Here is a 57,671-nt window from a genome sequence, read left to right on the forward strand (position 1 = left end):
GTGTGGAGACGGCCGTTGTCGGAGATGATTACCTCAGTGAAAGGGCCCGAAACTGGCTTGCCGATTCATTTCAGTCTTGGTCAAAACTTTCCGAACCCGTTTAATCCAGCGACGACTATTTCCTTTAGTCTTCCATCGAAGTCGTTTGTAATACTGAAAGTATTTGATGCTTTGGGAAGAGAAGTGTCGACTCTCATTTCAGAGGAGTTGTCTGCTGGAATGTATGCACGACAATGGAATGCGGCAGGTTTGCCGAGCGGTGTGTATTTCTACCGTTTGCAAGCTGGTTCGTTTGTCGAGACGAAGAAACTTGTCTTACTGAGGTGATGGGCAAATGCAACTAACAGCACAAACAATGTTGCTTCATTATGATGAATTATTGTGACTCAATATTTTTGCTTACTTTCAATTCGGTTTTTATATGTTCGCAAAAATACTGCATTGTTTGTGCACACGTTAGGCGAAGCGGCGGCAAAGAAAGGAGGTGATGTTAAGACGGATGAGGGGAATCCAATCAGATGCGGAGCGTTTTATTGAGGGTGGGATAAAATCGCTCGGTTTGATTGGAGGAGAATCGGTGAATAACACCACCCAAAAACAGAAGGAGGTAAGTCATGAAAGGCAAAATCGCAACAATAATGGTGGCATTGGTCACAATCGCAGTCCTTTTTCCTACTCTTGCTTTTAGTCAGGAGATACCGCGTGAAAAGCCAGGTGCATGTTGGGTTAACTTTAAAGAAGGAAGTTGGGTGAAGTATAAGATGAGAATGGGAGAAATGGAAGCGGTAATAAAGAAAACCTTGAAAAGCAAGACTGCAGAGGAGGTTGTAGTAGTAACAGAAACAGAAATACCTGGTATGCCTTCATCTTCAGTAGAAGAGCATCTTTCACTGAAACCCAAGGAAGAAGAAGGGCAAATTAAGGTTATTAAGACATCTGAGGAAGATATAACCCTTGCTGGTAAAAAATTTAGATGTAAGGTTATTGAATATGAGGATGTAAAGGAAAAGTACACTGCGAAAATATGGCTTTCTGATGAGGTGCCGTTTTTGTTCGATCGCGGGGTTGTTAAAGCATCACAGCAAGATGAAGGAGAAAAAGAGGCAAAAGTGGTATGGGAGTATGCTGGAGAAAAAGAGTTTACTGTAGGAGATAAGAAGGTGAAGTGTACAATATTTACAATATTTAAGGGTGAAATAGATGAAGAAGGGGACAAAGAATACTGGGTTTCTAAGGAAGTCCCCGGGATGCAAGTGAAACTGGGCGAGCTTCTTGAGTTGATTGATTTTGAGATAAAGTAAAAAGAGCAAGCCGCAAAAATTTTCTTGGCCGCCGTTTCGCCTAACACGGGCTTTGCGGCTCACTTCGTTCGTCCAAACCCAGCCCTCTAACCCATAAACTATGGCTGAAAGGTAGAAATACGGTTATTGGTAAATTCGGTGGTTTAGAGGTAAAATCAAAACGAATAGAGGGCTGGGCTTCGCAAAGCTCGGGAACGTTAGGGCGTAATCACTAATGGCCCCTCACTCAGATCTGCGCCGCATGCCACTTCTTCAGCCCGCCCTGAGGACCAGGGCCGTGAGCCAAGGAGCACCTCACGACTCGGCTACGAATTGGCAACCGCTGCAGAAAAGTGCCGATGCTGCGGGCGCCACCTGGTAACCCCTGCGAAGTTTGGAGCCTCCCCGGAATTTCGAAAAGCGAGGCGCTCGCGACTCGCCCACTGGGTCAGGCCACGCATTCCCGTCGGCACTCGAGGACTATGAGCGCCCACTGAGAGTCAGGCACCTCATTCCTCCTCCCCCAAGAAGTCCCAGTCCCCCGGTGCAAAGGTCAGGTACTCGCGCACCTGTCTAGCCTTATCATCGGGCATGACGTAGAACTTGCCGGTTGCCTCGGCATGGACCTTGCCATCCGGGCCGATGATTTCGCCTGCGGCCACCGAGTAACGCTGATGATGCGCCACCGGCCGACCGCGCACCGTGACCCGCAGTCCCACCGGCAAGGGGCGCAGGAAACGCACGTGCAGCTCGCCTGTGACAAAGTACTTCTTGCGCACCACGGCCACCGACCAGCCCATCGTTTCGTCCAGAAGCGCGCAGATGATGCCGCCATGCACCACCCCCTTGTAACCGGAGTATATCTCCGAGGGAACACACTCCACGTGCACCCCTTGCTCATCCGTCACAAACTTCAGTCCCAGCGTGGCTGCATTTGCCTGGCGGCTGCCGCAGACAATGCACCCCTCATAGGTCGGCAATGTCCTACCCGGTTCAATTTCCGCATGACAAGAGACTGAGCCTTCCTCTTCCATCTTCGCTTTCCTCCGCAGCACACTCGTTAGCCATGGCACAAACGGGGAGAAGGGCCCCGGAAATCTCTGCGCCAGGATGTCGGCGGCCGAACACAATCGTTAGGCGCAGGGCCTGCCCGAAGTCAACCTCCCCCAGACTCAAGGCCTCTCAGGAGTCGGCCGCAGGAACAAGCATCAGCCAGTGTCTTGCACGCGAGCTCGCCAGGGCTCTTCAGTCCCTTTGACGAATATCATCGCCACCCTGCCTTCGGCGCAGGAGGCTGAAGAGCTCTGCGGCCCGGCTGATGACAAAGTCCGGCCCGAGGGATTCCAACGTCGCGCGCGGCCCATAGCCCCAGGTCACCGCGCACGTGCGGGCCCCGGCGGCCTTGCCGGCAATGATATCGTTGTCGGTGTCCCCCACAACCAGGGTGGTTTCCGGAGTCGCGGCGGTGCGCGCCATGGCCGTCAGGATCATCTCCGGATGCGGTTTCAGATGTGTCACCTCCTCAGGACAGATCACCACGTCGAAGTAAGGCTCCATGTTCAATCCGGCAAGAATGCGCTTCGTGTACGGCCCCGGCTTGTTAGTGGCCACGACCAGACGATGACCCTGCAGGCTTTGCAGCATATCCATAACACCGGGAAAAGGGCGCGTGCTGACCAGGCAGCGGTCACTGTACAGCTGGCGAAACAGCGCGATGAACTCGCCGAACCGGTGCATGTTTTCTTCGCCGAGGGTGACGCGTGCAAAATTGTCCGGTCCAGGCCCGATGGATGCCCTCGCCTGCGCCAGGGAGATCTCCGGCAGTCCCATGGCGCGCAAGGCCAGGTTCGAGCAGAGGTGCACATCGGGCGCGGTGTCCAACAGCGTCCCGTCCAGGTCAAAGACGATGCTGGTGAAAGCCTTCGCCTTGTCGCGGGTCATCGTTGCAGTGAGAGAAACCTGCGCAGCGACCGATCCCAGGTGCGTTCTACCTCATCAGGAAAGAAGCAGGCGGGCAACTCATTCATGCGGCGATGATAGAGAAGGCACTCGCAGCAGTAACCCTTGCGCGGGCACGGTTCATACGAACAGTTGCAGCGCTCCATATTCTTTGCAAAGTTCTTGCATTCCATGGCATACCTCATCCTTGTTCGCCCTATCCGTCTCCATAGAAAGGCCTTTGCAGGCGGCTCCTACTTTTTCTCTGCGGCCAGGCGCCGACGGGCCTCTTCGAACATTGGTTGGGCAAAATCCGAGTGCCAAGTGCGCTCGGCGAAGCTGCGCTCCTTGACGCTCCGCAGGAACCCGGCAAACTCCCAGAAATAGCTGCCGTAGATGTGGAAGCTGTCGGCAATGTCCACATAGCGCCCGACCTTGACCCGCCTGCCCAGCCTCTCCGCCAAGCGCTCGGCAATCGCGCGTTGCAGGTCCGTCAGCGCGAACATGTTCATGTAAGCCGCCTTGTAGGCGTCCCGCGAGCGCCAGTGGGTGTTCATGTTCAGCACCAGGTCACCGCCCTCGTCGGCCAGCATCCTGCACCATACCCTTTGCAGGCATGGCGGGTCGTAGGTGGGCGGGTCGGTCTTGGGGTTCCAGGTGATGGCCTGGGCCCGCCGAGAATAGCCGACCGCAGCCAGCTTCTCGATCAGATAGTTGATCTGGTCGATAACCTCCCCTTCCATCTCATAGGCAAACAGGCGCTTGTGGTAGGTGTAGGTCCACTTGCCCTCCTCTGGGCAGATCCAGTGGTCGTGCACGCCTTCCACCACTTCCTGACGATAGATCTCCAGGTCCTCCAGGCCGCCTGGGAAGGCGCGATGGATACGTGGCTCGGCGAAAGGGTCCTCCACCACCATCACCATGGTGCAGTCCTTGCTGGGAGGGTCCTCGGGTTTGTCGTACTCGGTGCGGATGTCCACCCCGTCGTGCCAGCACTTCAGCACGGCGTTCTCCCAGGTCTCGGGCAAGGTCTTCGCCTGCACAAGGAAGGTCGGGATGTTTCCTGTCATGTCACTCCCTCGTTTTGCTGTCCAGCCTCGGCGCCTTCTTGGGGAGCCACACCCCAAGCGTGATGCCCAAGGCATGGTAAGGTTTGCCGTCAAGGTCAACACCCCCGGCCTGTGACCGACCACCCAGAGGGCGAGCGTAACGGAGCTCGAGGTGGTAGAAACCCCTCTTGAGACTGAGCCGTGCATGAGCCACGAATGTAGAGTTTTCCGCCGGGGAAAACAGCCTACCATCGTCCCAGACGTAATCCGGTAACACAACGGGCCTGCCGGTCAATGGGTCGTAGGAGTTGGGGATCTCCTGGGAGCGGAGCACCTCCGTGTTGTCGTGCACTGCCAGCGCCAGCGACATGCCGCCGACCAATTGCCATTTCCACCTCGCCGATGGCTTGAGCTGAAACCGGCAGAGGAGGGGAAGCTCGACAAAGCCCATTGAGCAGACCTGCGAGCGCCACGTGAGCGGTGTGCCCACAGAGCAGGCTCCCACCAGTTTATCTCTGAAAAGGCCGCCCCGGGTCACATAGGCGATCTCCAGCGACAGGGAGGTGCGCGCGCGCAAGGACCATTCTTTCTCCACTGCCAGAACCACACCCGGATTGAGGGAGTGGTCGCGGTCGCGAAACGCCGAAACGCTCCACCCGGACTTGACCGTCATCCCGCTTTGTGCCTGCAGCAAGGCTGGCAAGCACAGGGCGAGTGCGCACATGGTGCAAGCCAGGCCGCTTCTCATGGTCGGTTCCCCCGGCAGAAAATGCGGGCCAGGTCGCAGCGCACCATCAGGCGCAGACCATGTACCCGCCGGTCCACGCGGTAGATAGAGGTCACCATGTCAGCGATCTCGCCGTCCAACTGGAAGTAGTCGGCCGAGAGCAAGCCTGCAGTGCTGCGGAGGCCAATGCCGATGTGGTAGCCCCACCGCTTGCGGCGAAGCTCAAGAGGGCGGTACTCATAGAGCCATATGTACTCCCATCGCTCCCCGGGCTCCCACGGGTGCAGGTACTCTCCCTTGTGCATCCTGCACAGGTCACGCTGATACAGCAGCAGCGCGGGGCCAGAGAAAAACACGCCCTTCAGCCCCCTGGCGAGTGGCACCTCGAAGGCCAGCATCACCGGCACCTCGATGAACGCCCAGCGCAACGTAAAATCGTAGGCGTATACGCCCTCGCTGCCGTACATGGCCTTGTCCTGAAGCACGCCCCCCATGGTGGTATAGTTCACCTCCAGAGCAGGGAAGCCAAGGGTGCCAGCCTCTTTTCTCCCCAGATGCCTGCGCTGCCGTTGCAGAGTTTGTTGGTGTCGTGCCGGCGGAAAGCGGACATCAAGCCGCCTCCGCCAATGCCGCGCACGCCCAAGAGCAGACCGGCTAGGCAAGCAGGACAATCCGCCAAAGCAATGGCAATGGCCAGCGAACCGGCAGCCAGCACTCTTGAACAGGGCCCCGGCCCGCGCCTCATTTCCTCACCCGACGGAGAAACTCTTCGACCTCCGGAATCCCACCCTGCAGGATGAGATAGCCGTTGATGGGCTCACGCTCGGTAGTTTCGTGGTTGATGGGCGTGAGCATCATCTGGCGGACCTTCTCCGGCTCGGTGGTGTGCGCCAACACCCAGCCGAGCTTGCAGTAGGCAGTCTCCGGCAACATATTGCCAAGCGGAATGATGCCCAAGTCCAGCAGGTCGCGGCCGGTGTCGTACACGTACATCTGCACGTAGCCCCACAACGTCTGCACGGTCATGACCACCGTGACTCCCTTGTCGATGGCCCGCTTGAGCGCCTGGTTGATCTTGCGGTTGACGTGCCCCATTCCGGTGCCGGCAATCACGATGCCCTTGTAGCCGTGGTCGGTGAGCGAATCGATGATGTCGGGCATCATGTTTGGGTAGTAGTACACGATGCTGACCTTCTCTTCGAACACGGCGTCGATCAGCACCCCCCGATCCTGGCGGCGGCGTTGGTAGTCGTCGGTCAAGTACTGAAAGCGGGCCGGCCACACCATGGCCAAGGGAATGTCGCCAATGGTGCGAAAGGTGTTGCGGTAGCTGGAGTGCATCTTGCGCACGCGGGTGCCGCGGTGGAGCAGGTCGTACTGGTCGCTGGTGGGGCCGAACATGCACACCATCACCTCGGCGATGTCGCCATAGGCAGCAGTGCGCACCGCGTTGATCAGGTTGAGGGCCGCATCGCTGGACGGGCGGTCGCTGGAGCGTTGCGAGCCCACCATGACGATGGGCACGGGCGGCTTCTGCACCATGAAGGTGAGCGCAGCAGCCGTGTAGTGCATCACATCGGTGCCGTGGCCAATGACGATGCCGTCCACCCCGTTGCGGATCTCCTCGCCGATGACATTGGCGATGGTGATCCAATGGTGCGACTCGATGTTTTCGCTGAACACACCAAAGAGCTTGGTGGTCTTCAAGTTGCAGATGTCGGCGAGCTCGGGCACGGCTCCGTAGAGCTCCCCGGGCGTGAAGGCTGGGATCACGGCGCCTGTGCGATAGTCCAGGCGGCTGGCAATGGTACCGCCGGTACCGAGCAGGGTCACATCCGGTTTGGCGTCATCGTGCGGAAACTCCCGCTCCGGGATGCGATAGTGCGCCTCCTTGTAGCCGACCTCTTCGATGCTCACCACGTTGTCCACATGAATGCCGAGATTGTAGCCGCTGTGCAGCTTGAGCACGATATGCTCGTCGTCGGCATTTTCACTCCTGGGCAAGATGATGCCCTTAAAGTCTCCTTTGGTGGAGTGAAGGACCACGTCGCTCCAGACGTGCACGTTGGTCTCCCGAAGCTTGGCGCGCGCCCTGCCCCGATATCCCTTCCACGCATCCGGCTGTTCCACAAGCCTCCCTTTCCCGTGCTGGCTCTGCGTAGTGGTCTACAGGTCACCCGGCACCGGCCGCAGCACAGTCTCTTCGGGCATGACGTCTGGAGGGGCAAAGCAAGCTGCCACTACTACCTGGGCCACGCTTTGCGGGCGCATCATCAGGGCCCGGCGCTCGTCTTCCGCCCCCCAGCCTGGCGTGTCCGTTGCCCCAGGAAAAACAGCCGTGACGCGTATCCCCTGCTTGCGCACCTCCATGCGCAGCACCTCGGTGAAGCCGAGCAGGCCATACTTTGCCGCACAATAGGCGGCACAACGCGCGTAAGGCCTCTTGCCCGCCACCGAGATGATGTTGATGATATGGCCGCTGCCCCGGCGAAGCATCCCCTCCAAGACCGCCTTGGTGCAGAGAAATGCCCCGGTGAGGTTGACGGCAATCTGCTCCTGCCACTCCTCCAGGCTGGTCTTCGCCACCTCGGTAAAGCGCCAGACGCCGGCGTTGTTCACCAGGATGTCGATTTCCCCCCACACCTCGCGCACTTGGGCCACCAGCGCTGTGAGCTCATCGGGCTTGGTCACGTCTGCCGCAATGGAGAGCGCCTTTCCCCCCGCGCCGTTGATGGCGGCGGCCACTGCCTCAATCTGCGCCGCAGTGCGCGCCGAGAGCACAACGCGCAGGCCGCGCTGGGCCAAAGCTTCGGCCACCGCCCGCCCAATGCCTCGCCCTGCCCCTGTGACCCAGGCAATGCTCCCCTCACCGACTGCTCCAGACTCGCTACCCCTCATCGGCTATGCTCCGTGGCTGCGGATGAGCTCCATGAACTCCATGCGGGTGGCGCGCTCGCTCTGGAACACGCCGCGCATGGCGCTGGTGGTCATCACCGAGTTCTGCTTCTCCACACCGCGCATCATCATGCACAGGTGGCGCGCTTCGATGACCACTCCCACGCCATATGGCTCCAGATGCCTCCAGAGGGCATCGGCGATCTGCGTGGTCAGGCGCTCCTGCAACTGCAGCCGCCGCGCATACACGTCGACCACGCGGGGAATCTTGCTCACACCCACGATCCTCCCCTTGGGCAGGTAGCCCACGTGACATCGCCCGAAAAAGGGGAGCATGTGGTGCTCGCACAGGCTAAAGACCTCGATATCCTTGACGATGACCATCTCGTCGTAGCGTTCGTCAAAGATGGCCTTTTGTAAGATCTCCTCGGGATCCTGCGCGTAGCCCTGAGAGAGAAAGGTCAGTGCCTTCTCCACCCGCTCTGAGGTCCTTTGCAGGCCCGGGCGCGAGGGGTCTTCGCCCAATGCACGCAACATGGCATCCACCAGGTCCCGGATCCTCTCCGCCATGCAGTCACTCTCCTCTGTAGAATGCGCTATTGTGCTCGGACTCGTGCACGCGCACCTCGTAGAGTCGGCCGCGCGGCAACTTGTCGCAGAGCACTTCCCAAAAGCGCTTTGCCAAATTCTCAGCCGTGGGGATGACTCCTTGCAGGAAGTCCACCTGATAGTTGAGAAACTTGTGGTCCACCTTCTTGATGAGCTCTTCCTCGACGAGGTGGCCGAGCGCGCCGAGGTCGAGCACCATGCCGTCGTGCGGATCTGGCTCACCGCATACCGTGACCTCCACCGTGTAGTTGTGACCATGCCCCATGGGGTTGTTGCACACGCCATAGACCTGCCTGTTTTCCTCGTCGCTCAGCTGCGGGTTATGCAACCGGTGCGCCGCGCTGAACGAAGCCTTGCGCGTAATGTACACCATAACCTACACCTCGCCGGTCTTGGGGGCCGAAAGCGATTCCGGGGAACGGCGCACGATCTTGCACGTGCGGTCTTCTGGTTCCAAGTGGTAGCGGTAGGTCGGCCACTCCACCTTCACCACGCGGAAACGCTGTTCGGCGCGGGCTAAGAAGTCCGACTCAGAGGAGTACGGGAGCAATCTCAAGCCGCCGAGAGCGACGAAGACGCTCCTTTTGCCGAAAAGGGTGGCGCCGATGCAGCAGTCCCGCAAGTGAATGAGGCGCGATGGGTCGCGCGCGTCCACCACGTAGTGATCGCGTTCGTCTCCCAGCAGCTCCACGCCGCCATGGAGCAGGTCCACCTCCGGGTGCGAGACCAGGTAGGCGACGCGCACCGCCAAATGCTCGGGCAAGTACTCATCGTCGGCGTCGATGAAGGTGAGGAAAGGGGCGCTGCTGTGGGCAATGCCCGCGTTGCGCGCCTGCGCCAGCCCGCCGTGTTGCAGCGGCAGGTAGGCGATGCGCTCGTCCTCCGCGAGCAACGCCGCCATCAGGCGGCGCGTGTGGTCAGTGCTGCCGTCGTCTACCACCAGCAGCCGCCAGTGCCGATACGTCTGCCCGCGCACGGAGGCAATGGCCCGCTCGATGAGGTGGGCCCGGTTGTAGCTAGACAGCACAATGTCGACCTGCTCTGGCACTCCTCTTCTCACCCACTCTCACAGTGACCTTTGCCAGCTGCAATATAGCAAAATCCCCTGAGGACGACAAGGCCAAAGTCCGCTCATAAGCGGCAGTTTCGGGTTTGCGCCTCAGAGCACTATCTGCTTCTCAGCGATGCCAGCCTTCAGGCCTTCAAAGCGAATGACTGCGGTGCCTTTGCCCTGCACGACCCATTCAATCTGCACGTCATCGTACCCGCCGATGCCGGAGGTGAGGCGCACCTTCTCCGGATGGCGTGGCACCGGCTCCACCGGCCCCAAGTAGCGGTCGCGCACAAAACCGGCAGAGATGACCTTCAAACCCTTGCCGGAAATAGTCACCCAGTCGGGGCGCTGCAGCTTGCGCCGCGCTGCTTGCTGGGAGATGGTAGGAATGGCGCGCGTGTTGGCCAGCGTGACGCGCACTCTGTGCAGACCCTCGCCCAATGAGCTCCGCTCCACCTCGCGGATTTCCACCAGTGGCAGCTGATCGGCATGGTAAAGGGTGAAGGCACAGTTCCTGTGACAGAGCTCTTCCAGCAAGAATCCCGGGTTAACGCGGCTGCTCCACTTGCGCCACCCCCCGATCTCGATGTCACCGTAGGTGGGGTGTTTGTAGGGATGCCACGGGACAAACATCGCACCTAACTCCACAAGGTCGTTGAACTCCAGACGGCGTTTGTCGGCTTCTGCGCCCCGACGCCGCGGCCTCTGCTCGTCCCCTTGTTCCGCCTCCCCGAAATACGGCCTGGTGCTGAACAGCTCATTGGTGAACGAAAAGATGCCCAGCCCTTCGTAGGTCCAGTTCACGAAGCCGCCGTGCACGGTGTACAGGTCTTTCCAAATGGTGAGGTAACGATAGAACGGGAGGATCTTCTCGCCCTTCTGGCCGATGAGGTCATAGGTGCGCAGGTCGGCGCCGGGCGGGTCACCGCGCTCCTCGGCGCCGGGGCCACGCAGGATCATCCCCCCGGAATTGTGATAGGCTTGCACGCCCGCGATGTTGGGGTGGGCCAGAACAAACTCAGCCACAGCCCGGCTCTCCGGCAGGGAAAGCGGATAGTCGCCTGCGCCGCTCTGAATGTAGTTGGGCTGCCAGTCGGTAGGCCAGTTGCGGTTCGGGTCGTACCCGCCTGGTCCGTCCTCGTTGATGCGTCCGTCGCCGTCATTGTCGATCCCTTCCAGGCCCAGCATGATATAGTCCCCCACTTGCCCAGGCTCGACTCGCTCCATGAGTCGCGGATCCTGCGAGCTGACGCGGTAGTCGCCGTAGGGCACCTTCTTGCGCATTTGCAGGATTTCCCCGTCGCCGTCCAGGTCGTCATAGCCGTCCTCATCGTACAGGCCATCGTTGTCGTTGTCGGTGGGCTTGAGGCCGCTGCGCGAAGAGCTGGAGGTATTGGGCTGGTCGAACCACCATGCCCGGCCGTCTGGGTTCACCGTGGGGAGAATGTAAAAGACCCGGCGGTCCACCAGTCCGGTCACCTTGTCGAGAGCGCCATAGTTCTCCATGAGGTACCAGATGGTGTACAAGCAGACTTCGCCGCCCTGGATCTCGTTGCCGTGGATGTTGCCATCGATGTACATGGCCGCCTTGGCCATCTCCGGGCCGGTGTCCGGGTTGTTGATGGTCATCGCCCAGATATCCCGCCCCTGATAGCTCTTGCCGATGGATTTCAGGGAGAGGAATTTGGGGTAGGCCTTTTGCAGTGTCTTTAGCGCCTCCGTCAACTGCTCGTAGCTGTAGTACCGGTTAAACGCAAGGTTCACCTTGTGGGCCTTGGCTTGCCCAAACACGAAAGTCACGGGGGATGCCCCCCAGAAGAGGGCAGCACAGATGAGCGCCGCCAAAAGATTCGGTCTTCTCATTGCTCTCTGCTCCTATTGCCTTGCTCCGCCTGTTAGCGGACGATGATGTCCTGATATGCCTGACCAGCTTTTTCCGAGATCACCTCGAGGCGAGCCTTACTGCCTGGCGTTGCCTTGACCAGCCATTCGTAGCGTTCTCGTTTGCCGGAGCCTTCCAGTGTCGGCAACCTCACCACGCCAGAGCCGGTGAGGAGCTCGCCTTTTTCCAGGGTGAGCTTGACCAAGGTGGGCTTCACCCCTAGGCAGCGCACCCCTTGTGTGAGTGCAGTGGGGAAAAAGCCCTTGTTCTCCACCTCCGCCTTGATGGTGAATACGCCGCCGCCATGGGCCTTCACTTCCGTCTTGGCAATGGCGATCTCCGGGCAAAGCTCAGCCAGGCACATGGCGAACTTGGCGTGCGTGCGTCCCAATTCGGCGATGCGCGCCGGTGGCGGATTGATTTTCAGGAGCGGGTCCAGACCACCTATCTCGACCTCACCCAAAGTCGGATGTTTGTAGGGCGTCCAGGGGACGAATCCTTTGCCGCCGAGCTCCTTGTCCGCCCACTTCAGCCATATGACATCGTCGCTTTCCTCGCTTCGCCGCTCCCGGCCGCGCGGCCCCAGCGGCTCGCCCATGAGTTCGCGCCTCCGCTCAGGCCGGCGCATGCTATCGGGGGCCGCCTCTCGCTGGCGAGCAGGACGCTCCTCCTTCATCTCCGGCAGCGTCCACACCTTCGCCGAGAAGGAGGGCACGCCGTACTGGAAATAGCCCCACTCGTAGAAGGCACCCCGTGGCTTGGGCTTCTCCTTTGCCCGATCCTCATCGATGCCCACCAGCTCCTTGTACCGCCTGCTCACCTCCTGGAAGTAGGGCACGTCCTGGCTCAGCACTGCGGTGGGCGCCTTGCGCTCGAACATGCGGCGCATCTGCCCGCGAGTCATCCCGGAGGGAAACTCAAAGCCGCGGCGGCCGCCGGCGAATTGCGCAAAGTCTGGCTCCTGTTCCCGTTCTCCGGTGGCACGCGCCTGCGGTGGCGTGAGCAGATTGTCGTAGGCTCCGTAGGCAAGAATCACGGCGATGTTGCGGTGCGCTAAGACAAAGTCGACAAGCGCTCTGCTTTCCACCTCGCTGAGGGCATGCAGCCCGGCGCCCAGGGTATGTTCCGGATAGGCGTGGGGGAAGTTCATGTCGAGGTCAACGCCGCCGGCAGCATCCTCGTTATACTGCTCGTCGCCGTCGTTGTCCACTCCTTCGGTGTACACCTTGTAGACTCCCCTCTCACCCTTTGCCCGGTCGGCCACCTTGAGCAGCCGAGGTTCTGCCGGATCAGGGAGATAGTCCCCCTCCGGGTCTTTGACCCGCATCAGTGTGATGAGCCCATCGCCGTTCAGGTCCTCTGGGCCGTCTTCATCGGCCACATCATCAAAGTCGTCATCCCAGGGCGTGGCGTTGGTGGTGCGCGCCCACACCGCTTTGCCGAACAGCGTCTCGGCACCGTCGGGGTTCAGGCGCGGCACCAGGTAGAAGGTCCGCTTCTCCAGCAGGGAACGGACCGAGTCATTCCCCGCACAGGTGGTTACCAGATGCTCGATCGTGTAGAGGGCCACCTCACTGCCGACGAGGTGGTTGGCCTCCATGTTGGCGACCACCAGCACTGCTGGCCGGCGGTCTGGGTCGCCACCCTTGGCCGCCAGCCGCACCACCCACAGCTCGCGCCCCTCCCTGCTGCGGCCGATGCTCTGCAGCTCGACGAGGTCGCGATGGGTGGCTGCCAGTTGCTTCAGGCTCGTGGTGAGCTCGTCGTAGTTGTGGTAGCGCTCGAACGAGATGCCCCCTGCCAGCACAAAGGCTGGAAACAGGCCCAGCGCCGCCATCGCCATCCAGACTTTCACACGCATGTTCCTTTCACCTCCCGTTTCCGTTCAACTCCTCAGCACTCTTGTCTCTCGAAACGCCGCCCTGGTGTTGCGCAAGGCAATTTCTCATCTCAGCACAGTGAGAACCCCCTGCCGGCGCTTGAAGGGCAATTTCAGGTAACTCACCCCCGGCGTGGACGTGACGCCAAGACTCGCCAGCAGCTCATCGGGGAGCGAGCTTTGCGGGACGAGCACATAGGGCACCACTTCGTACCTTCCTGCCGGCAGGGCACCTTTGGCCAGGTAGAACCCTCCGCTCCAGGAGCGCCCCTCAGGGGTGATTGTATCCGGAACCAACGGCGCCAGCAGGGCCCCAAGGCTCTCCTGCGGGATGAGCTGCACATTGCTTCCAGGGTCAAGCCCCCGGATGAGAAGCAGCGCCGCCGGGCCAGCCCGGCGGTTGGGCAGCAGCACCGGCAGGCTGTCCATATCGGCGCGCAGCGTCACGGTGACCACAATTGTCGTGCCCTGAAAGCTTCCCGGAGAGACATCGCCTCCGACAGCCGGCGGAAAGGAGTCCGGCTGCACCTCGGTTGTCACGCTCAACAACCTGGGCAGGATCACGGGCCGCCGCAGGGCCCCCTCCGCGTCGATGTCCCCATATCCCGGCACTATCATGCCGTTGCGGAGCACCACCTCAGCCGTCCGCAGCGCGTAGTTGCCGAGGTAGAAGAAAAGGCGAAAGCTCCCGGTCACCCCTGTGCCGGCTTGCGCGCCCGTGGTCGACAGAAAAAGGCGAAATTCCCCCCGCCCGTCTGTCCAGGTACCTGCGGCAAAGTGCTCAAGCCACACATACACGCCTTCTGGCGAGGAGCCATCCTGGAGCAATACCTGCCCCCGGATCTCCGCACCGGGCGCCTCTATCTGGTCGTCCCCAAAGGGATTGTGCGTACAGCTACTTGCCACTGCACACACGAGAAGGAAAAGGCGCCATTGCCGCATGGGCCGAGGCCTTTCACCCTCCCCTGCTCTCACGAAACAACAGAAGCTGGCCATTACTCGGCGGCGGCTCTGCATGTTAGTACTCAACCGCAGCGGTGAGATAATATCGCCTGTCGCGAAGGGCCAGGCCCTCCAGTACGACTCGGTCGTTGAGCAGGTTGCGCAGGCTCACCGACAGGGACAACCGCACGCGCCACAACTGCCAGGTCTTGCTGGCGTGCAGGTCGAGGTCGGTGCGTGCGGGCAATATGAGCTGCGCCATGCCTCCACTGCCATCGCGGATCCAGCCTTCCTGTTCCCCTTCGGCAAACCAGCGCACGCGCACCGCATAGCCGGCGTGATGCAGCTCTGCCGCAAGGCTGCGGGTCGCCTCGGAATGGAACGGAAAGGCAGCTCGCTCCGAGATAAAGTACTGGCACGCCTGCCCTTCAACAGTCAACTTCTTCCGCAGGAGGTAGAGCGCCGCTCGGCCTTCGAACCCCGCGATGCGCGCCGTAGGCACGCTGTCGTAAAAGGCCAGCGGCATGCCGACGGTGACATACTCGCGAATCTTCTCGGTGTAGTCATTCTGGAAATAGCTGATGGCCATCTCCCAGCCATGTGCCAGCGGCCCGACGCCCATGTCGCGGGCCACATTCAGACCAAGCTCCATGCCGCGGTTGCGCTCAGGTGCGAGGCGCTCACTTTGCCCCGGCAGGCGCGCCCTACTGATGAGCTGCGCCAACGAGGGGAAGCGCACGTTGTTGCCAATGTTCATGAAAACACCGTAGGCGAACTGGCCGTGGCGACCTGCGAAGCGACTGCCAAACCGTATGGTGCTATACGTGAAAGTGCCCAAAGAAAGGCTCTGCCCCACCATTGCCACCTGCCAGCGGTCATACACATGGTCGTGGCGGAGAGCTACGTCGAAATCGACGCGTTCCAATCGCTCAGAGCCGCCAGGGAGCCGAAATCGGGCAATCGCTACGCCGCCGTGGCGTGTGCGCACCAAAGCCGCCGTCTCCTGACGCGAAGAAGGAGTCGCCAAGCTCTCTCTGCGGTCGGCAAAATCCAACCAGTCTTGCTCCCGCTGATATGCTATGGTTGCGTCCCCGCCACCAAAGCTCCACTTCTTCTGCACATGGAGATGGAGTGCGCGGTCCTGCACCGTGCGCCGCAACGCGCTGCTCACCTCGGCAATCTCTTGGGTCTGCTCCAAGGCATGGTGGGCAGCCGTCAGGTCGAGCCCATGCAGCGCCCCAATGGGGCCGTTGTAGTGGAAAGCCAGGAGCTGGTTCCGCTGCCCCAAGGCCTCGCCGGTGGGCATATTGGCATAGTCGGCCCGCGCGTTCAGGTAGAGGGCCAAGAGGAGATTCTCGCCTTCTCCCGCCGTGGCCGGCGAGAAGCCGTAGCGCCCGTGCACGGTCAGTTGCTGGCCGCTGTTCTCCAGCCGGTCGCGGGGTGCCACGCTCCCCTGAAGGTGCCTTGTGGCTGCCGAGGCGCGGTAAATCCCAGCCAGCCGCGCGCTGCCTCGCCGCCCGTAACCGGCTAAGCCCCAGGTGCCCGAATCGTAGGTGCCCACCCGCTGGAAGAAGCGCACATTGTGGTCCTCCTCAAGGCGAGGCACCAGATTGATGACCCCGGAAAAGGCCTCGGCGCCGAGCAACGCCGCGTTGCTGCCCTTGATAAGCTCCACCTGTTCGACGTCGGCCAGGTCCAGAAGCGAGAGGTCGAAGGTGTTGTCGAAGCCACTGTTCAGCTTAACGCCGTGGTAGAGGATGGCCACATCGTCGGCGTTGCCCCCACGGATGGAGACCCTCTTGCGACCGCTGAGCACCTCGTCCACCTGCACGCTCTGCACCGTGTGCAAGAGGTCGCCGGCGTCCACAAACCCCCTGAGGTCAAACTGCTGGCGCAGGATACGTGCGGTGGCCAAGGGAAGATCAGCAGTTGCTGCCAGCCGTTCCCGCGGTGCCTGCACCTCCACTGCCGGCAACGGGATGACCCTGGGCTGCAAGTAGACCTGCGGCGTGCGCAGCAGGGCGTCGGCCGACAACTCCAGCACTTCGTAGTTGATGTGCCGAAATACCACCACCGCAGTTGCCTCGGGCACCGAGAGCACGAACCTGCCAGCCGCGTCGCTGCTCACGCCCACCGGCCTGTCCTTGAGCATGACGTTGACATAGGGCACGGCGCGCTGCGAGTTGGCGTCGACAATCTGGCCGCGAATCACTATCTGGCCAACGCACGCCTCAGGCGCAAATGCCAGGCCCACGACCAGACCGAGCGCGAGGACGGGTAATCGAACTTTGCTCACCAATTGCACCTGCTACACCATCAGGTGGTGGAGCACAGGGAACGCCTCCTGGTCCACCACTCCTATCCAAACCGTTACCAAACGAAGGTGAGGTCTTCCCTCACTGGACCGGCACCCCCGGGCTGCACTCGCCGGGTGGCGCGCCGGAAACAAAGACCTCTACGCCGCGAAGTCGAGCCCCGCATTGTGCCGGACACGCCTCATTTCCGGCGGATCCACACGCTCATACTGCCATCGGCGCGATTTGCCCAGGCGAAGTAGGGGATGGCCGTGAGCATGACCTCGCGCGCCTTCCCCTCCCCGACCAGGCCCCGTGCCCGCACGACGACAACTTCGCCGAGGAGCTCTGGGCGGAACTGGCTGGTCAGCTCCGCATCATCGGGCAAGGCGAGGGAAGAGACTTTGGCACCGTTGTCCACTTCCTCCAGGCAGTACACCACCGGCCCGCGCTCGATGGCCACCAGTCCCACATCGGCGCGCACCTGCGGGTGAGCCAGCACGCGCCGCACCGGCATGGCGATGTGCAGTTCCACCACGTCGCCGGGCGCCCACGTCCGATCAATCACCGCAAAGCCCTGCCGCAACTCGCCTACCCAGGGCTGCCCATTCACTTTGAGCGACAGACCCGCCGGCCTTTCCTCCAGATAGCGATAAAGGTCACTGGGCACCGGCTTACTGCGCGCCCATCCTGGTACCCGGACCTGCAGGGCAAAGTGCGTCTCCTTCTGCACGCCCACCTTCAAAGTGAGGTCGCCCTGCCACGGATAGTCCGTGTCTTGCTCGATCGTCACCAGATCCTGACCCAGCTCCACGCGCGCCACACTCGGCAGCAAGAGGTTCACATAGAGGGACCGCCCGCGCGTGGCATAAACAAAGCCGGGGATTGACGGCAAAAAGCGCGTCACATTGCTCGGACAGCAGGCGCACTCGAACCACAGGCTGCGTCGGTACCCACCGTCGGAGGCAACGGGGTTCGGGTAGAAGAAAAGATCGCCGCCGAGAGAGACACCGGGGAGAAAACCGTTGTAGAGCACGCGCTCCAACACGTCGATATACTTGGCGTCGCCATGGAGCAGGAACATGCGGTGATTCCACAGGGCGTTGGCAATGGCGGCACAGGTCTCGTTGTAGGCCTCCTTGTTGGGGAGCTCATAGTCATCGCCGAAGCTCTCGCCGTGACGACGCGCCCCGACGCCGCCGGTCATGGAGAGTTTCTTGCCCACGACGTTTTCCCAAAGACGTTCGAGCGGTGGCAAGTAGGCACTGTCGCCGGAGAGCGCGGCCACATCCGCCATGCCCGCGTACATGTACTGGGCGCGCACCGCATGCCCGACCGCCTGGTATTGTTGCAGCACCGGCAGATGGTCTTGGTAGTAAGTGCCGTATAACGCGCGCCCTTCTCCCCTGCCACGCTGCTCGAGGAAGAACTTGGCAAGTTCCAGGTACTTGCGCTCACCGGTCACGCGGCAGAGCTTTGCCAGGCCGATTTCCACCTCCTGGTGTCCGGGGACCTGGTGTCTCCCGCGGGGACCAAAGGTTCTGACCAACAGGTCGGCATTCTTGAGCGCCACGTCGAGCAGCGTGCGCTTGCCTGTGGCCTGAAAATGCGCCGCGGCTGCCTCGTAGAGGTGTCCGACGTTGTACAGCTCATGGCTATCTTTGAGATTCGACCAACGCGTTGGGCCGGCGACCTCCGGCGGGTTTTCCGGGTCAACCGTGCGGGCGGTGTACAGATAACCGTCCGCTTCCTGGGCAGCGGCGATCTTGGCGATGAGCTCATCAAGGTAGCGTTCCAGCTTCTCGTCGCGCTGCACGGCCAGGGAGTAGGAGGCGCCTTCGATCACCTTGTACACGTCCGAGTCGTCGAAATGCAGGCCGCGGAATGGGCCAGGCATCTGTCCTGCCGCCTTCACAAAGTTGTCGATGCGCCCGGTCTCCTGGCAGTGGCGGAATGCCAAGGGAATGGTGACCGTGCGGTTGATCTCCAGGCGTTTGCCCCAGAAGCCACCCTTGACCTGCACCTGGCTAAACGGCACCGGCCGGATGGGGTAGTCTGCACGCATGAACGGCTCCTCTTCTCCACTTCCTGCAAGCGTGAGGAGGACGAAAGCCAACAGCCAGCTCATCTTGCCTCCCCTCCTTTTTGACCTCGCCTGTGCGCAACATTCTACGAAATGCGCGCGAGAAAAGCAAGGAGAAACTTGTCGCGCGAGCCTCAGGAATTTTCGCTTGCCAACACCAGGCAAATTGCGTATATTTATTCGAGCAGGTAAAGGTTTGGGGCGTCTGTGTATACCGCATCGAGGCGCAACAATGGCGCTACCCCCTCACCAAGCACACACGGAAGAAGAGGCTTAATCGTGACCAATCAAGACAGTATCACCGCTCAGGTCGAGGCATTGCTCGGCCAGGAGCTACAACGCACATTCAAAGCGAAGGACATTGCGAAACGGCTCGGGGTGACCCAGGACCGCTATCACCTCCTGCGTGCCGCTCTACGCCAACTGGTGGCCAACGGCACCATCGTCAAATACCCACGGAACCGTTATGGCCGCGGGCGAGCAGCGCAAGAGGCAGTTGGCGTGCTGCGCGTCAAGACGCAGGGTTATGGGTTCGTCGTCCGGGACGACGGCGGCGAAGACATCTTTGTCAGCGAGCGCAATATGGGCCTGGCGTTGCACCAGGACAGGGTCAGAGTGCGTCTGTTTGCGCAGAGCAGCGGCCGCAGCCCAGAAGGCAAAATCGTGGAGGTCTTGTCGCGCGCGCGCCAGAATATCGTCGGCACCTACAAACGGGGGCGCAAGTTGGGGTTCGTGGTTCCTGACGAGCTGAAAATCCCCCACGACATCTTCGTGCACGACTCGGACGCGATGGGAGCGCAGCCAGGGCAGAAGGTAGTCGTGCAAATCACCAATTGGGAGCACGAAAAGCTCAATCCGGAGGGAAGGATCGTCGAAGTGCTTGGCTTCCCCAATGAGAAGGGCGTCGATGTCCTCTCTGTGGCGCGCGCCTTTGACCTGTCCGAGTCGTTTCCGCCTGAGGTGGAACAAGAAGCGGCTGCGCTTCCCGCCCGCATACCCGAGGCGGAGATAGCTCGTCGCCGTGACCTGCGCGGGACCGTGCTCTTCACCATCGACCCGCCAGATGCCAAGGACTTTGACGATGCCGTCTCGTTGGAGAAGCTGGAGAACGGCCACCTGTTGCTGGGCGTGCACATTGCCGACGTGAGCTGGTACGTGCGCCCAGGAGGGGCCATTGACCGCGAGGCGCGCCGCCGCGGCACCTCGGTCTACCTGGTGGACCGCGCCATCCCCATGCTGCCAGAGCGTCTTTCCAGCGAGTTGTGCAGCTTGGTGGCCGACCGGGACCGCTTGGCCTACAGCGTCCTCATGGAGCTCACCCCTGCCGGCGATTTGGTGCGCTACCAGTTTCACGAATCGGTAATCCGCAGCAGGCGGCGCTTCAGTTATGAGCAGGTGCAGGAGCTCTTGGACGGCCGGGCAACCGACCCATTAACACCGGTGCTGCAGGAGATGCGCGCCCTGTCCCACGCCCTCATCGCCAAACGCCAGCGCCGTGGCAGCGTCGACCTGGATGCGCCCGAGGTGCAGGTGATCCTGGATGAAGCCGGCCGACCAGTGGAAATTCGCCCGCGGCCGCGCCTGGATAGCCACCGCCTCATCGAGGAGTTCATGCTCCTGGCCAACGAGACGGTGGCCCGCCATGTGGGCGTGTTCCTCCGCCGACAGGGCGACCACGAGGTTGACCCGCCCTTTGTCTACCGCATCCATGAAAAGCCCGATCGCCAGAAGATGAGCGAGTTCCTGAGCTTTGCCGCCGCCTTTGGCGTGCTCGCCCAAGAGCCGACACGGTTGACGCCACGCTTCTTCCAGAAGCTCTTGGCGCAGGCCACAGGCCTGGAGGCGGAACCCATCATTCGCGACGCCATGTTGCGCGCCATGATGAAGGCCCGCTACTCCACCGAAAACATCGGGCACTTTGGACTGGCCTATCAGCACTACACCCATTTCACCTCGCCCATCCGTCGCTATCCGGACCTCATGGTGCATCGCCCGCTTAAGGACTACCAGCGCCGCCCGGTGCCAGAAGTGATGGCCAGCATCGATCGCACGGCCTTGGAGGCCGACTGCCGTCTGGCTTCGGAGCGCGAAGTGGTGGCGCAAGAGGCAGAGCGCGAATCGGTGAAGATGAAGCAGGTCGAGTACATGGCCGAGCACGTAGGCGAGACCTTCAAGGGTGTCGTGTCGCGCATTGTACCGTTCGGCGTCTTCGTGGAGCTGCCTGACCTGTTGGTGGAGGGCCTGATTCATGTCACGGAGCTCGGCGACGACTACTACGTGCACGACACCACGCGCCACGCCATGATCGGCCAGCGCCAGGGACGTGTGTTCCGCGCCGGCGACGTGCTCATGGTGCGCGTGGCCAGAGTGGACCAGAACCAGCGCCTGGTGGACTTTACTCTGGTGGAACCGGCGCCCAAGCGGCCTCGTCGACACAGGACCGGCAGGCGCACACTCTGACCCAGACCTCAGAAGCGGAGGTTCGCGAACAACTCCCCGCGCGGGCCTGCAACCACACCGACACGGGGAAGCACAGGGAGGAAGCCCCAATGACCATTGTCGAACTCAGCGAACGATTCCTGCCCAGTCACCTCTGCTGCTTGGAGGATTGGTTGGAGGAGATGGCGGAGGCGGGCCCGCACAAGGCCACATGATACGCGCGCATGCGCCCCAAGGAGCTGGGGGTGAAACTGGCACTGGAAGGCGACCAGGTGGTGGGCATGGTGCAGTATCTACCCATCGAGCACACTTGGGTGGAGGGCAGCGGCCTCTACTTCATCCCGTGCATTTGGGTGCATGGCTACAAGGACAAGGGGGTGGGCAACTGGCAGCATAAGGGCATCGGCAGCGCGCTATTGGGAGCTGCAGAGGAGGAAGCGCGGGCTAAAGGCGCACAGGGGACGGCCGCCTGGGGTTTGGCTCTCCCCTTCTGGATGAAGGCCTCGTGGTTCAAGAGGCATGGCTATCGACCCGCAGATCGCATGGGCCTGCAGACGCTGCTATGGAAGCCGTTTGCGCCTGAAGCCACGCCGCCCCGCTGGTTGCGCAAGAGAAAAGAGCCAGTCGCTGGTAGCGATCGGGTAGAGGTTGTGGCGTTCCTCAGCGGCTGGTGCCCGGCGTACAACCTCACCTACGAGCGCGCGCGGCGGGCGGCGGCCGCTTGCGGCGAAGCCGTCAACTTCGTCACCATCGACACTTCTGAGCGCCCGGCCCTGCTGGAATGGGGGATCAGTGACGCGCTGTACATCGATGGGAAGAGAGTCCGAACGGGTCCTCCCCCGTCCTACCAGGCGATTTGCAAACGTATGGCCAGGAGGGTACAACACTTGCAACGTTAGCAGAGGGGAAACGTGCTGCGCCAGCAGCCATGGTCCTGCCGGTGTGGCGAATGCTCTTGAGACGCCGGTCTTTTCACCCCGGAACGGAACGGCTGGAGCAGAATGGAGCGCGTAAGGAAAGCCCGAACGTCGGAGCGGCAAAGTAGGTACGTTCGGGCTTTTGTTTGTGATGCTCTCACTTGACCGGCAGCCGAAAGTCGCAAGTGTCCGGACGCCGGGTGAGGGCTGTGGAAGAAAGGAGGGTATCGTCATGAGACGTGGAGTGCTTCTCCTCCTGTTCAGCCTCTTTGCTGCCACCTCCTGCATGGCGGGCTTCTACGCGCGGCATCTAACGGAACCTGTTGGGTGGGGCGACTTTGAGCTGCGCCTGCTGTGGGTGGATGTGGAGTTGCAAGGGCTGTTCTACCGTGCGACCATCGAGTTCTCCCTGGAACTGACGCCCTACATCGGCTACAACTACTACCGGGCTCCCCGTCCAGGATACTACGAAGTAGAATGGGACTTTGACCTGGAGGCGGACGCGGTGATTGTGGACTGCCAGATGCAGCCGGTAGACTCTGCGGCAGGGCACTACATTAGGGCAGAGGTGGTTGATATCACCTCGGCGGAGGAGGCTTACCGCGCGCACCCTGGCACGCGACCGCGCCTTCTTCTGCGCGAGCGCCGCTACCGCGACTGGCGTGGCACAGAGTATCGGGGCTTCAACATGCGCTTTTCGCCGGTGCGCTACTCCCCAACGGAGACCCCGGTCATCAAGATGGTCTACTTAGCTCCGTGCCTGCCGCGTCTAGCCGCAAGACGAGTGCAACTCCCGCTTAGTCTATTCAACATGTACAAAATGACACAGGCTCGTGTCCGTCTCTACGACCCGGACAACCCAGACGCACATCCCTGGGGAGTCACGGGCTTAGAGAACATCTCAGGATGGCGAGAGGACAACCAGTGGTGGGCAACCTGGGTTAAGCCCCCCTTCGCAAGCCCAGCCATTGTAGCAGTGGCGCCGGAAAACAAGGCGCGCAGCTATCTACGCACCGCCGCTGCCGATGGTGCCAGCTTCTACCAGCTGGCCCTTGTGCCACCCCTGCCCCCCGAGCGGCGCACGGCCAAGAGCATCCTCTTGGCCATCGACGCGACCGAGGAGGGTTACAACGTTCTGGCTTTCTCAGCGCTCCTGGGAACCTTCATGCAGGCGGTTCGCCTCTCCCTCAGCCCTTACGATTCGGTGGCGCTCTTTTACTCGCAGTTCACGCCGGTGGCCCGCGACAGCTGCTTCCGGCCTGTAACCCCTGCGGTGCTGGATGATATCTACCAGACCGTTCAATTGGCACCGCTGCCGATGCTCAATACCCTGCCGCACATGCTGCGCAGTGCCGTCTCCTTCTTCAACCGCCACAACCGGGGGGGTGAAATCTGGCTGGTGACCAACGCGCGCACCCACGCCAGCCCGCAGGCAACGGCGATGGAGATCATCAACCAGAGCTACGGCATTGCCCGGCATCCCATCGCATTCAAGATCATCAGCAACGACGGGAGGTGGAGCTACTACTCTGGTTACGTGGGCAACGATTATCTGTACGAAAACCTGGCGCGGCTGTCGCGGGGCAGCTTTGTGCGCCTGCGCACTGCGCCCGCCTACGACGCGCTAGACCTCATGCTGGACTGTATTGCGCCCATGGCTGCCACGGTGGAGCTGGATCCGGAGCCCCAGAGTGGCCTGACCTATTCACGCTTTCCCCTGAACCGGGGAAGGTCCAACTTTCCCATCACCCTGCCGTACTACGAAATCGGCCTCTTTGACGGCGAGCCTCCTTTCAACGTCCATTTCTACGCCAGCGTGGACCGGGCCCTCTACCGCAACGACGCCCTGGTCTACCCCCAACACGCAGACCCAGGCTGGCAGAGCATTGTCACTTACTGGTACGCGTGCTATGTGTTAGAGCGCCTCAAGCAACCGCAGAGCTACGCCACGATCAAATACATCGAGGCCATCAGCACCGGGCAGCGCCTGCTGACCCCGTACAGCGGCTTTGTCATCCCTGGGCCTGATGGGCTCTGCGCCTTTGAGCGGCTGGCCGAGACAACCACTGCCGTGCCTGCACTGCCGGAGCAACCGTGCCCTGCTCCGCGCGAGTTAACACTCTCGGCCTATCCGAATCCGTTCAACCCTGCGACGACCTTGAGCTGCGACCTGTCTGCTCTTGGGGAGGACGAAAAACTCACGGTGCGCATCTTCAACTGCCTGGGACAGGAGGTGCGTCGCTTTGAGATCGCGCTGCAGCCGGACCAGCGCGTCACCATCCACTGGGATGGCCGCGACGAGGCGGGCAACCAGCTGACCTCGGGTGTGTACCTGGCGGTGGCCGCCTCAGGCAGCCTGAGGAAAACCTTGAAACTAACCATACAGCGGTAACTGGGAGAGACAAGCCATGAAACTGAAGACTTTGTTCCTCGCCACAGCCCTGCTGCGGCTGACTGCGCTGCATGGCGCTGACTTTTGCGTCTACGAGGCTAACTATCCGGGTGTCCGCGACTACAACGTGAAAGTGGACACGGCAATCCTCAGCATTCGCCCGCAGGGGGCATACGTGGAGATGGAATTGGAACTGGCGGTGTCGTATGCCTTCCAGAGCTGGTTCTTCAAGAACTACACGGAGCTAGAGTTTCTCTGGAGCTTCGTGCTCCCTGATCAGGCTACGGTAGACGATTTTGCGTTGTGGGTGGGGGATTCCTTGATCCACGCCACCATGTTGGACCGCTGGACAGCAGAGCTCTTGTTCAGCGAGGTAAGCAGCCCAGTGCGCCACCCCGGTCTGCTCACCCAGGGCTTTCCCGACCGCGAAGGGCAAGTGGGCCACAGCCTGCGCATCTATCCCATCGTGCGCAACCAGAGTCGGCGCTTCAAGATCCACTACCTTCTGCCTGTGCGTCCGACCAATGAGACCTTGAGGGTCTGGCTCCCCATCTCCCAGCTCACCTCAAGGCGCAGCCCAGGGGCCGAGACCCTGGCGATGGTCTTCTATGGCGAACAGATGCCCACCCTCATCGGGGCTGAGCCCGGCAACCCTTATCGCACTCCCCAACATGGCGCGTGGCGCTTTACCATCCCCCTTGGCTACGACCGCGTTGTGGAGCTGGTCTACCCGTCGCCCATTTCGGGCAAGTACTTGTTCAGCTCCTATGCGGACAGCGCCACCTGCTTCTACCAGCTGGCCGTGTACCCACCGGAGTTGCCGCAAGAGCGAACACCCCGCAACTTCCTGCTGCTGGTGGATTTCAATCGCTTCAACACCTCGGACATCGACGGCGAGCTTCTGCTGCTTCTTCTCAAAGAAATCATGCAACAGGCGCTCACCGCTGCCGACTCCGCCAACTTGCTGGTCGCCTATGAGGATATCGCTCATGGCGCAGATAGCTTGGTCGCCTGTACGGAGGGCAACCTGGACCTCCTCTTTGCCGGTGTGCTGCAGCGTTCCTTCCCGTCGTATAGCAATCTGCAAGTGCTAATGCGGGCGGGCGCCGATCATCTTGCCGGCCGGTATGACAGCACTGATGTCGTCCTTTTCACCAACACGGACGAGATTATGCTGTCCGCTCCTTCCAAAGAGCTTCTTGCCGACCAGATCATTGCCATGTTTAGCCCAGGCACCAAGATCCATGTGGTTGACCTTGACAACACCTCCAGCCTGGTCTACAACTGGGAGACAAGCCGCTACGAGACGCAGCTGCAGAGCTTCTTTGGACGGCTTGCCTATAAGAGTAGCGGCAATCTCTTTTTCTTGCGCTACCATGCCATTCGCACGATTCTGTCCGCCCTGTTCTATGAGAAGGTCAGCCATTTCGAGGAAGTTGAGACCCAGCTCCGCTTTGCTACGGGCTATGCATTCGGCAAGCACTTCCTGGCCTTGCACGAAGGCTACTACCCCTTCAGGTTCCCAATCATGCAGATTGGCCAGTACGCTGGCACACTGCCAATTGACGTGACTGTCTTGGGCAAGGTTCGCCTGAACAAAGCCCAGGATCGCTTCACCATCACCGAAGAGGGCGTGGTGCCGGGCACGGTAACCTTGGCCAGGGCCTGGTACGGAGACCATGTTCATGCGCTCTTAAAGAAGCCGCAGACGAATGCCACGGTGGTGGAGATCATGGACATCAGCCTCAAGCAGGGCATTCTCACCCCGTATTCCGGGCTGTTGGTCTTCCGCCCGGAGGAGAATCACGGCTATGAGCCTGAGGAGCAGAATGCGCCTGCCGGTGGACCTGAAGAACCAGGAGGCTGGCAGGGAGATCCTACGTCTGTGGCAGAAGAGCTGGTGGATTCGCTCGGCGTTTCTGTAGACCTGGCGGCGTACCCGAACCCCTTCAACCAATCCGTGCGCCTCACAGTGCGACTCCCGGTGGGCGTGGGGGAAATGCGCCTGGTCATCTATAATGCGGCTGGCCAGTGGGTGCGCCAGCTGTCGCTAAGCACTCAGCCCTCCGGGGCGCAGGAGGTGCGATGGGATGGGCTCGATGACTCCGGGCAGGCGGTGGGTTCGGGTGTGTATATTGCAGTCCTAGCCGGCGGCCGGTGGAAAAAGACCTTGAAACTGATGCTCATACGCTAACAACTCCTACTGGGCGGAAAATGATACCAGGCCTTCCAGGGCTGCAGGTCATCGCCCTGGAAGGCCTCATTTTTCTGCACCCTCCCCTTTCCGTCACGAATATTTCCCTTGCGCAATTGCCCCGATTCTGCGTACATTTGTCCCCAACCAGAAGGAGCACGTTTCGGAGGACGAAATGCACAGCTTCGACAACCGTGGGAGTGCCGGCTCAGCGCCGCCCCCCTCACAGGGGCCGCCGCCAAGTCCGGTGCCTGCCTCTCTTGTTGCCTACGACTTTGGCCTCCCCCCGCGCGCCATAGAACGGGTGCTCGCCGTCGCCCTTGACAAAGGTGGCGAGTTTGCTGAGCTCTTTTGCGAGTACCGGATAGGCACCTGGATCTTCATGGAAGAGGAGATCATCAAGAAAACCGCGGAGAATGTGTCCTTGGGGGCTGGCGTGCGCGTCTTGGCTGGCGACAAGACCGGCTACGCTTACACGAACGACCTCTCCGAAGGCGCTTTGTGCCACGCGGCGCGCACCGCGGCGGCCATTGCCACCAGTGCCGCGGCCAAGCGCGTTGTCTCCCTCACGGAAAGCTCGCCAGGGAGACAGGTCTACGACTTGAACCTCACGCTAACCTTGCTGCCCTTGGAAATGCGCCTCGACTTGGTGCGCCGGGCCTACGAGGCGGCTACAAGCTACGACCGTCGCATCAGCAAGGTGCAGGTCTCTTTCGGTGATGCATTGCGTCATGTGCTCATCGCCAACTCTGAGGGGCTGCTGGTCACCGACGTGCGGCCCCAGGTGCGTCTGGCTGTGTCGGCGCTGGCCGAGCACAACGGCACCGCCGATCTCGGCTTCTTCACTGGTGGCGGGCGCGTGGGGCTGGCCTACTTCCGGGACATACTGCCTCCGGAGCAGATTGCCCGCACCGCCGCCGCAGAAGCCATCATCCTGCTCGAGGCCGTGCCACCGCCTGCCGGTGCGCAGCCTGTGGTGCTGGGCGGCGGGCAGAGCGGCGTGATGATTCACGAAGCAGTGGGCCATCCCCTGGAAGCCGATGGTAATCGGAAAGGGACCTCCATCATGACCGGCCGCCTGGGCACGATGGTGGCCGCCCCTCAGGTCACCGTTTACGACGATCCCACCATCCCCCACCTGCGCGGCTCTTTGAGTGTGGACGACGAAGGCACTCCCACGCAGCGCACCATGCTCATCGATCGGGGCAAGCTGGTTGGCTACCTGCAGGATCGCCTCTCGGCGCGGCTGCTGGGCATGCCGCTCACAGGGCACGGCCGCAGGGAGAGCTACCAACACTACCCCATCCCGCGCATGACCAACACCATCCTGGCGCCAGGCCCGCACACCCCGGAAGAAGTGATCGCCTCCGTGAAAAAAGGGTTCTACGCCAAGAGCTTCCGGGGCGGACAGGTGGAGGACTCGGGCAAGTTCGTCTTCTCGGTCAACCTGGGCTACCTCATCGAGAACGGGCGCCTTACCCGTCCGGTGAAGAACGCCGCCCTGATCGGCACCAACGTGCAGGTGCTGAAGAGCATCGCCATGGTGGCAAACGACATGGGATACTTTCTCGGCACCTGTGGCAAAGAAGGGCAGTCCGCAGCAGTCACCTCTGGCACGCCGACATTCCGCATCGACAGCATCACAGTGGGAGGGCGCAAATGAACAAGAGCGAGGACCTGCTTGCCCTGGCAGAGTCGTTGGTGGAGTTCGGCCGTCGCGCCGGCGCCGAGCAGATTGAGGTGGGCATCCACCGCGGGGTCGAGTTCACGGCGCGCGTGCGCAATGGTCAGATCGAGCACCTGGTGGAGGCCGGGGCGCGCAGCATAGGGGCGCGGGTGATCGTCGACCACCGCGTGGCCACCACCTCCTCGTCTGACCTCAGGCCGGACACCCTCCAGCGCTTGCTCACCAACGCCGTGAGCCGTGCCCGCCTGGTGAGCGCTGACCCCTATGCCGGCCTGCCCGAAAAGGAAGAGCTGGCCGTCGACATTGCCTCCCTCCGCCTCTATGACCCTGCCATCGCGTCTCTTGGCGCGGAGGAGAAGATCCAAATGGCGCTGGATACCGAGGAGCTCTGTCTTGCTGATCCGCGCATCAAGAGCTCCTACGGCGCCACCTGCGCCACCAGCGTCGGCCAGTTCTTTCTCGCCAACTCGCTGGGCTTCAGCGGCTGGTACGAAGGCACCAGCATCTCCTTGGGCGTTTACCTGCAAGCCGGGCGAGGTGACGAGCTTGTGGAGGACGGCTGGTACGAGGGAGCGCGCCATTTGGCCGACTTGCCCCCGCCAGAGGCCATTGCCGAGAAGGCCCTGCACCGGGTCACGCGCATGATCGGACCGCGCAAAATAGCGACGCAGAACGTGCCTGTAGTCCTGGAGCCAGACCTCACGGGTGAGCTGCTGTATATGCTTTTCACCTGTGTCAACGGGGAAGCCATCTACCAACGGCAGTCGTTCTTGGTGGACAAGTTGGGCGAGAAAGTGGCCTCCGACAAGGTGAACGTTGTGGACGACGGCCTGTTTTCGGCCGGTCCGGGCACAAGGCCGTTCGATGGCGAAGGGGTGCCGACCCGCAAGACGGTGGTCATCGAACAGGGTGTGCTCCGCAGCTACCTGCTCGATACCTACAGCGCGCGCAAGTTAGGCATGCAATCTACGGGCAACGCCTCTGGGGTGAACAACTTCCACATGGCGCCTGGCCCACATGCCCCGGGGGAAATCATCGCCTCAGTGGACAAGGGTCTGCTGGTCACGGGCACCATGGGCTGGGGCTTCAATCCGGTGACCGGCGACCTGTCGCGCGGCGCCTTCGGCCTGTGGATCGAACGCGGCCAAATCGTCCACCCCGTGGCGGAGGTCACCATCTCCGGCAATTTGGCCAGCATGCTGCGCAATGTGGAGATGGTCGGCAACGACTTTCGCTTGCGGCGCAGCATCATCGGCCCCACCATCAAGATCGCCGAAATGACCGTGGCAGGCGCGTGAACATGGTCAAGCCACAGAAGAGCCAAGCCAGGAGCAGCGATTTGCCTTTTGACATTGGCAGGAAATTTCTGTATATTGGGGCGCCCCACAGCAAGGGAATCAAGGGCCACATCCTGGAGAGGCTATGCAGACTGTAGTGGTGGTGGAACACCCTCTCATTAAGCACAAGTTGGGCCTGGTGCGCATGAAGCAGACCGAGCCCTGGCTATTCAGGGAGCTGGTCAACGAAATCACCTACCTGATGCTCTACGAAGCCACCCGCAGTCTGCGCACCCGCACCATCGACATAGAGACTCCCCTTGTGCCCACCACTGCCGAGTGGTTGGATGACGACGTCGTGGTGGTGCCGATTTTGCGGGCAGGTCTGGGGATGTTAGATGGCTTTCTTCGCCTCATTCCGCTGGCCAAGGTTGGTTTCTTGGGCATCTACCGAGATCATGAGACATTGCAGCCGGTGGAATACTATTGCAAAGTGCCGGAGCTGACTCAGAGTCAGGTTTTTGTCCTCGATCCCATGTTGGCGACGGGAGGCTCAGCAGTGGCGGCAGCCGCCGCGCTCAAGGCACGCGGGGCCAGGCGCATCAAGCACCTCTGCTTGCTGGCCGCGCCGGAAGGAATTGAGGCCCTGCACGCCGCCCACCCGGATGTGGACGTGTTCTGCGTGAACATTGACGAAAGGTTGAACGACCAGGGCTACATCGTGCCAGGCATAGGCGACTGCGGCGACCGCTTGTACTGGACGAAGTGAACAAGCAGCGCTTCCGCCGCCAAGGCAGAACGGAGACATTCTGAGGATTGGTGTGCGCGGACGTGCGACGAGGCATCTCAACACAGGGAGTTCCTCAAAGCGAAAGACCTGCCCGCGGCCATGGTGGCGAGTTTTCCCATGCAGAGCTTACCGGAAATAGACCGCTGCTGTGCGGAGTCCGTGCCCTCTCACGACACGGGCAACCTCCGCATTGCCTTCTTCCTCAACTTGGCTTTCACTGTGGTGGAGGTGGTGGGAGGCCTGCTCACCAACAGCCTGGCCATTTTGTCCGACGCCCTGCATGACTTGGGCGATAGCCTGTCCTTGGGCCTCAGCTGGTATCTGGACAAGCTTGCCAGCCGCGCGCGTAGCCGGCGTTTTACCTTCGGCTACCGGCGCTTTTCCCTGCTCGGTGCGGTGACCAACTCCTTAGTGCTCTTGGTAGGCGCGGTAGTGGTGCTGTGGCGCGCCGTGCCCCGCCTGTTCGCCCCGCAGGAGGTGCACACCAGCGGCATGGTGGCGCTGGCGGTGCTCGGGGTGGCCGTTAATGGCCTTGCCGTCTGGCGTCTGCACGGCGGTCAGCGCCTCAGCGAGCGAGTGGCCATGCTGCATCTGCTGGAGGACGTGCTGGGCTGGGCAGCAGTGCTGGTGGCAAGCGTGGTCATGCGCTTTACCAAGGCGCTATTTCTCGACCCGGCTCTTTCTGTGCTCATCATCGTCTTTGTGATGTGGCGGGTGGCGGTCAACTTGCGCAAGACGGTGCGCATCTTCTTGCAGTCCGTGCCCGAGGCCATGGACGTCACCGCCGTGGAACAGGCAGTGCTGGGCGTGCCTGGGGTCTGTGGCGTGCACGACCTGCACCTCTGGTCCATGGATGGCCAGTACCATGTGCTCACCCTGCACGTGGTCGTGGGCAAAGGCACCTCTTCAGAAGACATGGTGCGCATCAAGCAGCAATGCCGACGGGCGCTGCATGCCCACAACATCCAGCATAGCACCATCGAAATAGAAGTAGCCGACGAGAGCTGCGAACTCCAGGGGTGTTGAACGGGGCGCTGCAAGGCCGGACTTTTATTGGGCCGTGCGGGCGGGAAGCGGCATAGGCCCGCGGCCAGCGCACAAAGCACTCCTATGCCGGCCTGGCAGGAAAAGGGCATCGAAGAGTGACGAACCCAAGACGGGATGAAAAATCGCCACGGCAAGTCGACGGAGGCCAGTATGTTCACCGACCTGTGCAAGGAGGGCGCCATGATGCTAAACTCAAAAGGGCTGTTGCTCTCGTGGCTCAGCCTGCTCACGGCAGGCTGCTGGTTGCTCGCCACCGTTGCCCACGGGCAGTCGCGGGGGAGCACGCCGGACTACAAGAACGCTAAGCTGCCCATCGAACGCCGCGTGGAAGATCTGCTCTCCCGCATGACTCTCGAGGAGAAGGTGGCGCAGCTGCAATGTCTCATCCGCGAGGTGGAGGGCACCGATTTCATCAAGGAACAGGGCATTGGCAACTTAGGGTGCATCCTCCGCCAGTACAAAGCAAAGGAGGCTGCCGAGAAGCTCAATCGCATCCAGAAGTTCATGCTGGAAAAGACCCGCCTGGGCATCCCGGTGATCATGCACGACGAGGCACTCCATGGGCTGGTGGCCAACGGCGCCACCAGTTTTCCCCAGGCCATCGGCTTGGCGGCCACCTGGGACACAGAGCTGATGGGACGGGTGGCTCATGCCATCGCCGTGGAGACCAAGAGCCGCGGCATCCGTCAGGTGCTGTCGCCGGTGGTCAACATCGCCCGTGACGTCCGCTGGGGGCGCGTGGAAGAGACCTACGGCGAGGACCCCTACCTCACGGCGCGCATGGGCGCCGCCTTTTGCAAGGCCTTCGAGGAGATAGGCGTCATCACCACGCCCAAGCACTATGCGGCCAACCTCGGCGATGGCGGACGCGATAGCAACCCGGTTCACTTTAGCGAGCGTCTGATGCGGGAGATCTACTTTCCCGGCTTCAAGGCCTGCTTCCAGGAAGGAGGGGCCACCTCGGTGATGGCGGCGTACAACTCCTACGACGGCACACCATGTTCTTCAAACCGCTGGCTCCTCACCCAGGTGCTGCGCAACGAGTGGGGCTTTACCGGCTTTGTAGTATCGGACTATGGCTCCGTGGCCGGGATCCTCGACATGCACCACACAGCGGCCACCGAGAAAGAGGCCGCTGCGCAGGCGCTCAATGCCGGGCTTGACGTGGAGTTGCCGAACATCTACATCTATGGCGAGCCGTTGCTGCAGGCCGTGCGCGAGCGGTTGGTCTCCGAGGAAACGCTCAACGAGGCGGTGCGGCGAGTGTTGCGGGCCAAGTTCAAACTCGGCTTGTTCGAGAACCCCTTTGCCGATGCCAAAGAGGCAGCCCGGGTGAACGACTGCGCCGAACATCGCGCCCTGGCCTTGGAGACCGCGCGCAAGGCCATAGTGCTGCTGCGCAACGAAGGGGCGGTGTTGCCGCTCAAGAAGGAGACAAAGACCGTGGCACTCATCGGCCCCCTGGCCAATGAGGTGAAGTTGGGCGGCTACAGCGGCTATGGGATGAAGACCGTCTCCGTGCTCGAGGGGATGAAAAAGGTGCGGCCCGATGGCCGCGTGCTCTATGCGCAGGGGTGCGTGCTCTCGCATCCAGTGCTGCCGGCGATCCCCAGCGAGTACCTCATTCCCGCAGGCGGTAAGCCGGGAGAAAAGGGGTTGCGCGGTGAGTACTTTGCCAACAAAGAGTTGGCAGGCGACCCGGCTTTGGTGCGCATCGATCCGGTGCTGCACTTCGACTGGGCGGGCGACGGTCCCGACCCCTCGCTGCCTACTGACTGCTTTTCGGCCCGGTGGACCGGCAAGCTCATCTCGCCAGTGAGCGGCCGTGTGCGCCTCGGCATCTCCACCGACGACGGCGTGCGCCTCTACCTCGATGGCAAGCTTCTCGTGGACATGTGGGTCGACCGCAGCGTGACCACGGACATGGTCACCGTCACCTTGGAGAAAGGGCGGGCCTACGACCTGAAGATTGAGTACTACGAGAACCTGGGGTATGCGTTCGCCAGCTTGGGTTGGGACTTACAGCCCGAGGAGAACAAACCGCTGGAGGAGGCGGTGGCCGCCGCCAAACAGGCGGAAGTGGCAATCGTGGTGGTGGGTGTAGTTGAGGGGGAGGGCCGCGATCGCGCCAGTCTCGACCTGTCCGTGGAGCAGGAGAACCTCATCAAGGCGGTGGCTGCTACGGGCACGCCCACGGTGGTGGTGCTGCAGACGGGCAGCGCAGTGACCATGCGCAACTGGCTGGACCAGGTGCCTGCGGTGGTGCAGACGTGGTACGCCGGCGAAGAGGGCGGCACCGCAGTGGCCGAGGTGCTCTGGGGCGAGGTCAACCCCGGCGGCAAGTTGCCCATCGCCTTCCCGGTGTCTGCGGCACAACTGCCCCTCTACTACAATCCCAAGCCTACAGGGCGCGGCTGGGACTATGTGGACCTCACCGGGAGGCCGCTCTTCCCCTTCGGCCACGGGCTCAGCTATACCACATTCGCCTACAGCAACCTGCGCATAAGCCCTGAGCGCATAGAGGCGACTGGCGCAGCCACCGTCAGCGTCGACGTGCAGAACGTGGGCAGCCGCGCCGGCGACGAGGTGGTGCAGCTCTACATCCACGACGTGGTGGGCAGCGTGGCCCGGCCGGTGAAAGAGCTGAAGGGCTTCCGCCGCATCACCCTCAAACCGGGCGAAAACACCACCGTCACCTTCCGCCTGGGACCACCAGAGCTTTCGATGCTCGATCGCGACCTGAAGGAGGTGGTGGAGCCTGGCACCTTCGAGGTGATGGTCGGCAGTTCTTCCGAAGACATCCGTGTGCGCGCGAACTTGGAGGTGGTGAGCCGGTAGTCGGTCAGCCCGCGTCCAGGTCTGTGATTGGTGCGCGCGTGCGCCTGGACAGCGTGCGCACTCTGCGTAAACTGCCCATGGAGCTGCAGGGAGGCATTTCCTCTCTGCGCAACGCCCAGAGGGAGCTCCACGCACGGCCTCGGTCAATGCGGGCACGGCCCACGAAGCCCTGTCTCTATCGTTGCGCTCTGTGGGTGTAAAGGGTCCTCGCTGCCTTCTTCACGAGTGGGGGAAAGTCGCGCCCGACTTGAGGGTGAGCATCGGCATGTGGCGGCGCATGAGCCGCGCTTTTTTGCAAAGGAACAGGTGGAAAGGAGAGTGCGATGAGCTATCGTTTGCCTGATATCCGCTTTCAGCGGGAGGCTGTGGACCCCCAGGTAATGCTCGCCAACTTGGCGAAGGATTTGGAGATCAAGCCCTCGGTGGGCATCTGGTACTTCACCCCTGGGGGTGGGCGCTTTCACGAGCGATTTGTGCCGGAGGCTTCCATCCCCGAGCGCATCGAGATGGCTGCACAGATGGCCAAGTTAGGTGTGAAGGGGATCGAGGCACACTATCCGGCAGAGGTCAACGAGGAGAACGCCCATCTCTACCAGCAATTGGCCAAGGAGACCGGCATTCGCCTGGTGGGGGTGCCGTTCTGCCACTTTTACGACAAGATCTTTGAGTTCGGCAGCATGTCCAATCCTGATGCGGCCGTGCGCGAGCGGGCCAAGGAGATCGCCGTCGGCGGCCTGAAGCTGGTCAAAGAGCTCGGTGTGGACCTGGCCATCTCCTGGCCCGGCATGGATGGCTACCGCTACCTGCACGGCACGCCGTTCATGCGCATGTGGGACCTCTTTGAGACGACCCTCGCCGAGGCGATGGACGAGGTACCAGGGGTGCGCGTGGCTATCGAGCCGAAAGGCTACGAGCCCGCGCCCAACAACATCTACCGCACCACGGCCGAAGGTATCCTGGCCGCGCAACGCATTGAGAAAAAGCTGCGCCATCCGGAGAACCGCCGCCTGCTGGAGCAGGGGCACGCCTTGGTCGGCCTCAATCCCGAGGTGGGGCATGTGAAGATGAGCTTCGAGATCCTGCCTGCCGCCTACTCGCTGGTGGCCATGGAAGGGCGCTTAGCGCACACTCATTGGAACAGCCAGCCCGACGGCAACTACGACCAGGACAACAACATCGGCGTGGTCAATCCACACGAGGCTGAGGCGCTGCTGTACGCCCTATGGGCCATCGGCTACAACGGTTACTTCGGGATCGACATCAACCCGGAGAACATGCCGGTGCACAAGGCGGTGGAGCTCAACATCAAGGCCCTGGAGAAGATGAAACAGTGCGTGGCAAGGCTGCCGCACGAGCGCATCATGGAGTGCCACCTCAATCCGGCCAAACACCGCGGCGAGTTAGAGGAGATTCTCATCGCCAACTGGTGAGGCGCTCATCGGGCGCTGGGGCCCTGCGCTGCTCCCGGCGCCCTTTCGCCTGCTCGGGGGACTCGCAGAGAACACGGCCTGCATGGCCGAGGGTGACTTGTCCCTGCGGCTCGCTCACACAGCGGGCCATGGTGTCGACCCCCAGAGGCGCGCTACTTCCCTTTCAGCGCTGCGGCTATGCTTTTTGCCCACGCCGCGATTGCCTCCCAGTCGCGGAAATCGCCGACCTGCGCCTTCATGAGGCGGAGGATAGTGCGCTCCAGCCGGTTGAGCTTGCTCTCATCCAGCGCGCCGTGAAAGACGGCGATATCCCGCGGCGCCACCTGCTGCACGGCCGCCTGCAGTGCCTTCGGGATGCGCCAGCCGCGGAGGAGGGTCACCGGATCGCCCTTGCCCAAGGGGCCGCTGGAAAAGATCCAGACCGGCAGGGCGCTAAGCTCACGCTCGTACTTCCGCACGAAGGCAGCGGCTTCCTTGCGCCACTGTCCGGCGTAGACCGCGCTGCCGATGACCGCCGCGCCAAAGGAGCTCAGGTCGCCAGCCTCACCTGCTGCGCGCACCTCGGCCTGCACTCCGGCATCTCGCAACACCTGTCCGATCTTCTCGGCGATCTCTTTGGTGGCCCCGTACTTGCTCCCATAGGTAACAAGCACTCGCATAGGCTCGCCTCCTGAGCAATGATGTGGCTCGCTTCTCGACGCTTGGTTGATCACTCCGTCCCTTCATCCCTGCCGTGCGGCCCCGGCACCACTTCCGAAGGCCTGACGCGGCTTGTGTCAGGGCGACAGGCCTACGCGTCATGCGCCGAGCGGCCCACCCATGGGTTGGCGCAGCACTGTCTTGAGCCTCTCTGGGGCGGTCCTTTGTGGGTCACTGAGGTAGATTTCGTGATGCTTCCCCCGTAGCCCATGGCCGCTTGCTCGGATAAAGTCGTGGAGCTTTGCTATCGTCGGCCCTTCCGCATCGTACGGGCCGAGATGCATGATCTGGGCGGCCAAGCCCTCGTGGTAGCACTCGAACCGCACCTGGTCCAAGGGAGGCAGGCCTTTCTTGTCCCTGACGACGCGGAGCGCTTCGGCCACCATGTCCGGGGTGACCCATTCTGGCTGCATGATCATTGCCGTCCACTGCCACAGGCTCTTGTCGGTCCACTGCGTGGGATCGGCTGTCCACCACAGGTCCTCCAAGGGCATCACACCGTAGTCGACGCCTTTCCCTTTCTTGGCCACAAACTTGAGTGTGTAGGACAGCGAGAAGAGTGCTTCCACGGCCTGCTGGTAGCCAGGGGAGACGTTGGGATCGCCGGCACCATCGATCATCAGAAAGTTGAGCGGCGGGACGTCGACGATGGCCACTTTGTGGGGCGAGGGATTGTAGAGGTGCGCGAGCTCTCTTTTTAGGTCAACTTTGCCCATGGCCGTATTCCTCCCGTCAGGGTGCGCAGCGGAAAAGCCTGGAACGCCAGCAAGACAACGCGCGGCGGCGGCAGGCAGTCGCTGCGTGCAGCGCGCGGCCGCCAGCGGAACAGCCCAGGTCGAAGCGGTCCCGCCTTGCTCAAGCCCGACTGCGGCCGAGCTGCCCGCCGAGCCATCCTCCGCCAACTGCCAAAGCGGCCCCTATCGCGGTCCACAGGTCGGGACCTGACGACAGGTCGATGATCAGGCCAACGATGGCCGTCAGCACGCCCACTGCCACGCCATTGTTGACTGCGGCCGGTCGCCCTTTGCGCGCCGCCAGCAGTCCTCCCAGCAGCGTGCCAACGCCCATCAAGATGGATGCCAGCCCAGGTGAGATCCTGGCGGCGAAGAGGTTGATCATCTGCTGATCTGGCGCTCCCCTGGCTTGGAACGCCAAGTGGAAAGCATACCCTGTAACCACTACACCCACGCCGACAATGACAATTGCCACGGCGATGACTACCCCCAGGAGCACCCACCCCCACTTGATTCCTGACAGCGGTCGTGACATGTTTAGCCCTCCTCGCTAAACATCCAGGCCCAATCGCCCTGTTCGCAACCTCGTACCCGACCGCCCACTGGCCGACCAGCGCGCGCGGCCACGCCCCGAGGCGAGTTCCTCTGGATGTGGCAGCGATGGCTGCCGGTCAATTTTCCCGGACAAGCGCAGCAGCCTCCTCCGACTGGGCAGCCCACCAGGGGAAAACTCGCGACTTGAGGGATGGCGCCGGGCACGGGCGCCAGCGACGCGAATCGACGCCGCAGCCACGTCGGAAGGTGCCAATGTGATGCAGGCGTCCCTTGGCCCATCAGGATTCGGCCGTGTGCTCTCTACCGCGCAGACTTTCTGGCTCCCACAGAACCGCCGCCGGCAGTCGGGCCGGCAAAGCGGAACGCGTCGATCCTCTCCCTGCAGATGGAATAGACCTCCATCCGGTTGGCGCGCGCCGGGAGGTAGAGGGCACGGCGCAGAGGTTGCCGTGGTACCAGGCGCACGCCGTTCTCGTCGTATACACATCCGCCAAATTGCCGCCACAGGGCGTATGTTCCTCGGTCGCTCGATTTGCCCTCAGAAGGCTGCACCAGGACTCCCTGTTCGAAGAGGGTGAAGACTCCATTGCGGCGCGCCCGCGCCAGGTAAGCATAAAGCCCCGGGAGGAGCAGGAGCACGATCGTCTGCACCGTGCCGCCGAGCCGCCGCAGCCAAGGGAGAAAGTGCCCACCGTAGGCGATCCCCATGAGGAGCAGCGTCACCATTATGCCGAGGGCCCATATCAGCGCCTTCTGCTTCGCTGCCGGTTGATACACCCACGAGGTCAACGAGCGCCCTAAGTCGCGCCCATCGTATGTCCTAGTCGAGGAAAGAAGCATGACCCTTGTCTCCCACTTGCCTGTTTGTCTGCGCACAGCCCGGCGCTTGCCCTCGCTTGGCGACCCTGCGAGGCCAAATTACATAACTGGGCCCAGAAAATCAAGTCAAAAACGCCGCCGCCGGCTCCCCATGATTTTTCTACCACGGCAGGCGTGGTGGAGCCGATCGGCCCCAGGAACCAACCCGTCGCTCGACGAGGCTCAAAAGCGGCGCTCAAGAGAAAGACTCATGGTTGACTTTTCGTAGTACCAGCCCCGCACGAGTGACTCGTTGTCGTACCAGGCCAACCGCAAGATTGCGGTAAGGCGGGCCGAGAGGGGCCGCGAGAAGTCAACGACCAGCACGTTACTTTGCTCCCGCTCCGTGTCCAGGCCCATGGGCACAGTTGGTCCCACCTCTTCCGCGTACCGCTTCCGCTGCAGGAGACCGTAGAGGCGGAGGAGCACCTTCTCGTGTAGGCGCACAGCGCCCAAGAGTGAGACCTTGTGCCGCAAGAATCCGTAGCCGTAGGAGTTGGAGCTGGTGCGTTCGTAGAGGTAGGCAATGGCCCACTGCCCTCTGCGGTGCACCTCCAGGCGAGCGCCACCGTGAAAGGAACGGTCTCGGTGCCGGTCGGGGAGTGTGCTCCATCGATCCGTCGCCCGATCGTAAGTGTAGGCCGGCCTGTCCAGGGACCCCTGCTGCCCGCCCATCGTCGCGCCTACTCTCAGCCAGGCGGCAACGGGGCGGCTAAGCACGAGCTCCGCACCCCAGCCCTGTGAGTCGTACTCGGAAGAGCCGCTGTAGTCCAAGGATTCGCCAGAAAGAGAGGCGGTGGCGGAGATTTTGGCCGGCAGCTGCGTGTGCGCAAACGCGGTGACCGTGGACGCCAGGTAGGTCAGGCCGCCGTTGAGAAAAGTCTTGAGCCTGAGCGAGCCCCGCCCACCCAAGGACCATCGTTGGCTGGCGAACCACGTACCCCCCGCTGCCAGCTCGCCCACAGCCTTGTTCTCTTCCAGGTGCTGCCAGTACCCCTGGCACACCAATTGCAGGGAGAAATCCGCTGCCGTCTTGCCGTGCTGCCCTTGCCCACGACAGTGGAGCAAAAAGCGAAGCGAAGGTGCGCCTTCCGGCTGCGTGGGCGATTCCTTTATGTTGTTGTCCTGCTCCAGGGCAAGTTGCACCCTGGTGCTGCGCTGCCAGAGCGGCTGTTCGGCAAAGTTCACGCCAGCCGCGCAACCGATGAGCAGCGCGATGCCCAGGCGTTGCAGGTTCATCGGGGGGATGGAGCTCGCTGGGCGCGCAGCGCCTCGGCTCTTTTCGTCAACTCTTGCGAGCGGGCGGTGAGCGTGTCTGCCATGGCCAGGAGGTGTCCCTTCTCTGCCTCCAGCTCACGCATGAAGAGCCTGGCCTCGGCGGTGGAGAGCTGCGAGGGATCTGCAGACCACAGCCTGCCTGCAGGTGCCACTACTCCTGAGCGGCCTGCGGTACCTTCGGCCGTGTAATCGCTCACGCCCCGGCCAGGGCCCGTTTCCAGGGATGCTCTGCTGGCCCCTTGGGTCATTGGCCTTGCTGTCTCGTCACGTTGATCGAAGAGCGCCACCTCGCTGGCCAGCTCATTGAGGCGCTCGCGGAGCGCCACCTCGTCGCGCAGCTGTTTGAGCCGTCTGTCGGCACTGGCTGCCTCCTGACGCAGTCGCGCCGCGCGATCGAGCAGCAGCGCCGCCTTGTCCTCCAGGCGCCGATAGTCCTCCTCCGGGCCCAGCGCCCAGCGGGGCAGACTATCCAGCAAGGCCGGCACCACGGCAATGCGACCGGCTACCTCTGCGCGCTTGCGCCGGAGCATGGCCAAGGCGCGCATCTTTTCTTGCCGCGCATCCTCGGGCAGCCCCGTTTCCAAGATTTCCGCCAAGCGGGTGACCTCCGCATCATAGTGCAGCCACAAGGCAGCCAGCGTCGTGTCGAGCGCAGTTTTCAGCTGTTGCTGCTGCCGTTCCAAGCTCTCGGTTTTCTCTGCCAGAACCTGGAGCTCCCTGAGCGCCCGTTCGAGGCGGCGCCTCTGCAGAAAGTTCTGTGTCTCCACCTTCAGGCGATTGACCTTCTCCGCGGCTTTGTCAAACCGCGCGGCCGCGTTCTCGCGCTCCTTCTCGACGACGGCCAGCCGCTGCTCGTAGGTGCGGGCCAGTGTCTCCAGGCTGTCGGCCCTTGTCTGCGCCCATGCTTGCGGCGCGCCGATCGCGCTAAGAGCTATCGCTGCCCCGAGCGCGAGCAGCCCGGCCGGGTGAGATGTATACTTGTTCAACATTTCCTCCTTGGGCCCTCGTCACTCTTGTGCGGCAGCCCGTATTTGGCCAACTTGTAGTAGAGGGCACTGGGCTTCAGCCCGAGCAGCCGGGCCGCTTCGGTCTTGACGCCACTGGCCATAGCCAGCGCCCGTTCCAAGTAGGCCCGCTCAATGCGTTCCAGCACCGGCTCCAGCTCGAGGCTGCCCTGCGTATCAGGCCCCACCGCGTCTGCCTCAGGCACGGCAAGCAGCGGCAGGTCCGCGACGGTAATCGTGTCCCTTTCGGCCAGCACCGCCGCTCGCTCCAAGACATTCTCCAATTCGCGCACATTGCCTGGCCAGTGATAGCGGCACAGCTGCGCCATCGCCGCCTCGTCCATGCTTAGGCCTGGTTTGCCCAGCTCTTTGGCCAGCCGGCCAAGGAAATGGTAGGCGAGGGCAGGGATGTCCTCCCGCCGGGCGCGCAGTGGTGGCAGGAAGATGGGAACTATGTGCAGTCGGTAGTAGAGGTCCTCGCGGAACCCTCCCTCCCTGACCAGCTGCGCCAGGTCGCGATTGGTGGCGGCGATGATGCGCACGTCCACGGTGAGCGTCTCCTCGCCGCCCACGCGTTCAAACTCCTTCTCCTGGAGCACGCGCAGCAGTTTTAACTGCGTTGCCTGGGGGATGTCGCCTACTTCATCGAGAAATATGGAGCCGGTGTGGGCCAGCTCGAAGCGGCCTCGCTTCCGGCGCAGTGCCCCGGTGAAGGCGCCGCGTTCGTGGCCGAATAGTTCTGATTCCAGCACCCCCTCTGCCAAGGCGCCGCAATGCACGCGTACGAAAGGTCGCTCCCGTCGCCGACTGGCGCGGTGAATGGCGCGCGCAATCAGCTCCTTGCCTGTCCCGCTCTCCCCGTAGATCAGGACAGTGGCGTCGGTTGGCGCGACCTTCTCCACCGTGGCGTACACCTCTTTCATTTTCTGCGACTCGCCAATGATCTCCCCAAAGTTAAGGCGCCCCTCAAGCTCCTGGCGCAAGTAGAGATTCTCGGCGGAAACGCGTTCCAGTTCCCGTCGCTCTTCCAGGCGCCGGAGGGTCTTTTCCACCTTCACGCGGAGCTCTTCGTGCGAGAATGGTTTGGTGATAAAGTCCGCCGCTCCCTCCTGCATCGCCTGCACTGCCAAGCCAATGGTGCCATACGCCGTAATGACGACGACCTCACTGGCCGGGGCATGGAGCTTCACCTGCTGCAGGAGCTCAATGCCGTCCAAGCCCGGCAGCCGGTAGTCAGTAATCACCAAGTCACATGGGCGAGCCAAGGCCATTTCCACCCCCTGCTGGCCGTCCTCAGCTTGCAGGACTTCATGCCCCATCTTGGCCAGCACCTGGGCTATGCCTTCGCGCATGGTCTGGTTATCTTCCACCACCAAGATGCGACTCACTGTGCCTCACCCTCGTCTGCTTTGGGGAACCTCAGGACGAACGCGGTACCGGAACTGTCGCTGTGCTGCAGGGTAATACTCCCCTGGTTTGCCTGGCACAGGCTACGGGCGATGGCCAGCCCCAGGCCTGTCCCGGTCTTGCGGGTGGTGAAGAATGGTTCAAACAAATGCCCTTGCGCATCGGGTGGGATGCCACACCCAGTGTCGGCAAAGAGCACCTCAACCTGCCGACCCACCGTCCGGGCACTGACCCGGATGACTCCTGGGTCAGAGATGGCTTGCACGGAGTTGCGGGCCAAGTTCAAGAAGATCTGCTGGGCATGCTGTGGGTCGACAAAGATCGCCAAGCCATCCGTGTGCCAGCTGAAGTCTGTCCCCTTGGCGCTGAGTTCTTCGGCCAGCAGGCTATGCACCTCCTTGAGAACCTCTTCCAAGGGGCATGCCCTCCTTTGCGGCGAAGGCGGCCGTGCATAGTCGAGAAAGTCGTTGACGATGGCCTTGAGGTGTTGCACCTCTCGGACGATCTTGGCCGCACGCCCCTCTTGTTCGCCGCCGCGCAGTTCCTCTGCCAACAGGCCCGCAAAAAGCTCGATGCCGCCCAGGGGATTGCGCAGCTCGTGAGTAATGCCGGCGAGCATGGTCTTCAGGCGCGTGTCGCGTTCCACGACGTTGCGCCGCATCTCCTCCATGGTCTGCGCCAAGAAGCCGATTTCGTCATGCCCGCTTTGGGGAACAGGCACCTGGTAGTCGCCTCGGCCGATAGTCTCCGCTGCCTTGCGCAGGCGCGCCAGCGGCCGCGTGATCTGTCTGGCCAAAGCCACTCCCAGCACCAGAGCGATGAGCGCTCCGGCAGCGCCCAACCGCAGCAGATATGTGCGCAGGCGAACGATGGCCTGCAGGCTCTGGGCGCTGCCTTCCACTACCACGACCGCTCGCGGCTGGCCCCCCAGGCGCAAAGGTGCATAGGCCGACTTGTAGAGGCGGCCATCCACGCCGCCGAAGAGCACCGAGCTGGCTGGTGTACCTGCTAAGGCGCGACTAATCTCCGCCCGGTCCATCTCCAAGCGCCGCCATCTCTGCCCGATGGACACGGAGCTGTCGGCAGCGGCGAGAATGGCCAAGTCGGCATCCACTGCATAGAGTCGTTCCATGCCCGTGTCGCGCCGCACCTTGTCCAGTTGCCCGCGCAGGTGACGGTAGGTCCGCGTCTGTTCATCGCCGGGCCGGAGGGCGAGCACCAGCTCCGCATCCAACTGCGCCGCCGTAGCGACCGCAGCCACCGTTAGCTTCTCACCGAGCTCTGCCTCCAGCAGGTCGCGCACCCGCCATTCAAGCAACAGGCCGACGAGCGCAAGCATGGCCACCAGCAGCGCCACCATCGCGGCTGCTAACCGGAAGCGGATCGATTGTCGCGCAAAGCCGTGCCTCACTTTTTCTGCTACCCTCGCAATCCCCGTGCCATCGTGCACTGCGGCGGGACACGAGGTAGGGGTGACTGCCCGGTTTTCCCCCTTGCTTCAACCTTGCTCATCGCACCGTAGGCGACTCATCTCCAGACCCGTGGGCGCGAAAGCACCCGTTTCGACAGGCTTCCTCGCCAAACTGCCCTTGCCCCGCCTTGTCCTCCTTGGCCAATGCCTCAGAATTCTGAGGCTGCCACTCAGAAAACTGTGGGGCAGCCCGTGTCTTAGGGTCGCTCATTCTTCGTGAGCGCCTCCAGCCGGCCGGCCGCTCTCGGCCACCAGCAGGCCGTGGCGCAACCCCCGCGTAGTCACTTGTAGCGCGTCAAAATCCAGCGCACTCATCAGCGCCTCGAAGATAGCCGCACCCGCCACGATCACGGGGGCGCGCGCTGGCGCCAAGCCGACCACCCGCACCCGGGCGGCCAGCGGCAGTTCTTGGAGCTGCTGCCGGAGGGCCCGCACCCGCTCCACGCTCAGCACATGCCCCTCGATACGCGCCGCCTCGTAGGAGGCCAACCGTTGATCGATGGCAGCCAGGGTGGTGATCGTTCCGCCGACGCCCACCAGCTCCTCGCCTGCCTGACGACCCTCGATGCCGGCTTCGAGCACCTCTTGCCGCACGCACTCCTTGAGCTCCGTCACCTCGCACGCGCGCGGCGGGTCATCGGCCAGAAAACGTTCGCTCAGTCGCAGGTGACCCACCTCGAGGCTCCTCTTGCGCAAGATTCTCTTCCCACACCCCTGGATGAACTCCGTGCTCCCTCCGCCAACATCCACCACGCGCAGCAGTCTGTCTCCTGGCAGGTCCGTGCTGGTCACTCCGAGGAATGTAAGCTCGGCCTCCTCGTCGCCAGCCAGGACCCGCAGCGGCAGTCCCGTGCTCCTTTTGAGCTCGGCTGCCAACTCCGCCGCATTGGCCGCATCACGCGCGGCACTGGTGGCGGCCAGGCGAATCTGTTCAGCACCCATCTCTCTGGCCTTCGCCACGAAGCCACAGACAGCCGCCACCGTCTCCTCAATCGCCCTCGGCTCGAGTGCGCCTGCCTTCTGCAAGCCGCGTCCCAGGCGTGTGATGCACTCGTCCTCGACGAGCACCCGGCCAATGCTGCCCTCAGCGACTTCTGCCACGAGCAACAGGAGCGAGTTGGTGCCGATGTCTATTGCCGCTGCAACCTTGCCCATGGAGTTGCCTGCCCCTTGCCGTGAAGGATGTTAGGAAATTCGCCGCACACTATCAAGAGAAAAAAAAGGCTTGACTATGCCGCAGAAAATAGCTAAGTTCGCAAGCAAAGGAAAGTGATGCGGAGGTCTGCTGTGCACATTGCATTCCTGGGAGCAGCGCGGTCAGTTACGGGGTCCAAGCACTTGCTTTCGGTCAACGGTCAGTTCATCCTGCTCGATTGTGGCTTAGTGCAGGGTCATCGCCAGGAGGCCGACCACCAGAACCGCAACTTGCCGTTTGACCCGGCCAGCATAGATTGCGTCATCCTGTCGCATGCCCACATCGACCATAGCGGCAACCTGCCGCGCCTGGTTGCGCAAGGCTTCTCAGGGCCCATCTACTGCACTCCTGCCACGCGCGACCTGTGCAGCATCATGCTTCCGGATTCGGCGCACATTCAAGAGAAGGACGTCGAGTACGTCAACAAGCGGCACAAGCGCAAGGGGCTCCCTCCGGTGCGTCCCCTGTACACCCTTGAAGAGGCCATTGCCGTGCCTGGCCGCATGGTTTCGCTCAGCTACGGCCGCCCCATGACTGTTGTCCCCGGCGTGAAGTTGCACTTCGTTGATGCCGGGCACATCCTCGGCTCGGCCATCACCCTCTTGGACATTTCGGAGAACGGGCGCAGCGTGCGTCTGGCGTACACCGGCGACTTGGGGCGACCGAACATGCCTTTACTGCGCGATCCGCAACAGATTCGCGATGTTGATGCGCTCATCACCGAGAGCACCTACGGCAACCGCCTCCACAAGAAGCTCGCCGAGATACCCCAGCGCCTTGCCGACATCGTCAACCGTACCTACGAGCGCAAGGGCAAAATCATCGTCCCTGCCTTCTCTGTGGAAAGGACGCAGGAAGTCGTCTACTTCCTCAATCAGCTCTGGCGGGAGCGGAAGATCCCCGACCTGCCGGTGTTCGTGGACAGCCCCCTGTCGACCAACGCCACCGCCATTTTCCGTATGCACCCGGAGTGCTTTGACCTGGAAACCTACCAGTTCATGCAGGAGCACGAAGATCCGTTCGGGTTTGACCGGCTGCACTACGTGCGCGACGTACAGGAGTCCAAGAGGTTGAACACCCTCAATGAACCCTGCATCATCATCTCCGCCTCGGGCATGTGTGAGAGTGGCCGGATCTTGCACCACCTCAAGAACAACATCGAGAACCCGGCCAACACCATACTCATCGTAGGCTACATGGCGGAAAACACCTTAGGGCGTCGCCTGGTAGAGCGGCATGAATGGGTGAATATCTTTGGGGAACCGTATCGCCTGCACGCGGAGGTGGCGGTTTTGAACGCCTTCAGCGCCCACGCCGATCGCCAGGAGCTTCTGGCCTATCTGCGCGGCATGAATGTGGAGCGCCTGAAGCACGTGTTTGTCGTGCACGGCGAGCCGTCCCAGGCCGAGCCCCTGGCCGAGGCGCTGCGCACCATGGTGCAGTGCGAGGTGCGAATCCCAGAGCTCGGCGAGGCGGTTGACATTTAGCGGAGACTGGCCCTATTCGGGAGCTACTTTGAACACCTTCGCCGTGACAGAGTCGACCTTGGCCAGACGCTCCAGCACTACAGAATCCGGAGAATTGGCAAAGACGGCGATGAGCTCCCGCCGGTGGGCATCGAGGAACTTGTTGGCGTGGTCGTTCTTCGGGTCTTCAGTCAGGATCTTGACCAGAAGGTTCACGGCCTCGGCGCAGTACTTGCGCGCCTGGGCGTCGTCCTCGCCCACCAGGGACAGGCCGTAGAAGTAGTAATCGACCATCTCGCGGAAGGGACGGTGGGCATCGCTGAGCAGTTGTTTGACGAGCTTCTCGCGGAGGTCCCAGCCTTCCACGAAGCGGCCCAACCCATAACGGGCATGCTGGGCAATGTCACGCGCCTTCTCGTAGAAGGGCGTGCCCTCTAAGGTGCCGCGCTTGTCGAATTCGCCACCGAGGATGAGGTAGACGTAGAAATCGATGAGATTGGTCAGGGGGAGCTGCTCTGGGTCGTTGACCGTAATCTGCTCGCCGTGAGTGTATTTGAACCGGCCGCGCTTGTCAAAATATTGCAGATCTGCGCCGTTGGACACCAAGAGGTTAACGCTGTACCGTTCCTCTGAGCTGGTGCTGTTGTCCTGCAGGAGGAATTCCATGTAGACATGGATTTCCCCGCCATAGTTTTTGTCATGCCAATCGCGCGCGCGGATATAGTTCTCCACGCGCTCGTGGAAATCACGCATCCACTCCTGCTTTTCCAAGGGGAGGGTATGCAGGATGGTCTTGACGCGCGGCACGATCTTTTGGGCAGAGGCCGGCATTACCCCGATCATCACGCTGGCAAGGAGGACTGCCAAGGGCACAACAAGCTTCTGCACTGCCTTCATGCTCGTTCTCCTCATCTGCTCTGCCAGAATCGCCGTCTAAAGAGCTGCAATCGGCTGTCAGTTAGCGACCTTGAAAGTTACCAGATTTTGAGGACAATGTCAAGCGGTTAGTTGCCATGCGCCACACGCGAAGATTTGGGATGCTGCTGGTGCTCTTGCTGGCCGCTGAGCGCGCCTTCCCTGCGTTCGAGCGCCTGACAGTTGGCGCACGTCCCGTGGGCATGGCGGGGGCTTACGTCGGCCTTGCCCAAGGACCAGAGGCCCTCCTCATCAACCCGGCGGGTATTGCCACCGCCTCGGGCATTACCGGAGCGGCGTTCTATGGCCGACCCTTTGGCCTGAAGGAACTGGACGCCAGCGGGGTCAGCCTCTTCTACCCGCTGCGCTATGGTGGCCTTGGCGGCGCGGTACGTCTGTTCGGGCGCTCCCCATACCAGGAACAGGTCTTCTCGCTCGGTGCCGGGATGGTGGTCTTGCCCCATCTGTACGTCGGCGCCGCTGCCCACCTCTACCACTTGTGCATTGCTTCCTACGGCTCGGCCTCTACCGCCGGGGCAGACCTCGGCCTGTTGATGAGCGTCGCCTACAACGTCCGCTGGGGGGTAGTGGTTTCCAACCTGAACCGTCCGCGCATTGGAGACTGCAGGGAGCAGCTGCCACAGGTCTTTGCCACGGGGGTGAGCATCACTCCTGCGCCGCCGCTGGTGGTGACGGTAGACCTGCACAAGGATGTGCGGTATCCTGCGGAGGTGCGCATCGGCACTTCCTACCGCCCGCTGGCCCCGCTCGCCCTGCGCTGCGGCCTGCAAACGAATCCCGGGCGCTTTGCCGCCGGCATCGGCCTGTGGGCAGGCATCGTGCGCATGGACTATGCGGTGTCCTACCACTACGACCTCGGCCTTAGCCACTCCGTCTCCGTAACCGTCGGGATCGAGTGAGAGGTGCTATGGCGCGGTGTGGTGCCTGGGCGAGTGCTGACGTGCACCCCATGGACGGAGTGCGCCCTGGCCTCATGTTTGTGCTTCTCGCCCTCGGAGCCATTTTGCTCCTCATGCCTGCGGGCCAGGCACGTGCGCAGGTGGAGCCCGAGCAGGTGTTGGAACAGGAAGAGGAGGGCTCAGACAGTTCCGAGCTCGCGGAACTCCTGGCCGACCTGCGGGCGCGTCCTCTCGATATCAACCGCGCCACGGTGGCCGAGCTGCAGCAGCTTCCCTGGATTACCCCGCTGTTGGCGGCCAAAATTGTCGCCTTCCGCCGCATGCGGGGAAGGATTCAGAGCATCGAGGAGCTCTTGGAGGTGCCCGAGATCGACGAGGCTCTCCTGGAAACCATTGCTGACTACCTGCTGGTGGTTCCGCCGGCCCCCGCACTTTGGTGGGGGGAAGCACGCCTGCGCGCCGCAGGCCGCTTGGAGCGCTCCCGCGGCTTCAACACAGGGGCATACCCAGGGTCCCCGCTCAAGAGCTACGCTCGGCTCAAGTGGGGAGTCGGGAATCACGTCGCGGGCGGAGCGCTGCTGGAGAAGGACGCAGGCGAGCCACGCGTCGACGACTATGGCAACTACTTCGTTTCTGCTTCCTTGCCGAGTTCCTCGACCCAGGTAGTATTGGGACATTATCAGCTTGAGGCAGGACAGGGCCTGGTGCTCTGGAGCCCCTACGGCCATGGCAAAGGGAGCGAGCCGGCAGTGGCCGCGGTGCGCAAGGCTCGCGGGCTGCGACCGTACACTTCGGCCACTGAGTACGGCGGCCTGCGCGGCGCGGCAGTGGAGACCATGCTGGGGCCGTTCGCGGTGACCGCCCTCGCCTCCGACCTCCTGCTGGACGCTACCCTCGACGAAAAGGGCGCGGTCACCTCATTCTACGAAAGTGGCTATCACCGCACGGCCACCGAACAGGCCAAGCGGCACGTGCTGCGCGAGAGGCTGGCCGGAGGTCGCCTGGCTTACAGGGACAATCCACTGCTCAAGGCAGGCATCACTTGGTATGCCTCGGAATTCGACCGCAGCGTCGACCCGCCGGATTCGGTGCGCAGACGCTTCGTCTTTCGGGGGAGGCACAACGGCGTGGTGGGGATAGACCTCGGCGCCTCTTTCGGCTCCGCCCTCTTCTTCGCCGAGGGGGCGCGTTCGGCAAGTGGTGGCCTGGCAGCAGTGGCGGGTGTCTTGGTGGAGCTCCCCCGCGTGAAGGTCGTTGCACACTATCGACACTATGACAAAGATTTCTACAACCGCCACGCATTGCCTTTCGCCAGCTCCACAGGAGTCGCCAACAACGAGCAGGGTTTCTATCTCGGCGCACAGTGGCGGCTGCGCCCGGGGAGCCGCGTAGCCTTCTACTACGACACTTCCAAGCGGCCGTGGCGCACCTACTCATTCCCCATGCCCACAGGTGCGGAGGACGGTTTAGCGCAACTGGAGCAACGACTCCTGCGGGGCGTGGTGGCCCTGCTTCGGGTGCGCTGTGCGCGCAACAGCGACCTCATGACAGTGACCGACCCGCTGTCCAGGGATGTGTCCGTGGTGGCACAAAGAAGCAGGCTAGTCGCCCGAGCGCAGGTGCAGTACGACCCCGCCAAGAGCCTTTCCCTGCGGGGACGAGTGGAGAAAAGCTACGTGGTGATGCGCCCGGTGGGCACCAGCTGGTGGCTTGGGCGCAGGTCGCACGGCCTGCTCCTGTCCCAGGAGGCCGTTGCCCGCTTTGCACAGCGGCTGCAGTGCCAGTTTCGCGTCGTCCAGTTCGACACGGACGATTACGAGTCCCGCATCTACGCCTACGAAAGTGACCTGCCCGGGGTGCTCACCAACCGTCTGTATGCCGGCAGGGGTTCGTCCTGGTACCTCCTGGTGCGCGCGAGGGTGGGCAGGGCCGTCTTTCTGGGGGCAAAATTCACGAGCACTTACTACGACGACCGTGCGACGGTGGGCTCGGGCCTCGATGAGACGGAGGGTCCGCTCGCTCGCACCCTGTCGGTACAACTGGACCTCGGGCGGTGAGGCCGATGCGCCCGGGGTCAAAATAGACGTTGACTAGTTCACAGGCTATGTGTACATTTAACCTGACAAGAGCAGCGAGGAAAATGAGCACATGCTGACAAAACTGTTGCTTGCCTATTTGCGCTTCCTTGCCCGCAGGAGTGTGGCTGAGGAGCCCATTCAGTTCTGGGATGAGTTGCGCCAAGCTACGAAGGCGACAGTGGCCCTCCCCTGCTCGCCTGAGGACCTCAAGGCTCTTCGCCGCGTAGTAGGCCGCCTTAGCCAACTTTTTGCCCCGGAAAATCTCTGCTTTGTGGTGCGGCAAGGGGAGTTGCCGCCTCCCGGGCTCATCCAGGGTCGGCTCATCGAGGTGGGCCCTGACATGCTGCGCTTTGGGCACCTTCCCACAGCCCGCCTCCGCCAGCGGCTCCGTGCCCAGCACGTTGACGCCTTCATCGACCTGCACCATGAGTTTGACCTGCTCAGCGCCGCCTTGGCGGTGGCAAGCGGTGCGCGCATCCGCGTCTGCTTGGCTCACCGGCTGCGCGAGCCATTCTACAACCTGGAGGTGCGCACCGCGGCAGGCGTTTCGCCTGCCAAGCGGTACGATCGACTGCTTGCCGTTCTTGAGGCAGCTCGGGCCAGCAAGGATCCTGAGGTCCTGCCAAGCGCGAAGACGTGAGCAGTCAGCAGTTCGGGCCGCAGGTTGGTGCGGGATCGGAGTTGTGCTGGCACTCTTACGGGAACAAGGAAGGCGCCGGGCCTAACTCCTGTGAGACTGGCGAAAAGGGAAGTTGCAACGGAGATGAAAAGCTTGGCCGCCCCTGCACAAGGCCCTTAGCTGAAGGCGAGGAGCGAGACTTTCCCCCATTGAGCGCGAGGGTCTTGCTCCCACAAGGCGCCTCACCGCCAAGGAACGAAGTCTTGCCTTGCCCTGGCACGATGAGTGCATCCCGGCTGGTGAACGAGGCAGAGCAAGTCGCCAGAGACGAGCGGTCTCTGCGTGAGAACGACAACTGGGGGCGCCAGGTGCTCCCAACCAGAGGAGACCAGGATCACCCGATCGTGCCAGCGGATGCAGCGCACAGATTTCAGCCAGAAGGACAGCAATGACCGAGTCGACGAGCCACCCAGCCTCGCAGATTGACCTCCTCGCGGCGCGCATGGTCGAGCTCGAACAGGAACTGGCCAATCTGCGCCACCGCCTGTGGAAACTGGAGGTTGTGCACGCGGGTGCCACCTCACTGAGCGATGATCTGGAACTGGCTCCGACCTTGGATGCCTTTTGCAGCCGTCTGGCCGCTCTCCTGCCCAGGGTGGCGCTGGCGGTCGCCCTTGGCACAGCAGACGGCTCTGTCCACTTCCCCAGGGCCAACGGAGCTCTGGCACGCCTGGCAACCGGCGACGACCCCGGCAACAGCGCAGCATTTGCCCAGGTCTTGTGCCAGGACAAACCCCTTCTGCTGCAGAGAAAGGACGCGGAGCTCCTTGCTCCGAGCCTGGCGTCGGAGGAACAGGCGCTTTTCCTGGCGCCGCTGCGGGCAACGGGCGACGCCAGCCTTGGGGTGCTGATTGCAGCCCGCCCTGCTGCCCTCGGCTTCTCGCCAGAGGAGCAGGAGCTGCTCTGCGCGGCGGCCGGCGCGTTTGCCTCCGCGCTGCACAAAGTGACCCTGTTCCAGCAGACCAAGGCGCTGGCCATCACCGACCCACTCACGAAGCTCTACAACCGCCGCCACTTGCAAGAGCGCCTGGACCACGAGGTGGCAAGGGCCTTGCGCTACTCGCACGCACTCAGCGTGCTGCTCATCGACATTGACAATTTCAAGCTCTACAACGATCTGAACGGCCATCTGCAAGGCGATGCTGCGTTGCGCGAGCTGGCCGCGCTATTGCGGCGCCACACCCGCCAGGCAGACTTGCTGGCGCGCTTCGGCGGCGAAGAGTTCGTGGTTCTTCTTCCCGAAATTGACGCCGCAAGCGCCAGGGCAGTGGCCGAGAAGCTCCGTCAGACCGTGGAGCAGACCCCATTCAAAGGCGAGGAGGTGCTGCCCGGCGGGAAGCTGACCATCTCCGCGGGGCTGGCCACTTTGCCCAGCGATGCGTGCGAATCAGTTGAACTCCTGGACCTGGCCGACCGGGGCCTCTATTTGGCAAAGCGGTGGGGACGCAATCGCGTCTGCCACTTCCTGGATGAGGAGTGACGTTCACTTGCATAGATTCATCAGGGCGCCACTTGTGATTGACGCCGCCTGGGTTGCGCGATGGTCAGCTGCCCGGGCACGCGGCACAATTCTCACTTTCGGTGGGAGGACACCATGCGCATATGTATCGATGCCGGACACGGAGGCCGCGATTCCGGCGCGGTGGGAACCAAGCCTTTCGTGCTCGAAGAGAAGGCGGTGAATCTGGCCATCGCGCTCCTTCTGGAAGAGGAGCTGCGCGCCAAGGGGCACCAGGTGGTGATGACGCGCCGCCGCGACTGGTACGTCAGCCTGGAGGCGCGTGCCGACTTTGCCAACCGCCTCGGCGCCGACTTTTTCGTCAGCATTCATGCGAATGCTTCCTACGACCCGGCAACCCAGGGGATGGAGGTCTTCCATTTCCCGGGAGGGACCATCAGCAACCGCTATGCGCGCAGCATCCTCAACAGCATGTTGCGCCAGTTTCCTGACCACCTCAATCGAGGCGTCAAGGAGGCAAACTTTGCGGTGCTCCGTCTCACGGACATGCCGGCGGTGCTGGTGGAGTGCGAATTCCTGACCAACCCGCAGCAGCTGCGCTTTCTGGCTTCTCCGGACAAGCAGGCTGCCCTGGCCCGGGCCATAGCCACAGGAATCGACACGACCTGAGCCGCCAACAGACCTGCCACAAGGGTGTGCGACAAAATCCTTGACTTTTAGCAAAGACTTTGGTACATTTTTCTGGCAATAAGCCGTGCAAAGCATGTCACTTAGCAAGGGGGTGCCATGCGCACCACAGCCAAGCTCTCCGTTGCCGTGGCCGTGCTGACCGTTGCCGCCTTGCCCACACTGGCGCAAGAGGGTGGGTGGGGGAGCGTCAGCTTTGGGCTGCAGGCAGGCTTCAGCAAGCTGGAAGGGGACCTGGAACATCCCCGCTTATGTCCCACCATCGGCGGCCAGGTTGAGTACGCTCCTGTACCGTATTTCGGCCTCCGCGTGGCTGCCTCATACGCCATTTTGAACAGCCGCGATTATGCCGAGCGCGCCGCGCTGCAGTGGGACAAGACGATTGCCATGCCGGTGGACGGGGAGATGGTTTTCCGGCTTTTCCCCCTGAAATCGGTGACCCCGTACGCGAGCCTCGGTGCGGGAGCACTTTACTGGCGCTCCACGCAGGCGGGCACGGGTACCATCAGGAAAGGGTGGGACGCGTTCGGGAAAGTCGGAGGCGGCCTGCAGTTCCGCCTCGCTGAGGTGCTGGCCTTTTCCATCGGCACCGACGTGCGGGTAATTGCAGTGGACGCGCTTGAAAACCGGGAGAGCGGCGACGAGACTGACGGCATCCTCTTTCCGCACGCCCGCTTGAGCTTTTCCTTCCCCACGCGCGACAGGAACGACCGTGACCACGACGGCGTGCCCCGCGAGCTGGACCTCGACGACAGCATCGCGGAGGACGACGACGGCTACCTGGACCACGACGGCCTGCCGGAGGAAAATCCTGACTTTGCTCGCTACTACCACGGCAAGATGAAGCTGGTGGAAGAAGCGCGCGAGATCGCCCGCCAGGAAGCGGTACCGCAGAACAAGCCGGTGGTCATCCACCACCCGATCCGCCGGGCAGAGTGGCACCACTCCTTGAAGCTGGTCGCAGACGTGTACGCAGACAGTCTCATGCTGTGCGCCGCCCTGTACCGGCCAGAGCCAGACGCCAAGTGGTCAGTGGTGCCCATGCTCCCTCATCCTTCCGTGCCTTTCCGGTATGAGGCTTCCCTGCCGGACAGCGTCGTGCACAGCGGGCTTAGCTACCTTGTGGCAGCGGTAAATGCGGATAAGACCAGCATCGGCTATTCAGGTTTGCCGCGACGGCCATTGCAGGTAAAAGTCTTCTCCCACGCGTCGCGGTGGCGGAGAGTGGGTGGAACCGTAGCGGCGCTCGGTTGGAGCGCAGCCGGTTTCTGGGTGCTGAGGAGGCAAAAGTAGGGAGGAACTATGAAACGGACGCTCAACTGCCGCTGGTTGGTTGTGCTCGCGCTGGCCGCGGCGTTCTTGGCGGGCTGCGCATCCACCAAGGCCAAGAAGGAGCCGGTCACCGAGGAACAGTTCAACCTGGACGAGCTGTTGGGGGAAAAGAAACCTCAGGCGGAGACCACCGCCAAAGCAGAGGACGAGGCGGAAGTACTGAAGCTGCTCGGGGTGACCAAGGAAGAGAAGGCAGCCCCTGCTGCCGCCAAGGCAACGACCCCGCCTGCTGAGGCGGAGGCCTCCGCGCTGCAGAAACAGCTGGAGAGCAAGGACCTCGAAATCGCTGCCCTCCGCTCGGAAGTAGCCAGGAAGGCAGATCGCATCGACGAGTTGCAGCGTGAACTCCGCGAGCTGAAGACAGCCCAGGCCGCCACCGGCGGCCCCACGGCCACCGGCTACGAAGGAAAGTACCAACAGGCTCTGCAGACCTATGAGAGCAAGGAGTACCGTGAGGCGATCGCCATGTTCGAGTCGCTCCTGGCTGCTCAGCCCAATCACAAGCTCGCCGATAACTGCCAGTACTGGATTGGCGAGTGCCGGTATGCCCTGGGCGAGTACGAGCAAGCCATAGCTGACTTCCAGAAGGTATTTGGCCTGGGCGACGGCAACAAGAGCGACGCGGCCCAGCTCAAGCTCGGCTTGTGCTACTTGCGGCTGGGCGACAGGTTACGCGCCAAGGAGGAGTTCCAACGCCTTCTGGTGGAGTACCCGAAGAGCGAGTTCGCGCCGCGCGCCCAAAGCTACTTGGATAAGCTGCAGTAGCAAGTTCAGGTGCCAATAGCGGCTCGCCTTTGCGCGGACCGCATGGCTGTTGTTTGCCGGTAGTCCTGGTCCGGGTGGACTCTTGTGTCCACGCCGGACTTTTTTGCATGGTGGTCTTGCCACCCTCACGAGCTGAGAAGCCTTCATGCGACAGGAAGCACAGCCATCCTCTGCCGAGGGGGGGCGCCCGGCGCGCCGTGCCTGGTTGACGCGTAATGTGGCAGCCCTCAGCGGCGTCAGCCTGTTGAATGACGTCAGCAGCGAGATGATCTACCCGCTGCTTCCCCTGTTTCTCACCAGCGTGCTCGGCGCCGGGCCTGCCTTTCTCGGCCTGGTGGAAGCAATTGCCGAGACGACAGCCAGCCTGCTTAAGCTTTTCTCTGGCTGGCTTTCCGACCGCCTGCGCCGGTGCAAGCTCCTGGCCGTGTGCGGCTACGGTGTCTCTTCCATAGTGCGTCCGCTCACGGCCCTGGCTGCTGCCCCCTGGCATGTGCTGGTGGTGCGCTTTTGGGATCGCGTGGGCAAAGGAGTGCGCACGGCTCCCCGCGATGCGCTCCTGGTCGCCTCCTCTCCCCCGGCAAGTCGGGGCAAAGCCTTTGGCTTGCAGAGGGCCATGGACCACCTGGGAGCAGTACTCGGACCGCTCATTGCCACCTTCATGTTGGCCGCCTTGACCACCAACGTCCGCACGGTCTTTTGGTGCGCCGCGATCCCGGCGGCGCTGAGCATGGCCCTGCTCATCGCCGCGGTGAAGGAACAGGTGGCCGACAAGACGGCCACTGAGGTACCCAGGATCAGCTGGCGTCAATTCGATCGCCGCTTCCTGTCCTACGTGGGCATCGTCTTCCTGTTCGCCCTGGGCAACTCCAGCGACATGTTCCTATTGCTGCGAGCCAGCAACCTCGGCGTGCCAGCGGCTCTGGTGCCCACCTTGTGGATGGTGCATCATCTGGTCAAGTCGACGACCTCGCTCCCCGGAGGGAGCTTGTCAGATCGCATCGGGCGCAAGAGGGTAATCGTCGCGGGCTGGTTGGTGTACGCGTTGACCTACGGCGGCTTTGCGCTCGCCCACCGCACCTGGCACATCTGGGGCCTGTTCGTGCTGTACGGGCTCTACTTCGGCCTCACCGAAGGCACCGAAAAGGCACTGGTCGCCGACTTTGTCAAGGCGGAACAACGCGGCACTGCTTACGGCTTGTTCAACTTCGCCGTGGGAATAGGGGCCTTGCCGGCCAGTGTGCTCATGGGACTCCTGTGGCAAAAATTCGGGCCGACGGTCGCCTTCGGCCTCAGCGCTGCCCTGGCGGCCCTTTCGTGCCTGCTCCTCTCAGTGCTGCGCGTGCCCAAGCTGGCTCACCAACATTGAAAGGGAAATCGGTGCTCTATGGTGCGATTCACTTTGCTCTCGCCGACGCTGGCTCGTTTAGAGTACTCCCCCACTGGCGCCTTTATCGATCAGCCCTCCGTGGTGGTCATCAATCGGAAGTGGCCACATGTGCCGGCCAAGCAGTACGAGGCTGATGGGTATCGCTGCTTGGATGGGGAACGGCTGCGCATCCGCTACCGCGAAGGCTCCGGGCCCTTCGCACCGGAGAACCTGCAGGTCGCTTACCGCCACGGCGATCGCTGGCGCACCTGGCGGCCAGGCGAGCACGATCCCCACAACTTGGGCGGCACGCTGCACAGCCTGGATGGCGTCTCAGAAAGCAGTTTGCCCCCGCTGCCTGCCGGCATCCTCAGTCGCAGCGGCTACTATCTGCTCCAAGATGAACACCATACCTTGCTGACCGCAGATGGCTGGCACACGCCACGCAAAGGGGCCAACGCGCAGGATTGGTACTTTTTCGCCTACGGCGATGACTATGCCCTGGCCCTGAGGGAATATGCGCAGCTCACTGGCCCTGTGCCGATGCTCCCCCGCTGGGCGTTTGCCGCGTGGTACTCCCGGTACTGGCCTTACAGCGACCGCGACCTGCAAGAGGTCGTCATGCGCTTCCGCCGGGAAAATCTTCCACTGGAGGTGCTGGTCATCGACGTCGACTGGCACCTGCATGGCTGGGAGGGCTATGACTGGAACCCTGAGCTCTTTCCCCACCCGGAAGAATTCTTGGCGTGGCTCCACGCGCAAGGCCTGAAGGTGACGCTCAACAATCACCCCGGCTTGCTGCCGCCAGAGGAGAGCGCCTACCAGGAGGTAGTGGCCAGATTGGGCACGGCGCACCTGGGGCCTGATGGCTCATTCACGTTCAATCTCGCGCTCCGTTACCACGCGGAGGTCTTTATGGACCTGTTGCACAAGCCCTTGCACGCGCAGGGAGTCGACTTCTGGTGGATTGACGGGGCAGCAGCCTCGGCACCGGGACTGAACGGGCAGATGTGGACCAACAAGGTCTACTACGACAAGACCCAGACGTACACCGGCAAGCGGGCGCTCATCTTCAGTCGCTATGGAGGCCACGGCTCGCACCGCTACCCCATCTCCTTTTCTGGCGACACTTACTCGGACTGGGGCGTGCTCCGTTATGA

At 62.2% G+C, this 57,671-nt stretch carries 48 protein-coding genes (1 of these 48 running past the window's edge); 22 read left to right on the forward strand and 26 right to left on the reverse strand.

Annotated elements, in window-relative coordinates:
• The coding region (locus NUW13_10715) for a T9SS type A sorting domain-containing protein (protein MCR4439494.1) at positions 1-327 on the forward strand (327 nt) is incomplete at its 5' end.
• A gap of 287 nt (positions 328-614) precedes the next feature.
• Positions 615-1,301 carry a hypothetical protein gene (locus NUW13_10720; protein ID MCR4439495.1) on the forward strand — a complete coding sequence of 229 codons (687 nt, stop codon included), beginning with the start codon at positions 615-617 and terminating at the stop codon, positions 1,299-1,301.
• Between the two features lie 488 nt (positions 1,302-1,789).
• Here NUW13_10720 and NUW13_10725 read toward each other — a convergent pair whose 3' ends face one another.
• The 16 genes from NUW13_10725 to NUW13_10800 form a co-directional block, all read right to left on the reverse strand.
• On the reverse strand, positions 1,790-2,314 hold the full coding sequence (locus NUW13_10725) for a PaaI family thioesterase (protein MCR4439496.1): 525 nt from the start codon (positions 2,312-2,314) through the stop codon (positions 1,790-1,792).
• 211 nt (positions 2,315-2,525) lie between these two features.
• Positions 2,526-3,221, reverse strand: coding sequence for an HAD-IA family hydrolase (locus NUW13_10730; GenBank protein ID MCR4439497.1), 696 nt, complete (start codon positions 3,219-3,221; stop codon positions 2,526-2,528).
• Positions 3,218-3,412: a DUF6485 family protein gene (locus NUW13_10735; GenBank protein ID MCR4439498.1), complete on the reverse strand. Its 195-nt coding sequence runs from the start codon at positions 3,410-3,412 to the stop codon at positions 3,218-3,220. The genes NUW13_10730 and NUW13_10735 overlap by 4 nt, the downstream gene beginning before the upstream one ends.
• 60 nt (positions 3,413-3,472) lie before the next feature.
• Positions 3,473-4,288 (reverse strand): thymidylate synthase, encoded by an 816-nt coding sequence (locus NUW13_10740; protein MCR4439499.1) that lies wholly within the window; start codon positions 4,286-4,288, stop codon positions 3,473-3,475.
• Between the two features lies 1 nt (position 4,289).
• Positions 4,290-5,015 (reverse strand): PorT family protein, encoded by a 726-nt coding sequence (locus tag NUW13_10745; GenBank protein ID MCR4439500.1) that lies wholly within the window; start codon positions 5,013-5,015, stop codon positions 4,290-4,292.
• Positions 5,012-5,488 (reverse strand): hypothetical protein, encoded by a 477-nt coding sequence (locus NUW13_10750; protein MCR4439501.1) that lies wholly within the window; start codon positions 5,486-5,488, stop codon positions 5,012-5,014. Before NUW13_10750 ends, NUW13_10745 begins: the two co-directional genes overlap by 4 nt.
• 247 nt (positions 5,489-5,735) lie before the next feature.
• Positions 5,736-7,124: a Glu-tRNA(Gln) amidotransferase subunit GatD gene (gene gatD / locus NUW13_10755; protein MCR4439502.1), complete on the reverse strand. Its 1,389-nt coding sequence runs from the start codon at positions 7,122-7,124 to the stop codon at positions 5,736-5,738.
• A gap of 36 nt (positions 7,125-7,160) precedes the next feature.
• The gene (locus NUW13_10760; GenBank protein MCR4439503.1) at positions 7,161-7,892 is read right to left on the reverse strand and encodes an SDR family oxidoreductase; all 732 of its coding nucleotides are present in this window, start codon (positions 7,890-7,892) and stop codon (positions 7,161-7,163) included.
• Positions 7,893-7,895: 3 nt separating this feature from the next.
• Positions 7,896-8,459, reverse strand: coding sequence for a GTP cyclohydrolase I FolE (gene folE / locus NUW13_10765; protein ID MCR4439504.1), 564 nt, complete (start codon positions 8,457-8,459; stop codon positions 7,896-7,898).
• Between the two features lie 4 nt (positions 8,460-8,463).
• Positions 8,464-8,871: a 6-carboxytetrahydropterin synthase gene (locus NUW13_10770; GenBank protein MCR4439505.1), complete on the reverse strand. Its 408-nt coding sequence runs from the start codon at positions 8,869-8,871 to the stop codon at positions 8,464-8,466.
• A gap of 3 nt (positions 8,872-8,874) precedes the next feature.
• Positions 8,875-9,558, reverse strand: coding sequence for a glycosyltransferase (locus NUW13_10775; GenBank protein MCR4439506.1), 684 nt, complete (start codon positions 9,556-9,558; stop codon positions 8,875-8,877).
• 99 nt (positions 9,559-9,657) lie between these two features.
• Positions 9,658-11,415, reverse strand: a complete 1,758-nt coding sequence (locus NUW13_10780; GenBank protein ID MCR4439507.1) for a M14 family metallopeptidase — start codon at positions 11,413-11,415, stop codon at positions 9,658-9,660.
• Between the two features lie 32 nt (positions 11,416-11,447).
• Complete coding sequence (locus tag NUW13_10785) at positions 11,448-13,295, reverse strand: M14 family metallopeptidase (GenBank protein ID MCR4439508.1); 1,848 nt, start codon at positions 13,293-13,295, stop codon at positions 11,448-11,450.
• Positions 13,296-13,379: 84 nt separating this feature from the next.
• Positions 13,380-14,219 carry a hypothetical protein gene (locus NUW13_10790; GenBank protein MCR4439509.1) on the reverse strand — a complete coding sequence of 280 codons (840 nt, stop codon included), beginning with the start codon at positions 14,217-14,219 and terminating at the stop codon, positions 13,380-13,382.
• Between the two features lie 112 nt (positions 14,220-14,331).
• Complete coding sequence (locus tag NUW13_10795; GenBank protein MCR4439510.1) at positions 14,332-16,551, reverse strand: TonB-dependent receptor; 2,220 nt, start codon at positions 16,549-16,551, stop codon at positions 14,332-14,334.
• A gap of 200 nt (positions 16,552-16,751) precedes the next feature.
• Positions 16,752-18,677 carry a glycoside hydrolase family 127 protein gene (locus NUW13_10800; GenBank protein MCR4439511.1) on the reverse strand — a complete coding sequence of 642 codons (1,926 nt, stop codon included), beginning with the start codon at positions 18,675-18,677 and terminating at the stop codon, positions 16,752-16,754.
• Between the two features lie 234 nt (positions 18,678-18,911).
• On the opposite strand from NUW13_10800, the gene rnr reads away from it, so the two are divergent.
• From rnr to NUW13_10850, 10 genes are all read left to right on the forward strand, one after another.
• The gene (gene rnr / locus NUW13_10805; GenBank protein ID MCR4439512.1) at positions 18,912-21,092 is read left to right on the forward strand and encodes a ribonuclease R; all 2,181 of its coding nucleotides are present in this window, start codon (positions 18,912-18,914) and stop codon (positions 21,090-21,092) included.
• A gap of 224 nt (positions 21,093-21,316) precedes the next feature.
• Complete coding sequence (locus NUW13_10810) at positions 21,317-21,970, forward strand: GNAT family N-acetyltransferase (protein ID MCR4439513.1); 654 nt, start codon at positions 21,317-21,319, stop codon at positions 21,968-21,970.
• 250 nt (positions 21,971-22,220) lie between these two features.
• Positions 22,221-24,380, forward strand: coding sequence for a hypothetical protein (locus NUW13_10815; GenBank protein ID MCR4439514.1), 2,160 nt, complete (start codon positions 22,221-22,223; stop codon positions 24,378-24,380).
• Positions 24,381-24,396: 16 nt separating this feature from the next.
• A complete protein-coding gene (locus tag NUW13_10820) occupies positions 24,397-26,574 on the forward strand; it encodes a VIT domain-containing protein (protein MCR4439515.1) in 2,178 nt (725 codons plus the stop codon).
• Positions 26,575-26,749: 175 nt separating this feature from the next.
• Complete coding sequence (locus NUW13_10825) at positions 26,750-28,237, forward strand: metallopeptidase TldD-related protein (protein ID MCR4439516.1); 1,488 nt, start codon at positions 26,750-26,752, stop codon at positions 28,235-28,237.
• Entirely contained in the window at positions 28,234-29,559 is a 1,326-nt protein-coding gene (locus tag NUW13_10830) for a TldD/PmbA family protein (GenBank protein MCR4439517.1), read from the forward strand. Before NUW13_10825 ends, NUW13_10830 begins: the two co-directional genes overlap by 4 nt.
• Before the next feature lie 124 nt (positions 29,560-29,683).
• Positions 29,684-30,307: a uracil phosphoribosyltransferase gene (gene upp / locus NUW13_10835; GenBank protein ID MCR4439518.1), complete on the forward strand. Its 624-nt coding sequence runs from the start codon at positions 29,684-29,686 to the stop codon at positions 30,305-30,307.
• A gap of 138 nt (positions 30,308-30,445) precedes the next feature.
• Positions 30,446-31,354 (forward strand): cation diffusion facilitator family transporter, encoded by a 909-nt coding sequence (locus NUW13_10840; GenBank protein MCR4439519.1) that lies wholly within the window; start codon positions 30,446-30,448, stop codon positions 31,352-31,354.
• A 201-nt stretch (positions 31,355-31,555) separates the two neighbouring features.
• Positions 31,556-34,213 carry a glycoside hydrolase family 3 C-terminal domain-containing protein gene (locus NUW13_10845; protein MCR4439520.1) on the forward strand — a complete coding sequence of 886 codons (2,658 nt, stop codon included), beginning with the start codon at positions 31,556-31,558 and terminating at the stop codon, positions 34,211-34,213.
• A 323-nt stretch (positions 34,214-34,536) separates the two neighbouring features.
• Positions 34,537-35,643 carry a TIM barrel protein gene (locus NUW13_10850; protein MCR4439521.1) on the forward strand — a complete coding sequence of 369 codons (1,107 nt, stop codon included), beginning with the start codon at positions 34,537-34,539 and terminating at the stop codon, positions 35,641-35,643.
• A gap of 152 nt (positions 35,644-35,795) precedes the next feature.
• Here NUW13_10850 and NUW13_10855 read toward each other — a convergent pair whose 3' ends face one another.
• The 9 genes from NUW13_10855 to NUW13_10895 all read right to left on the reverse strand — a co-directional run bounded on the left by NUW13_10855 (position 35,796) and on the right by NUW13_10895 (position 44,804).
• A complete protein-coding gene (locus NUW13_10855; GenBank protein MCR4439522.1) occupies positions 35,796-36,302 on the reverse strand; it encodes a flavodoxin domain-containing protein in 507 nt (168 codons plus the stop codon).
• Between the two features lie 138 nt (positions 36,303-36,440).
• Positions 36,441-37,058 (reverse strand): GyrI-like domain-containing protein, encoded by a 618-nt coding sequence (locus NUW13_10860; protein ID MCR4439523.1) that lies wholly within the window; start codon positions 37,056-37,058, stop codon positions 36,441-36,443.
• 139 nt (positions 37,059-37,197) lie between these two features.
• Positions 37,198-37,611, reverse strand: coding sequence for a hypothetical protein (locus tag NUW13_10865; protein MCR4439524.1), 414 nt, complete (start codon positions 37,609-37,611; stop codon positions 37,198-37,200).
• Between the two features lie 320 nt (positions 37,612-37,931).
• Positions 37,932-38,471 (reverse strand): hypothetical protein, encoded by a 540-nt coding sequence (locus NUW13_10870; protein ID MCR4439525.1) that lies wholly within the window; start codon positions 38,469-38,471, stop codon positions 37,932-37,934.
• A 201-nt stretch (positions 38,472-38,672) separates the two neighbouring features.
• Positions 38,673-39,728 (reverse strand): hypothetical protein, encoded by a 1,056-nt coding sequence (locus tag NUW13_10875; protein MCR4439526.1) that lies wholly within the window; start codon positions 39,726-39,728, stop codon positions 38,673-38,675.
• Positions 39,725-40,756, reverse strand: a complete 1,032-nt coding sequence (locus tag NUW13_10880) for a hypothetical protein (protein ID MCR4439527.1) — start codon at positions 40,754-40,756, stop codon at positions 39,725-39,727. The genes NUW13_10875 and NUW13_10880 overlap by 4 nt, the downstream gene beginning before the upstream one ends.
• Positions 40,750-42,159 carry a sigma-54 dependent transcriptional regulator gene (locus NUW13_10885; GenBank protein ID MCR4439528.1) on the reverse strand — a complete coding sequence of 470 codons (1,410 nt, stop codon included), beginning with the start codon at positions 42,157-42,159 and terminating at the stop codon, positions 40,750-40,752. The genes NUW13_10880 and NUW13_10885 overlap by 7 nt, the downstream gene beginning before the upstream one ends.
• A complete protein-coding gene (locus NUW13_10890; protein MCR4439529.1) occupies positions 42,156-43,589 on the reverse strand; it encodes a HAMP domain-containing histidine kinase in 1,434 nt (477 codons plus the stop codon). The genes NUW13_10885 and NUW13_10890 overlap by 4 nt, the downstream gene beginning before the upstream one ends.
• Positions 43,590-43,856: 267 nt before the next feature.
• Positions 43,857-44,804, reverse strand: a complete 948-nt coding sequence (locus tag NUW13_10895) for a Ppx/GppA family phosphatase (GenBank protein ID MCR4439530.1) — start codon at positions 44,802-44,804, stop codon at positions 43,857-43,859.
• A 132-nt stretch (positions 44,805-44,936) separates the two neighbouring features.
• Between NUW13_10895 and NUW13_10900 the strand changes: the two genes are divergently transcribed.
• A complete protein-coding gene (locus NUW13_10900; protein MCR4439531.1) occupies positions 44,937-46,331 on the forward strand; it encodes an MBL fold metallo-hydrolase in 1,395 nt (464 codons plus the stop codon).
• Between the two features lie 12 nt (positions 46,332-46,343).
• On the opposite strand, the gene NUW13_10905 is transcribed toward NUW13_10900, so the two are convergent.
• Entirely contained in the window at positions 46,344-47,207 is an 864-nt protein-coding gene (locus tag NUW13_10905; protein ID MCR4439532.1) for a DUF4835 family protein, read from the reverse strand.
• A gap of 140 nt (positions 47,208-47,347) precedes the next feature.
• On the opposite strand from NUW13_10905, the gene NUW13_10910 reads away from it, so the two are divergent.
• From NUW13_10910 to NUW13_10950, 9 genes are all read left to right on the forward strand, one after another.
• Positions 47,348-48,145: a hypothetical protein gene (locus tag NUW13_10910; protein MCR4439533.1), complete on the forward strand. Its 798-nt coding sequence runs from the start codon at positions 47,348-47,350 to the stop codon at positions 48,143-48,145.
• Positions 48,146-48,153: 8 nt separating this feature from the next.
• On the forward strand, positions 48,154-50,202 hold the full coding sequence (locus NUW13_10915) for a helix-hairpin-helix domain-containing protein (protein ID MCR4439534.1): 2,049 nt from the start codon (positions 48,154-48,156) through the stop codon (positions 50,200-50,202).
• Positions 50,203-50,293: 91 nt separating this feature from the next.
• Complete coding sequence (locus NUW13_10920) at positions 50,294-50,863, forward strand: hypothetical protein (protein ID MCR4439535.1); 570 nt, start codon at positions 50,294-50,296, stop codon at positions 50,861-50,863.
• Between the two features lie 427 nt (positions 50,864-51,290).
• Complete coding sequence (locus NUW13_10925; GenBank protein MCR4439536.1) at positions 51,291-52,382, forward strand: GGDEF domain-containing protein; 1,092 nt, start codon at positions 51,291-51,293, stop codon at positions 52,380-52,382.
• A gap of 114 nt (positions 52,383-52,496) precedes the next feature.
• Positions 52,497-53,030 carry an N-acetylmuramoyl-L-alanine amidase gene (locus NUW13_10930; GenBank protein MCR4439537.1) on the forward strand — a complete coding sequence of 178 codons (534 nt, stop codon included), beginning with the start codon at positions 52,497-52,499 and terminating at the stop codon, positions 53,028-53,030.
• A 117-nt stretch (positions 53,031-53,147) separates the two neighbouring features.
• On the forward strand, positions 53,148-54,341 hold the full coding sequence (locus NUW13_10935; protein ID MCR4439538.1) for a porin family protein: 1,194 nt from the start codon (positions 53,148-53,150) through the stop codon (positions 54,339-54,341).
• A gap of 9 nt (positions 54,342-54,350) precedes the next feature.
• A complete protein-coding gene (locus tag NUW13_10940; protein MCR4439539.1) occupies positions 54,351-55,145 on the forward strand; it encodes a tetratricopeptide repeat protein in 795 nt (264 codons plus the stop codon).
• Positions 55,146-55,290: 145 nt separating this feature from the next.
• Positions 55,291-56,511, forward strand: a complete 1,221-nt coding sequence (locus NUW13_10945; GenBank protein MCR4439540.1) for an MFS transporter — start codon at positions 55,291-55,293, stop codon at positions 56,509-56,511.
• A gap of 18 nt (positions 56,512-56,529) precedes the next feature.
• Positions 56,530-57,671 carry the beginning of a DUF5110 domain-containing protein gene (locus NUW13_10950; protein MCR4439541.1) on the forward strand. 2,092 nt of this gene lie beyond the right edge of the window, so only the first 1,142 of its 3,234 coding nucleotides appear in the window; the start codon lies at positions 56,530-56,532; its stop codon lies off the right edge, out of view.

The organism is candidate division KSB1 bacterium (assembly GCA_024655945.1).
GTDB lineage: Bacteria > Zhuqueibacterota > Zhuqueibacteria > JANLFK01 > Oleimicrobiaceae > Oleimicrobium.

What these genes read in the sequence shown, in the direction of transcription:
- NUW13_10720 (MCR4439495.1), top strand. Translation starts at nt 615, where the DNA reads ATGAAAGGCAAAATCGCAACAATAATGGTGGCATTGGTCACAATCGCA.
- NUW13_10725 (MCR4439496.1), bottom strand. Translation starts at nt 2,314, where the DNA reads ATGGAAGAGGAAGGCTCAGTCTCTTGTCATGCGGAAATTGAACCGGGT.
- NUW13_10730 (MCR4439497.1), bottom strand. Translation starts at nt 3,221, where the DNA reads ATGACCCGCGACAAGGCGAAGGCTTTCACCAGCATCGTCTTTGACCTG.
- NUW13_10735 (MCR4439498.1), bottom strand. Translation starts at nt 3,412, where the DNA reads ATGGAATGCAAGAACTTTGCAAAGAATATGGAGCGCTGCAACTGTTCG.
- NUW13_10740 (MCR4439499.1), bottom strand. Translation starts at nt 4,288, where the DNA reads ATGACAGGAAACATCCCGACCTTCCTTGTGCAGGCGAAGACCTTGCCC.
- NUW13_10745 (MCR4439500.1), bottom strand. Translation starts at nt 5,015, where the DNA reads ATGAGAAGCGGCCTGGCTTGCACCATGTGCGCACTCGCCCTGTGCTTG.
- NUW13_10750 (MCR4439501.1), bottom strand. Translation starts at nt 5,488, where the DNA reads ATGGGGGGCGTGCTTCAGGACAAGGCCATGTACGGCAGCGAGGGCGTA.
- NUW13_10760 (MCR4439503.1), bottom strand. Translation starts at nt 7,892, where the DNA reads ATGAGGGGTAGCGAGTCTGGAGCAGTCGGTGAGGGGAGCATTGCCTGG.
- folE (MCR4439504.1), bottom strand. Translation starts at nt 8,459, where the DNA reads ATGGCGGAGAGGATCCGGGACCTGGTGGATGCCATGTTGCGTGCATTG.
- NUW13_10770 (MCR4439505.1), bottom strand. Translation starts at nt 8,871, where the DNA reads ATGGTGTACATTACGCGCAAGGCTTCGTTCAGCGCGGCGCACCGGTTG.
- NUW13_10780 (MCR4439507.1), bottom strand. Translation starts at nt 11,415, where the DNA reads ATGAGAAGACCGAATCTTTTGGCGGCGCTCATCTGTGCTGCCCTCTTC.
- NUW13_10785 (MCR4439508.1), bottom strand. Translation starts at nt 13,295, where the DNA reads ATGCGTGTGAAAGTCTGGATGGCGATGGCGGCGCTGGGCCTGTTTCCA.
- NUW13_10800 (MCR4439511.1), bottom strand. Translation starts at nt 18,677, where the DNA reads ATGAGCTGGCTGTTGGCTTTCGTCCTCCTCACGCTTGCAGGAAGTGGA.
- NUW13_10815 (MCR4439514.1), top strand. Translation starts at nt 22,221, where the DNA reads ATGAGACGTGGAGTGCTTCTCCTCCTGTTCAGCCTCTTTGCTGCCACC.
- NUW13_10820 (MCR4439515.1), top strand. Translation starts at nt 24,397, where the DNA reads ATGAAACTGAAGACTTTGTTCCTCGCCACAGCCCTGCTGCGGCTGACT.
- NUW13_10825 (MCR4439516.1), top strand. Translation starts at nt 26,750, where the DNA reads ATGCACAGCTTCGACAACCGTGGGAGTGCCGGCTCAGCGCCGCCCCCC.
- NUW13_10830 (MCR4439517.1), top strand. Translation starts at nt 28,234, where the DNA reads ATGAACAAGAGCGAGGACCTGCTTGCCCTGGCAGAGTCGTTGGTGGAG.
- upp (MCR4439518.1), top strand. Translation starts at nt 29,684, where the DNA reads ATGCAGACTGTAGTGGTGGTGGAACACCCTCTCATTAAGCACAAGTTG.
- NUW13_10840 (MCR4439519.1), top strand. Translation starts at nt 30,446, where the DNA reads ATGCAGAGCTTACCGGAAATAGACCGCTGCTGTGCGGAGTCCGTGCCC.
- NUW13_10845 (MCR4439520.1), top strand. Translation starts at nt 31,556, where the DNA reads ATGATGCTAAACTCAAAAGGGCTGTTGCTCTCGTGGCTCAGCCTGCTC.
- NUW13_10850 (MCR4439521.1), top strand. Translation starts at nt 34,537, where the DNA reads ATGAGCTATCGTTTGCCTGATATCCGCTTTCAGCGGGAGGCTGTGGAC.
- NUW13_10855 (MCR4439522.1), bottom strand. Translation starts at nt 36,302, where the DNA reads ATGCGAGTGCTTGTTACCTATGGGAGCAAGTACGGGGCCACCAAAGAG.
- NUW13_10860 (MCR4439523.1), bottom strand. Translation starts at nt 37,058, where the DNA reads ATGGGCAAAGTTGACCTAAAAAGAGAGCTCGCGCACCTCTACAATCCC.
- NUW13_10865 (MCR4439524.1), bottom strand. Translation starts at nt 37,611, where the DNA reads ATGTCACGACCGCTGTCAGGAATCAAGTGGGGGTGGGTGCTCCTGGGG.
- NUW13_10870 (MCR4439525.1), bottom strand. Translation starts at nt 38,471, where the DNA reads ATGCTTCTTTCCTCGACTAGGACATACGATGGGCGCGACTTAGGGCGC.
- NUW13_10875 (MCR4439526.1), bottom strand. Translation starts at nt 39,728, where the DNA reads ATGAACCTGCAACGCCTGGGCATCGCGCTGCTCATCGGTTGCGCGGCT.
- NUW13_10880 (MCR4439527.1), bottom strand. Translation starts at nt 40,756, where the DNA reads ATGTTGAACAAGTATACATCTCACCCGGCCGGGCTGCTCGCGCTCGGG.
- NUW13_10895 (MCR4439530.1), bottom strand. Translation starts at nt 44,804, where the DNA reads ATGGGCAAGGTTGCAGCGGCAATAGACATCGGCACCAACTCGCTCCTG.
- NUW13_10905 (MCR4439532.1), bottom strand. Translation starts at nt 47,207, where the DNA reads ATGAAGGCAGTGCAGAAGCTTGTTGTGCCCTTGGCAGTCCTCCTTGCC.
- NUW13_10910 (MCR4439533.1), top strand. Translation starts at nt 47,348, where the DNA reads ATGCTGCTGGTGCTCTTGCTGGCCGCTGAGCGCGCCTTCCCTGCGTTC.
- NUW13_10915 (MCR4439534.1), top strand. Translation starts at nt 48,154, where the DNA reads ATGGCGCGGTGTGGTGCCTGGGCGAGTGCTGACGTGCACCCCATGGAC.
- NUW13_10920 (MCR4439535.1), top strand. Translation starts at nt 50,294, where the DNA reads ATGCTGACAAAACTGTTGCTTGCCTATTTGCGCTTCCTTGCCCGCAGG.
- NUW13_10925 (MCR4439536.1), top strand. Translation starts at nt 51,291, where the DNA reads ATGACCGAGTCGACGAGCCACCCAGCCTCGCAGATTGACCTCCTCGCG.
- NUW13_10930 (MCR4439537.1), top strand. Translation starts at nt 52,497, where the DNA reads ATGCGCATATGTATCGATGCCGGACACGGAGGCCGCGATTCCGGCGCG.
- NUW13_10935 (MCR4439538.1), top strand. Translation starts at nt 53,148, where the DNA reads ATGCGCACCACAGCCAAGCTCTCCGTTGCCGTGGCCGTGCTGACCGTT.
- NUW13_10940 (MCR4439539.1), top strand. Translation starts at nt 54,351, where the DNA reads ATGAAACGGACGCTCAACTGCCGCTGGTTGGTTGTGCTCGCGCTGGCC.
- NUW13_10945 (MCR4439540.1), top strand. Translation starts at nt 55,291, where the DNA reads ATGCGACAGGAAGCACAGCCATCCTCTGCCGAGGGGGGGCGCCCGGCG.